We start from the raw sequence: 46,726 nt of genomic DNA on the forward strand, positions 1-46,726 counted from the left end.
CTGTGACTGTTACTTACACAAAATGCAAAAATGCCACAGGTTATGAAATCCTGCTTGGAAACAAATATAAAACCTCCGCAGGTGAGAAATACCCGGTTAAGAAATATGTGAAACGTACAGAAGGTAAAAATACCGTAACTGTAACCTTTACAAATGTAAAGAAAGGCACCTGGTATGTGACAGTACGTTCCTGGAATAAGACCTCCAAGAATAAATCCAGAGTTTACAGTCCATATTCCGATATAAAAAAATTCAAAGTCAAAAAATAGTTTATAGTAAAGTAATAAAAAATCTCCTGTGATTGCAACCAGAATCACAGGAGATTTTTTATTACTTTTTCAGATCAATGTTTCTTATTTTACCACACGAACTCTGGAAACACCTTCAATTGCTTTCAGCTCATCCAGTGCTTCTCTGGATGCTGCGCTTTCCAGATCGATGAGAGTATATGCGTATTCGCCTTTGCTCTTGTTTGTCATATCTGCGATGTTCAGGCCTTCTGCACCAAGGATCTTGGTGAACTGGCTGATCATGTTCGGGATATTTTTGTGGCAGATGGCGATACGTCCTACTGCTACGCAGGTTCCCATGTCGCAGTTCGGGAAGTTTACAGAGTTCTTGATATTTCCGTTCTCGAGGAAATCTCTGACTTCTTTTACAGCCATTACCGCACAGTTTTCTTCGGATTCCTCTGTGGATGCTCCAAGATGTGGAGTTACCAGGATTCCCTTATGTCCTGCTACTGTATGGTTTGCAAAGTCTGTCACATATTTCTTTACTTTTCCGCTGTCTAATGCTTCAATCAGAGCATCCTCATCAACCAGAAGATCGCGGGCAAAGTTCAGAAGTACTACGCCGTCTTTCATCTTGTCTAATGCTTCTTTGTTGATCATCTCTTTTGTGCTGTCAAGAAGAGGTACATGGATGGTGATGTAATCACACTGGGAATAAATCTCATCCAGGCTCTTGATATGTTTGATGGTGCGGGAAAGATTCCATGCAGCATCAATGGAAATGTATGGGTCATATCCGTATACTTCCATTCCAAGTGCAGAAGCAGCGTTTGCCACCATTGCTCCGATGGCACCAAGACCGATGATACCCAGCTTCTTGCCCATGATCTCGCATCCTGCAAACTGTTTCTTCTGTTTCTCAGCGAGTTTATCGATGTCTTCCTGGTCTTTCTCTTTGGCAACCCATTCGATACCGCCTACGATATCACGGGAAGCAAGGAGCATACCTGCAAGTACAAGCTCTTTTACACCGTTTGCATTGGCGCCCGGTGTGTTAAATACTACAACGCCTTTCTCTGCACAGTCCTTTATAGGAATATTGTTGACACCTGCACCTGCACGTGCGATTACCTTCACGCTCTCAGGAAGCTCCATGTCATGCATCTTTGCACTTCTTACAAGGACTGCATCACACTCCTGCAGATCTTCGCTTTTCTTATATTCTTCATCAAATAATCCCAGACCTTTTTCTGCAATGGGATTCAGGCAATGATACTGAAACATTATGCATTTTCCTCCTCAAACTTCTTCATGAAAGCAACCAGTGCTTCCACACCTTCTTTTGGCATAGCGTTGTAGATACTTGCACGCATACCGCCCACTGTACGGTGTCCCTTTAAGTTTACAAGTCCTGCCTCTTTTGCTTCTTTTACAAATTTGGCATCCATGTCCTTGTCACCTGTTACGAATGGTACATTCATGAGAGAACGGTCTTCCGGTACAACAGTTCCTTTGAACAGCTTGCTCTGATCAAGGAAATCATAGAGGATTTTCGCTTTCTCAATGTTACGTCTCTGCATTTCTTCCAGGCCGCCCATTTTCTTCAGCCATTTGAAGACCTTACCACATACATAGATGCAGTAGCAGTTTGGAGTATTGTAAAGAGAACCTGCGTCTGCCTGTGTTTTGAATTTCAGCATAGTAGGTGTTCCTTCCAGAACATCATCTGTGATCAGATCTTCGCGGATGATGGAGATTACCATACCAGCAGGTCCGATATTCTTCTGTACACCGCCATAGATGATGCCATATTTGGATACATCAACAGGCTCAGATAAGAAGCAGGAGGAAACATCTGCTACCAGAGTTTTTCCTTTTGTGTTGCGAAGTTTCTTGAATTTTGTTCCGTAAATCGTGTTGTTTTCACAAATGTATACATAGTCTGCATCCGGGCTGATCGGAAGGTCGCTGCAGTCAGGAATATAGGAGAAAGTCTTATCCTCGGAAGAAGCAATCTTGTTTGCTTTTCCATATTTCTGTGCTTCCTGGTATGCTTTCTTTGCCCACTGTCCTGTTACAATGTAATCAGCTACCTTGTTCTTCATAAGGTTCATAGGGATTGCTGCAAACTGCTGGGAAGCTCCGCCCTGAAGGAATAATACCTTATAGTTATCCGGAATCTTCATCAGGTCACGAAGATCCTGCTCTGCTTCGTCGATGATCTTCTGGAAATCAGCACTTCTGTGGCTCATTTCCATTACAGACATACCGGATCCCTGATAGTCCATCATCTCCTCTGCTACTTCTTTCAGTACCTCTTCCGGCAGTACAGCCGGTCCTGCGGAAAAATTATACACTCTGCTCATTTTTTCATATCCTCCTCGTCAAAAATATCATCAATGCTTGCGCCTGCCGGTACCATCGGGAATACGCTGAGATCCTGATCGATCATACAGTCAAGTACGATAGGTCCCGGACATGCCAGAGCCTCTTTTAATGCCGGCTCTACCTCTTCCATCTTTGTGATACGGATTGCTTTTGCTCCCATGGCTTCTGCCAGCTTCACAAAATCTACTGCATCATTTAAAATTGTATGGGAATATCTGTGGTCATAGAACAAGGTCTGCCACTGACGTACCATTCCCAGTACATGATTGTTCAATACGATTTCAATTAAAGGTCTGCCACAGCGGACTGCTGTTGCAATCTCATTCATATTCATACGGAAGCATCCGTCACCTGCGATATTTACCACAGTCTTGTCCGGTCTTCCCATCTTGGCTCCGATGGCTGCTCCAAGACCATATCCCATAGTTCCCAGGCCACCGGAAGAAAGGAAGGTTCTTGGCTCTTTGTATTTGAAATACTGAGCTGCCCACATCTGGTTCTGTCCAACCTCTGTTGTGATGATGGCATCTCCTTTTGTCAGTTCGTACAGCTTTTCAATAATGTATGGGCCTGTAAGTTGGGAGTGATCATATCTTAACGGATATTTTTCCTTCAGTTCACTGATATGTGCAGTCCATTCCGGATGTCTCATTTCCGGAACCTCTGCCAGAATACGTTTGAGAACTTCTTTCTCATCTCCTACTACGCTTGCATCTACTACAATATTTTTATTGATCTCTGCTGCATCTACATCTATCTGAAGGATTTTTGCGTTCTTTGCAAAGGTCTTTGTATTACCTGTGACACGGTCACTGAATCTGGCTCCCAGCACGATCAGGAGATCGCAGCCTGAGACACCAAGATTGGAAGTTTTGGTCCCATGCATTCCAAGCATTCCTGTGTACAGAGGATCTTCTCCGGAAAATCCTCCCTTACCCATAAGACTGTCACATACAGGAGCATCGATTCTGTGAGCAAGCTCTGTCACTTCTCTGGATGCCTCTGAGATAATCGTGCCGCCGCCTGTAAAAATAAATGGTCTCTTCGCTTCTTTGATCATCTGTACTGCAGTTGCAATGTCTTCGTCTTTGATGGTGTCTGTTTTCGGTATGATCTCAGCAGGAGCGCAGGCAGTATATTCATATTTCGCACCTGTCACATCCTTGGTCACATCTACAAGCACAGGACCGGGACGTCCGCTCTTTGCAATATAGAATGCTCTGCGTACAGTGTCTGCCAGAGTAGTAATGTCTTTTACGATAAAGCTGTGCTTTGTAATAGGCATTACAATTCCGGTAATATCAACCTCCTGGAAAGAATCCTTTCCGAGCAGCGGTGTTCCCACGTTACATGTGATTGCCACCATTGGTACGGAATCCATGTATGCGGTAGCGATTCCTGTTACCAGATTGGTAGCTCCGGGACCGGAAGTTGCAAGACACACACCGACTTTACCGGTTGCTCTTGCGTATCCGTCTGCTGCATGGGATGCTCCCTGCTCATGAGAAGTCAGTACATGTGTGATCTGGTCTTTATATTCATAGAGGGCGTCATATACATTCAGGATGGCACCGCCCGGATATCCGAATACAGTGTCAACGCCCTGTTCTTTTAAACATTCAACGATGATTTCAGCACCTGTAAGCTGCATCTTTACGTATCCTCCTAACTTTTCAGGCAGGAATCACAGGTTATGCTGCAATTCCCGCCGGGTACTTGTTCATCTTTATTTTGCTTTTGGTACCTCAAGGATTGCTCCTCTGTTTCCGGAAGTTACCATAGCAGCATATCTTGCAAGATATCCTGTTGTTACCTTTGGCTCACGAGGCTGCCATTTAGCTTTTCTTGCCTGCATTTCTTCATCAGAAACCTTGATCTCCAGTTTCAGTTCCGGAATGTTGATGCTGATGATATCCCCCTCTTCAACAAGTGCGATCGGTCCGCCGACTGCTGCTTCCGGTGATACGTGTCCGATGGATGCTCCTCTGGATGCACCGCTGAAACGTCCGTCTGTGATCAGGGCTACGGAAGATCCCAGTCCCATACCTGCGATTGCAGATGTAGGATTCAGCATTTCTCTCATACCAGGGCCGCCTTTCGGTCCTTCGTAACGGATAACTACTACGTCACCCTCTACGATCTTGCCGCCTTTGATAGCTGCAATTGCGTCTTCCTCGCAGTCAAAGACTCTTGCAGGTCCTTCATGGACCATCATCTCTTCTACAACTGCAGAACGTTTTACAACACCGCCGTCCGGCGCAAGGTTACCTTTAAGTACTGCAAGTCCACCTGTCTGGCTGTATGGATTGTCGATTGGTCTGATAACTTCAGGATTTAAGTTTACACAGTCTTTGATGTTCTCGCCTACTGTCTTGCCTGTAACTGTCATGCACTCAGTATGAAGGAGTCCCTTCTTATTCAGTTCGTTCATAACTGCATATACACCGCCTGCTTCGTTCAGGTCTTCTATGTATGTAGGGCCTGCAGGTGCAAGGTGGCAGAGGTTTGGAGTCTTTGCACTGATTTCATTTGCAAAGCTGATATCAAAGTCCATTCCGATCTCATGAGCGATAGCCGGAAGATGAAGCATACTGTTTGTGGAGCATCCAAGTGCCATGTCTACTATCAGGGCATTGAGGATTGCCTCTTTTGTCATGATATCTCTTGGACGGATGTTCTTTCTGTACATTTCCATAACCTGCATACCTGCATGTTTTGCAAGACGGATACGCTCGGAATATACAGCAGGGATGGTTCCGTTTCCTTTCAGACCCATACCAAGAACCTCTGTCAGACAGTTCATGGAGTTTGCTGTGTACATACCGGAACAGGATCCGCATGTAGGACATGTTTTCATTTCACATTCTGTCAGTCCGTCTTCATCAAGCTTGCCTGCTGCGTAAGCACCTACTGCCTCGAACATACTGGAAAGGCTTGTCTTGTGTCCGTTCAGATGTCCGGCAAGCATTGGGCCGCCGCTTACAAATACAGTAGGAACATTCAGTCTGGCTGCTGCCATCAGAAGTCCGGGTACGTTCTTGTCACAGTTTGGAATCATTACCAGTGCATCAAACTGATGTGCCATTGCCATAGCTTCTGTGGAATCTGCAATCAGGTCTCTGGTAACCAGAGAATATTTCATTCCAACGTGTCCCATTGCAATACCGTCGCAGACTGCGATTGCCGGGAACATAACAGGTGTACCCCCTGCCATTGCCACACCAAGCTTAACTGCCTGTGTGATCTTGTCAAGGTTCATATGACCCGGTACGATTTCATTGTAAGAACTTACGATACCTACCAGAGGTCTGTCCATTTCTTCTTTTGTCATTCCAAGAGCATTAAACAGGGAACGGTGAGGTGCCTGCTGTGTGCCTGTTTTTACTGCATCACTTCTCATTGTTTTATTTCCTCTTTTCTTACTGTTTTATTTATTTTTAATGATTCAACCGAAATTCCTGACTCCGTAATCTGCCTGCGCCGACTGAATCCTCTTAATATCAATTCTTACAGAGCTGCTGCGATCAGATCGCCCATTTCCTTTGTTCCTACAAGCTTGCATCCCTCTGACATGATATCACCTGTGCGGTATCCCTCTGTCAGGACTTTCTGTACTGCTGCTTCTACTGCATCTGCTTCTTTATCCATATCAAGGGAGAAGCGAAGCATCATTGCTGCGGAAAGAATGGTTGCAATAGGGTTTGCCTTATCCTGTCCTGCAATATCAGGTGCAGAACCATGGCTTGGCTCATAGAGACCGAATTTTGTCTCATTTAAGCTTGCAGATGAAAGCATTCCGATGGAGCCTGTTACCATACTTGCCTCGTCTGAAAGGATATCTCCGAACATATTCTCTGTCAGGATAACATCGAACTGTTTTGGATCACGTACAAGCTGCATTGCGCAGTTGTCAACCAGCATATGCTCTAAGGTAACATCCGGATAGTCTTTGGCAACTTCCTCTACCACTTTTCTCCAGAGTCTGGAAGAATCCAGAACATTTGCCTTATCTACGCTTGTTACTTTATTTCTTCTCTTACGTGCGATCTCAAATGCTTTGATGGCAATACGGCGGATTTCGTTTTCATTATAGGAAAGTGTATCAATTGCTTTCTTCACACCATTCTCTTCAATAGTCTGACGTTCTCCGAAGTACAGACCGCCTGTAAGCTCACGTACAATGATCATGTCAAATCCGTCTCCGATGATCTCATCGCGGAGAGGGCACGCTTTTCTCAGCTCATTGTAAAGGTAAGCCGGTCTTAAGTTTGCAAAAAGATTTAATGCCTTACGGATTGCAAGAAGTCCTGCTTCCGGGCGTTTGGACGGCTCAAGTTTATACCATGGAGAAGTTTTTGCATCTCCGCCAATAGAGCCCATCAGTACGGCGTCTGATGATTTGGCAGTGGCAATTGCCTCATCAGTAAGGGGTACGCCGTGTACATCGATGGATGCGCCGCCTAACAGAACTTCTGAATAGGAAAAGCTGTGTCCATATTTCTCGCATACCTTGTCCAGTACTTTCTTTGCTTCTCTTACGATTTCCGGTCCGATTCCGTCGCCGGGGATCAATGCAATCTTATAATCCATAATAATTTCCTCCAAAAATACTCTAATTGCGTAATTGTTATTATAATAACGCACTTTCCGACAGATTTCAACCTATTAAAGTGAAAAAATACAAAAGTGCTGTTTTCCGGAGATTTTACTGTAAAAATAAAAAAAACAGAACCACAGCCATCACTGACTATAGGTTCCGCTTTTTTCATATCTCTTTCATTATTCGGCAGCGCTTCCGGCTTTCTCAACTTCAGCGATTGCCTGTTTTCTCATAGGAATACGGCAGTTTTTGTTATTACCGAATTCTACGATCACGTCTTCTTCTGTCATATCAATGACAACGCCATAAAAGCCGCCGGTAGTAACAATGCTGTCGCCAACCTCCATGTCATTTAACATTGCCTGAAGTCTCTTCTGCTCTTTTTTCTGAGGGCGAAGCATTAAGAAGTACATAATTCCGAACAGTACTACCATCCAGACAATAGCGCCAACCATACCCATTCCGCTTGATGCGTTCATTTTGATTCCTCCTGTAACTTTTCCTGTTATTCTGCATATTTGCAGTCCATCATGTATTCACAGACCGTCCTGACGGCTGCTCATACTGAAGAGCTGCTTTGCGATCCACTTATAATCTCCGTTACCTTCTGTATGAAATCTTGTTTTCATGCAGAACAATCTGATTAAAGCGTCACTACACATCATACACAAAAAACCGCTTTACTTCAAGAGTTTTTGGCATATTTAATAATTATTTTATATACAGATTATCTTTTCGAGTTAATTTTTCCCTCTTCAAAGCCTTCCAGCCGCATTTTCTTATATTCTGCGAAGTTTCCTGCATCAAGAGCATCTCGGATCTCTTCCATCATATGATTATAGAAATACAGATTGTGAAGTACACAGAGACGCATTCCCAGCATTTCCTTCGCTTTCAGAAGATGACGGATATAGGCTCTGCTGTAATGCTGGCATGCAGGACACTGACAGCCTTCTTCGATAGGACGTGTGTCCAGTTCATATTTTGCATTGAACAGATTCATCTTTCCATGATTGGTATATACATGTCCATGGCGGCCGTTACGGCTTGGATATACGCAGTCAAAGAAATCAATTCCTCTCTCAACACCTTCCAGAATATTTGCCGGTGTTCCCACACCCATCAGGTAAGTAGGTTTATTCTGAGGAAGATAGGGGACTACCGCATCCAGGATCCTGTACATCTCTTCATGGGTTTCTCCAACTGCCAGACCGCCGACAGCATAGCCATCCAGATCCATTTCAGAGATCGCTTTGGCATGCTCAATGCGGATATCTTCATAAACAGCACCCTGGTTGATTCCAAACAGAAGCTGTTCTTTGTTAATGGTATCCGGCAGACTGTTCAGTCTCGCCATTTCCGCTTTACAGCGGGCAAGCCATCTTGTGGTCCTGTCTACAGATTTCTGCACATAATCCCTGTCAGCCACACTGCTGGGACATTCATCAAATGCCATGGCAATGGTGGAGGCAAGATTGGACTGGATCTGCATACTCTCTTCCGGTCCCATAAAGATCTTATGCCCGTCAATATGGGAATTAAAATAAACTCCCTCTTCTTTGATCTTTCTCAGCTTTGCAAGGGAAAACACCTGGAATCCGCCTGAGTCTGTAAGGATCGGTTTGTCCCATACCATAAATTTATGAAGACCACCTAACTGCTTTACTATTTTATCACCCGGACGCACATGAAGATGATAAGTATTTGATAATTCTACCTGTGTTCCGATCTGCTGTAAATCCATGGTGGATACAGCGCCTTTAATCGCACCGATCGTTCCCACATTCATAAAAACAGGAGTCTGGATCGTACCATGCACTGTATGAAATTCTGCACGCTTGGCACGGCCTTCTGTTTTAAGAAGTTTATATTCTGCCATTTTTTCTCTCCTCTTGATAAAAATCACTTTTTCTATTATATCCCGAAATAGCTGAATTTTCAACTGCAAATAAGGTAATCATTGGTAAAGTTTCATATTGTCTTTTCCAGACCGTTAGCGTATAATATTACGGAATATTCATATCTGGAAATAGATATTTTAATAGGAAAGAATTACTTCAATATTTTTTCTTTTATACAGAAAGAGGAGGCTTGAATTTACTTTATGAATTACAAAACACTTGGAATTGACATTGGTTCCACTACTGTAAAAATCGCGATTCTGGACGAGAATGAAAATCTTATTTTCGCAGATTACAAGCGCCATTTCGCCAACATTCAGGAAACCCTTGCAGACCTTCTTCAGGAGGCCTTTGACCAGTATGGCGAGATGACTCTCCATCCTGTGATCACAGGTTCCGGCGGTCTGACCCTTGCCAACCATCTGGGCGTTCCTTTTACCCAGGAGGTTATTGCAGTTTCTACTTCTCTGCAGAAGCTGGCACCAAAGACAGATGTTGCCATCGAGCTTGGCGGTGAGGATGCCAAGATCATTTATTTCGAAAACGGAAACGTAGAACAGCGTATGAACGGTATCTGTGCAGGCGGTACCGGTTCTTTCATCGACCAGATGGCTTCTCTTCTCCAGACAGATGCCACAGGTCTGAATGAATATGCCAAAGATTACAAAGCGCTCTACCCGATTGCTGCACGCTGCGGTGTTTTCGCCAAAACGGATATCCAGCCGCTGATCAATGACGGTGCAACCAAACCGGATCTGTCAGCTTCTATTTTCCAGGCAGTTGTAAACCAGACCATCTCCGGTCTTGCCTGTGGAAAACCCATCCGTGGACATGTTGCATTCCTGGGTGGTCCGCTTCACTTCCTGTCCGAACTGAGAGAATCCTTTATCCGTACTTTGAAGCTGGATGAGGAACACACCATCATTCCGGAGAACTCCCATCTTTTTGCAGCCATCGGTTCTGCATTAAATGCAAAAGAAGACAACTCCATTTCCCTGACAGAAATGAAAGACAGACTCCGCAATTCCATTAAGCTGGATTTCGAAGTAGAACGTATGGAACCACTTTTCGCGTCCCAGAAAGAATACGATGCATTTGCAAAACGTCAGAGTTCCTACAAAGTAAAAACAGGAGATCTGGCTACATATAAAGGAAACTGCTATCTGGGTATTGATGCAGGTTCCACCACAACCAAAACTGCACTGGTAGGCGAAGATGGAACACTTCTCTATTCCTTTTACAGCAGTAACAACGGAAACCCGTTAAAAACTACCATCCGTTCTATTAAAGAAATCTATAAACTGCTTCCCAAAGACGCAAAGATCGCTTATTCCTGTTCTACAGGTTACGGCGAGGCTCTGATCAAAGCGGCCCTGCTCCTGGATGAGGGCGAGGTTGAGACCGTATCCCATTACTACGCAGCTGCATTCTTTGACCCAGAGGTAGACTGTATCCTGGATATCGGCGGACAGGATATGAAATGTATCAAGATCCGCAACAAGACTGTTGACAGCGTACAGTTAAATGAAGCATGCTCCTCCGGATGCGGTTCCTTTATTGAAACCTTTGCCAAATCCCTGAATTATACAGTACAGGATTTCGCAAAAGCTGCTGTTTTTGCACAGCATCCTATAGATCTTGGTACCAGATGTACTGTTTTCATGAATTCCAAGGTAAAGCAGGCGCAGAAAGAGGGAGCTGAGGTTTCCGATATTTCCGCAGGTCTTGCTTACTCTGTTATCAAAAATGCTCTGTATAAGGTTATCAAGGTTTCTGACGCTTCCGAACTTGGCAAGCACATCGTTGTACAGGGTGGTACCTTCTACAATGATGCAGTTCTTCGAAGCTTCGAAAAGATTGCAGGCTGCGAAGCCATCCGTCCGGATATTGCCGGAATCATGGGTGCTTTCGGTGCCGCACTGATTGCCCGCGAACGCCATCAGGAAGGTGCAGAAACGACTATGCTCTCCATTGATAAGATCAACGAGCTGAAATATACAACTTCTATGGCAAACTGTCGTGGATGTACCAATAACTGCCGTCTGACTATCAACAAATTCTCCGGAGGCCGCCAGTATGTAAGCGGTAACCGCTGTGAACGCGGTATTGGCAAGGAAAAGAACAAAGATCATATTCCGAATCTTTATGAATATAAATATAAGCGTATTTTCTCCTACACACCGCTTACTGCTGATAAGGCAACGCGAGGCAAAGTAGGTATCCCCCGTGTTCTGAATATGTTTGAGAATTATCCTTTCTGGTATACTTTCTTTACAGAACTAAAGTATGAGGTTGTACTCTCCCCTACTTCCACCAGAAAGATTTATGAGTTAGGTATTGAGTCCATCCCAAGTGAGTCCGAATGCTACCCTGCCAAGCTCGCACATGGCCATGTAACCTGGCTGATCCGCAATGGTGTGAAATTTATTTTCTACCCTTGTATTCCATATGAACGTAACGAGTTCCCGGATGCAGTCAATCACTATAACTGCCCGATCGTTACCTCTTATGCCGAAAATATCAAAAATAACGTAGACGAATTAAATGATCCGTCCATTACCTTCCGCAATCCCTTCCTTGCATTTACTTCTGAGGAAATTCTGGCAAATCGTCTGGTAGAGGAATTTAAGGATATCCCGGCAGAAGAAGTCAAAGCTGCTGTGCATAAGGGCTGGGAAGAAATGGCTGCTGCACGCCGCGATGTACAGAAAAAAGGGGAAGAAACCCTGAAATATCTGGAAGATACAGGACGCCATGGTATTGTCCTTGCAGGACGCCCATACCATATTGACCCGGAAATCCATCATGGTATCCCGGATCTGATCAACAGCTATGGTATTGCCGTACTTACTGAGGATTCCATCTCTCATCTGGCACCTGTGGAACGCCCGATCCGCGTCAATGACCAGTGGATGTACCACTCCAGACTGTATGCTGCTGCAAACTATGTAAAGACACGCGATGACCTGGATCTGATCCAGCTCAACTCTTTTGGATGTGGTCTGGATGCAGTTACTACCGACGAGGTTTATGAAATCCTTGACGGAAGTGACAAAATCTATACCTGCTTAAAGATTGACGAGGTAAATAACCTTGGTGCTGCAAGAATCCGTATCCGTTCCCTGATCGCAGCAATCCGTGCGAAGAAAGCACAGGGACAGAAACGTACTGTCAAACCTGCTTCTATTGATAAAGTATCCTTTACAAAGGAAATGAGAAAGGACTATACCATCCTCTGCCCGCAGATGTCACCGTTCCATTTCAGCCTCCTCCAGGCAGCATTCAATTCCTGCGGATACAACCTGGAGGTGCTTCCGAATGACAATAAGCATGCAGTGGATGTTGGTCTGAAGTATGTAAACAATGACGCCTGCTATCCGTCTCTGATCGTTGTGGGACAGATCATGGATGCTCTGCTTTCCGGTAAATATGACCTGAACAAAACGGCCGTTGTCATGTCACAGACAGGTGGCGGATGTCGTGCTTCCAACTATATCGCATTTATACGACGCGCATTAAAGAAAGCCGGTATGGAACAGATTCCGGTTATCTCTGTTAACTTAAGCGGTCTGGAAAGCAATCCCGGATTCAAACTTACGCTTCCATTAGTGAAGAAAGTTGCTTACGGTGCCGTATTCGGAGATATCCTGATGAAATGCGTATATCGTATGCGTCCTTATGAACTGGAAGAGGGAATCGTAAACAGAAAACATAAAATCTGGGAACAGCGTGTAATCTCTTTCTTAAGCGGAAGCAGTGTCAGCCACAGCCAGTTTAAGAAAATGTGCCGCGAAATGGTTCACGAATTTGATACCATTCCGATCAGTGATGTGAAGAAGCCGCGTGTCGGCATCGTAGGTGAGATCCTTGTCAAGTTCCTGCCTGCTGCAAATAATCATCTGGCAGATCTTCTGGAATCTGAAGGCGCTGAGGCAGTTGTACCGGATCTGATCGATTTCATGTGCTACTGCTTCTATAATCAGAACTTTAAGGTAGAAAATCTTGGATTCAAGAAGTCCAAGGCAACCATGGCAAACTGGGGAATCAAAGCAATCGAATGGGTGAGAAAGCCTGCAAGCGAAGCTCTTGCACAGAGCCGCCATTTTGCACCGCCTGCTGATATCAGAGATCTGGCAAAAATGGCATCTCCGATCGTTTCCACCGGAAACCAGACAGGTGAGGGATGGTTCCTGACAGGTGAGATGATGGAACTGATCCATGGAGATGTTCCGAATATTGTTTGTATCCAGCCTTTCGGATGTCTGCCGAACCACATTGTAGGTAAGGGTGTTATCAAAGAGATCCGCAGAGAATATCCGACAGCCAATATTGTAGCCATCGACTATGATCCGGGTGCAAGTGAAGTCAATCAGCTCAACCGAATCAAACTGATGCTCTCCACAGCTCAGAAGAATCTGAAAAAAGTAGAAGAAAAAATGCATAAATAATACCGTAATGGATATATTGCAATGTATTTTACCTTGCAATATATCCGCCTTAGAGCGTGTCTGAAAAAGGCTTTCTGTAAGATGTGCGTCACAATTTGTGGTATATTTTGCCCGGATGAGGGCGCCGTAGCGAGCTACGGCAACTGAATTCGGGTGAAATATCCCGCAATCTACATATCCTGCTTTGCGAAAAGCATTTTTCAAACGCGCTCAAAAAAAGAGTTATATTTCAGAAATTTTAAATGTGTTTCTATTTCAGAAATACATTTAAACCATGAAATATAACTCTTTTATTTTTTATAACTTCTGTTTTTAATTATTCTGCCAGAACGGAAGTTTCTCTGCAATCCTTATCAGATAGCTTCCACCCGGAATTCTTCTAAGCTGTGATTCTGACGGCTTGCTGATGATCAGGTAAGCAAACAGATAAACAACCGCAGCAACAGGAATGGAAACGATCAGACAAATGAAATTGGATTTTACAAAAATGTTCAGTCCATAGCAGATACAGCCTGCAACAATTCCCATGGGAACAGATGCAAGAATAGGATACAGATATCCTTCTTTCCATGGATTCTTATACTGCAGATATTTCTTCATGGCTCTGTCATTTAACACACATACAACCACAGAATAGATCACCATTGCGATCAGCAGTGCATAAACTCCAAGGTTTGTAGTAAACAGCAGCACTACCACTACCACAATGTCCACAACCAGTGCGATTGCAGCCGTAATCACCGGAATCCTCTGCTGTCCGATTGCCTGCAGAACTCCATTGGAAATATTTGACATTCCATTGAGCAGGATCGAAAAAGAACCAAGGATCAGCAGGTTGGCTGCCAGTCCTGTGGAATTTCCGTAAAGCAAAAATACAATCGGCTGTGCAAGCACTGCCAGTCCCATTGCACATGGGGCGGAAACTACCATAGAAAGCTGTACGGTCTGGTCAATGCACTCTCTGGTCGCTTCAATGTCTCCGGTGGCATACAGGGCGGAAACCTCCGGAATCATGGAAGTAGGTGCCGTACTGGACAGCGTCAGAGGAATATTAATAATTGTCATAAAGTAAGTAGCATACTCTGCATATAAAATACCAATCTGTGCCGCATCTCCACCTCTTCTTCCCAGAATATCCGAGAAAAGATACCCATTGATATAAGCATTTACATTATAAACAAAGGCGCTGAGAATGATCGGCGAAACAACCAGGATAATCACACGAAAAATCTCTTTGTAGGACTCTTCCTGATGTCTGTGGTCCTTCTCTACCCGGTGCAGGATTTTTCTGCGGTTCACACCATATACCAGAAGCATGAATGCCAATGCAGTCACCACTCCGGCTCCGGTTCCTACTGTGGAACCTGCTGCCCCCCATTTTGCAATGCTGTTCTCTGTTCCATCTGAGAATGCATTGATGAATCCCCAGGCTGCCAGAAGACTGACTGCCGCATTAAATACCTGCTCAATGATCTGGGAGATAGATGTTGGCATCATATTTCTGTATGCCTGAAAATATCCTCTGAATACCCCAAGAATACCGGACAAAAAAATCGTCGGAGCCAGGATCTGAAGTGCCGGAATTGCATCCTTCTGATTCTGAGGGATGATCAGCCCTGCTCCAAAGAGACAGAACAAACCGACCACTCCGCCAATCACCATGGCATAGATCATGGCACCCTTAAAGAACTTATGTGCATTTCTGTAATCCTTCAGAGCAATACGCTCGGAGATCAGCTTGGATACCGCCTGTGGAATACTAAAGGATGCGATCATCAGAAGGATCATATAGGCATTCTGCGCAAGGCTTGTATAGCCCATTCCAAGGCTTCCTATAATATTGGAAAGGGGACTCTTGTACAGAAGACCGATCACCTTGGAGATCATAGCTGCAATCATCAGAAAGGATGCATTTTTTACTAAATTGTTTTTCTGATTCATGTTATCACTGTGTGTCTTTTACCTGACTACACATTACCTCTTTTCTTATATATTTTCTATCTGCCAGTCGATTGGTTCCAGACCATTGGCAACAAGAAATTCGTTTGTTTTACTGAAATGTTTACATCCGAAAAATCCCCTGTAAGCAGACAGAGGACTTGGATGAGGTGCCTCCAGAATCAGATGCTTCGGATTATTCAGCATGGATTTTTTCATCTGCGCCGGACGTCCCCAGAGCAGAAATACAATAGGACGGTCCTGCTCATTCAGAACCTGGATCGCAGCATCCGTAAACTGCTCCCAGCCGATCCCCCTGTGTGAATTTGCCTGATGGGCGCGTACAGTCAGAACTGTGTTCAGAAGAAGCACCCCCTGCTTCGCCCACTTCTCTAGATAGCCGTTATTGGGGATATAGCATCCACAGTCATCATGAAGCTCCTGATAAATATTCACCAGGGACGGCGGCGTCTCCACTCCTCTCTTTACGGAAAAACAAAGCCCATGAGCCTGCCCGTCATTATGATAGGGATCCTGACCCAGAATCACTACCTTCACTTCGTTTAACGGTGTAAAATGAAATGCATTAAACAGATCATCCGCAGGAGGAAAAATCTTCCTGGTCTGATATTCTGTCATCACCGTTTTATATAATTTTGCATAATACGGCTGGTGAAACTCTCCCTTCAGGGCTTCCAGCCAGTCACCTGAAATTGCTGACATACCTTATCCTTCACCTCTTATATTTTTCGTGGTCATCGTCTGACAGAAATTCCCCTGTCAGACAGATAATCCTTCACCTGAGAAATCTCCAGTTCTTTATAATGGAACAAAGACGCAGCCAGTGCAGCATCTGCTCCCCCTTCGGTCAGTGCATCATAAAAATGCTCCAGTGTACCTGCACCGCCTGATGCGATCACAGGAATGGAGACAGCATCAGCAATTGCTCTGGTAAGAGCCAGATCATATCCTGCTTTTGTACCGTCACAGTCCATACTTGTGAGAAGGATTTCCCCTGCACCCAGAGCTTCCACTTTCTTTGCCCACTCTATGGCATCAATCCCTGTATCCAGTCTTCCGCCATGTTTGTAAATATTCCATCCGCCGTCTTCTCTGCGCTTGGCATCAATAGCCACAACTACGCACTGGCTTCCAAACTTGTCAGCCGCCTCACTGATCAGTTCCGGTCTGTCAATTGCTGCAGAATTTACGGAAATCTTATCTGCTCCTTCTCTCAGCAGTTTCTTAAAATCATCTACAGTACGGATACCGCCGCCTACTGTAAACGGGATAAATACATTGGCAGCAACCCGTCTTACCATGTCAACTACCGTATCTCTCTGTTCGCAGGATGCTGTAATATCGAGAAACACCAGTTCATCTGCTCCTGCTGCATCATAGGCTTTGGCAATCTCCACCGGATCACCCGCATCGCGAAGCTGCACAAAATTTACGCCCTTTACCACACGTCCGTTATTTACATCCAGGCAGGGAATAATTCTCTTTGTAAACATTTTATTTTCCCTCCTTCTCAGTATTGCCGTCTTTTCCCACAGCAGCAAAATTTTCAAGTATCTTCAGTCCCCATTTGCTGCTCTTTTCCGGATGGAACTGGCAGGCAAATACATTGTCCTTTTCTACGGAAGCATGAATACAGGTGCTGTATTCTGTAGTAGCCTTTACAATCTCAGGCTCCTCTGCCTGCAGATAATAAGAATGCACAAAATATACATAGGTCTGTTCCGGGATTCCCTGAAACAGTCTGCCATTATTCTGAAAATGCAGGGAATTCCATCCCATATGTGGAATCTTAAGCCCGGGCGCAGGCGGAATCTTAACAATTTTCCCTTTCAGGATTCCAAGGCCTTCCACCCCCGGTGTCTCCTCGCTGCTTTCAAAAAGGAGCTGAAGTCCCAGGCAGATTCCAAGAAATGGCGTCTTCTTCTCTACAATCTCATGGATCACAGGTACAAGTCCGTATGTATGAAGATTCTCCATCGCCTGTCCAAAGCTTCCCACGCCCGGCAGGATTACTTTATCCGCATTTAACAAAGTCTGCGGATCGCGGGTTACTGTTGTTTCTTCCCCAAGATAATGAAGTGCTTTTTCTACACTTTTAATATTTCCGGCATCATAATCAATTATTGCAATCATGTTATCCTCCTGATGTCATTATCTGTTTTCCTCATTATGGTAATCCAAAGGTTTTCCGGATCACATGTCAGACCGGAATAAAATATCCGATCAAAACGCTCCAATACAGTATAACCCAAAAACAGACAGTTGCAAAGTGCTTTCTTTGCTTCTGTCTGTTTTTATTCCGGTCATACTACCGGTTACTGTTCACTCCGTTCACAATACCCGGATATCTTATCACTGCCTGCAATCCAGAGTGAACCAGAACTCCACGCCATTATCATAATTGCATACCCCATATTTCTGGTTCATACTCTCAATGATTGCCTTAACAATTGAAAGTCCGATACCACTTCCGCCATATTCTCTTGTCCGTGCCTTATCTACTTTGTAGAATTTATTCCAGAGATTTGGGATATCCTCTTCTGGAATCGGAGTACCTGTATTAAATACGGTTACTTTCACACAGTCCTCTTCCTGAAGAACCTTAATTTCTACTTTTCGTTCTCCGTCCAGATGGTTCAGTGCATTGCTTGTATAATTGGTCACAACCTCTTCAATCTTAAACTCATCCGCCCATACATATACAGGTTCTGTTTCTTCAAAAATCACAGTTGCTTCTTTCTGTTCGATCATAATATGCATAGAACCAAGTACACCCCTGATCAGAGATACAATGTCAAATCTTTCCATCACCGGGGCATCTTTACCGGACTCCAGCTGATTCAGCGTCAGCAGGTTTTTGACCAGCTTGTTCATCTTTGAAGCCTCATCCATAATAACTTCACAGTAAAATTCCCTGCTTTCCGGATCATCGGAAATATTTTCATTCAGCCCCTCCGCATATCCCTGGATCAATGCAATAGGAGTTTTCAGCTCATGAGAAACATTATCAAGAAATTCCTTACGCATCTCATCAATTTTAATCTTATCTTCTATGTCTTTCTGAAGCTTGTTATTAGCCGATTTCAACTCTGAGATCGTGCTCTCAAGTTTTCTGGACATTTTGTTAAAGTTATCGCCAAGTACATCAATCTCATTACCTGCCCTGCTTTGATATCTGGCATCAAAATCCAGATCAGACATCTTCTCTGATAATTTGGTCAGTTCACTGATCGGGCGGGTAATACGATTTGTCATCACAAGAATCACAATACCGCTGACCACAATTATGATTATTCCTACAATGAAGTAAAAACTGTTGGAAATAGATGCACTTTCCTTAATACTTTCCAGAGGAGAACGGATCAGGAAATAGTAACCATTATCAAACTGTCCCCAGCATTCCACATATTCCATGCCTGCAAAGCGATCATGCACCTGCCACATGGTACAGGTATCTGTCTTTTTGAGCACACGACTGTGCTGCATATCCTGATCCAGATTATTAATATACCCAAACAGCTTACTGCGGAGCATTTTTGCCATATTATTCTCTCCCCAGTAATAATAACCGCTGTTTTCCTCATTTACTATGATCCAGGTAAGGTTATTTCTGGAACTGCTCCTCTCAATCTCATCCGAAATCTCATCTGTTGCCCCTTTTTTGTCCTCTTCTATATCTGTATCATACTGCAGGATGTCATCCAGATTCATCTGAGACAACACTTCTTTTGCCTCCTCCAGCACTTCTACTTTTTTGGATACATAATATTTTTCAAGAAAAAGACCATTGATCAGAGTAATGGTAAAGATCGAAAGCAGTAACAGACATATAAACACTACTGAAATCTGATGTTGCAGAGTATGAAATTTTTTATCTGTTTTTCCGTTTCCTGTCATTCGTCTACCTCAAACTTGTATCCCATACCCCATACAGTCTTTATATATTCACCTTTATCTCCCATTTTACTTCTGAGCTTCTTAACATGGGTATCAATCGTACGGGCATCTCCAAAGTAGTCATAATTCCATACAGAATTCAGGATCTTTTCTCTGGAAAGTGCGATTCCCTGATTCTCCAGAAAATATGTCAGAAGTTCAAATTCCTTAAAGCTCAGTTCCATAGGCTTACCATCCACAGTAGCCAGATGTGCTGCTTTATCTATAACAATGCCGCCTGCTGAAATCACATCTTCAGGATTATTCTGACCTGTACGTCTCAGAATTGCCTCCACTCTTGCAACAAGGATTTTCGGACTGAATGGTTTGGAGATGTATTCATCTACCCCCAGATCAAATCCAAGAAGCTCATCTCTCTCATCACTTCTTGCAGTCAGCATAATGATCGGAACTTTTGAGTTCTTGCGAATCTCACGGCAAACTTCCCATCCATCCATCTTCGGCATCATGACATCCAGAATGATCAGTGCGATGTCCTTCTCCTCATAAAAGATATCCATAGCTTCTTCACCATTACCGGCTTCCAGTACCTGGAAATTCTTCTTTGTCAGGAAATCCTTTACCAGCTTTCTCATGCGGCTCTCATCGTCCACCACCAGGATTTTTAATGTATCCATTTGATCCCCTCCGTTTTTCTTCATTATTTTCCGAAACAGTTTTTACTTTTTATTTATACTGTTTTCCGAGTATTGTTAAAATCCACGACTGTTCAGCGCCTTTACAGCCACAGCGCAAAATCCGGGAAAATCGCCCTCAGCAACAGATTTTATCTTTCATATGGTTACTATAGCAGAGATTTATGTAAGATTTGTGAACATATGACAGAAAAATTATAAGTATTGCTGTTCACAACACCAAATAGCCGTTACTGTTCACTCCGTTCTCAGTAACGTAGCCAAAATTCATTCCAAATTGCCTGCGGCAATGGAATTTTGGCTTGTATGTCTCGGGATTTTGGCATATTCATGCCAAAACACCTCGCGGGATAATGGTAAGTGAACAGTAACAAGCAGTCTCAAATATAAAAATCTTCTTGACAAATTCTGTTTTTATTTCTATACTGTTAATCAGTCGATATATCTTATATAATGAATGATATATCAATATTAAAAAGTGCTTTCGTCTCATCACCAGTGCTGTTTTATGAAAAAACAGCGTTGCAGACTCATTTTCAGGGCTTGTACTGGTTTCGACGGGGGCTTTGAAGTTGGGGAAGCCATCCGCAGACTCCCAGACTGCGTACCAACCGGGAAACTAAATATAAACGCAGACGAACAGTACGCGTTAGCAGCCTAATTGCTGCTCGTCAGCCCTGATGCACTCACACTTCAGGAATCTGACGTCGACCATGTGAGAAACCTTGCCGGGTAAGCTTTGCCCCGGTAGATGTATCATGAAGCTACTAAGGTTGTAAGCCTGTCGGTGGGCGTACATCCAAGGGAATGTTAAAACAGCGACTGTGATGGGAGATGCCTCAATGAATAGGCTTTCGGACGCGGGTTCAATTCCCGCCAGGTCCATAAAAATTCCTTGATTTTATAAGGGTTTTATCTCTTGGTTTTTTTAAGTAAGCAAGTGTAATCAAGGCATGATAAAGAGTTTATCCACAAAGTGATACTTTACGGATAAGCTCTTTTTTATAGTCTGATTCGCTTACATCATATGTGTAGAAATTTTCATTTACTTCTGGTGTGTTTCCAATCAGGACAGCAGTTGTCACTGAATCTGCACCATTTACACGCATACGTGAATTTAAAGTCCTGCGAATAGCATGTATACTTTTAACCGGAATTTTTGCCTGTTCATATTTATAACGAGCACATTCAGAAATAGATTCTGGTGTACAATGACCTGTGACAGTAGCAAATTACAAATATAAAAAAGAGCTGCTGCCAGATGGTCAGTGTTGAATATTTTATGTAAATCCACTATAATATAATCAAAAAGGAGCGTGATCGTATGGCTTTACTCAAAGAAGAATCTTATACCATTGAAGATATTTATGCTCTGCCAGATGGCGAAAGAGCCGAACTGATTGACGGACACATCTATTATATGGCACCACCATCGTACAAACATCAGAAACTCGTCATGGAGCTTTCCGCTATCATCCGTAATTATATAAAACAGCACAAAGGAACTTGCGAAGTGCTTCCTGCACCATTCGCCGTATATCTTGATGAAATAAATAATACTTATGTCGAACCAGATATATCTGTGATTTGTGATCCAAACAAACTTGATGATAAAGGATGTAAAGGCGCACCAGACTGGATTATTGAAATTGTATCGCCTGCAAGCAGAAAAATGGATTATCTCCTGAAACTTTTCAAATATCGTTCCGCAGGTGTCCGGGAATACTGGATCGTAGATATCGCAAAAAACAGAATTACAGTATACAACTTTAATCATGATTATTCCATTGAAGAATATTCGTTCACTGATACTGTAAAAGCTGGAATTTACGAAGATTTATCTATTGATTTCTCAGAAATAAATATCCTGTAAAATCTGAAAAAGTTGGTAATACATCCCTTCTATATGGGATTTTACCAACTTTTTATTGTGCTTGTTCCATGGCATATCCGATAGTTTGATTACCAAAACACATCTGGTATTCTTTATGGCGCCAAAGGATTTTAATGATGATATCCTCATCTGCTACCAATCGTCCCACTTTCTTTTGAGCAAAAAAAGACACACCATCTCCATAAAAAATATCCACAGGATAATTCCCTGTGGATGTTTTTTATTCACCAAACTGTTGTGCACATTCTTTCAGCATTTCGCGGATTGGCAGATGGTACGGACATCTGGTTTCACATTTGCCGCATTCTATACAGGCGGAAGCCTTCACCGCAAGAGAACTGTAACGGTTTCTTGCCCAGTCTCCCAGCCCGTAACGGTTAAGATAGCCTGCGAACAGGAACACACCCGAAATATCGATTCCCACACTGCATGGAGCACAGTAATTACATCTGCGGCAGAAATTTGTGCCAAGCTGATTCCGTACTTCCTGAACTTCCTCCAGTTCTTTCTCGCTTAACGGGGAATCATCAAGACAGGCCTTTATATTCTCCTCGATTTCCTTCGCTTCCGCCATTCCCGGGATCACAATAGTAACGTTCTTATTCGAACAGACATAACGCAATGCCAGCGTTCCATTTTCAATTGCACCACCGGCCAGAGGTTTCATATCAATAAAGCCGATGTTTTTCTCCTCACATTTTGAGATCAGCTCTTCCCCCTGACTCTCTACAATATTATATGGAAACATAATAGTTTCCACCCAGTCAAGCTCCAGAGCCCGGGCAAAAACCTCCACAGAATGAGCGGTCAGACCAATATGTCCGATTTTTCCTGCTGCTCTTGCCTCCTGCAGTGCTTCAAGGGCACCACCGGCCGCCTGCACCTGATCAAGCTGTTCCATACTCGGATTATGCACCTGGTATAATTCAATATGATCTGTACGAAGATTATGAAGACTCTTCTCAATATCTTCAGCCATGGCTTCCTTTGTACGTGCCATGGACTTTGTGGCAATTATAAATCTGTCCCTGATACCTTCCAGTGCATATCCCAGATATTCTTCACTGACCGTATATCCTCTGGCTGTATCAATATAATTTACTCCCCGGTCTGCCAGCTTATGCAGCAGTGTCTTTGTTCCTTCCGCATCAATTTTCTGGATCGGTATCCCGCCAAGGCCCATTCTGGAAACCCTGAGACCGGTTTTTCCAAGTGTTACATATTCCATATTTTTTTCTCCTATTTTCAATCAGAGATAAAAAACTGCCACCGGATCTTACCGATGGCAGTTTTTATCTCTTTACATCTGTCGATCAGACAAAACAAACAACTGGTTTCATCCTGATTATACTCGAGAAAGATATTCTCCTGTTCTTGTATCGATTTTCAGTTTGTCGCCCTGGTTAACAAACAGCGGAACCTGAACCTGTGCACCTGTTTCTACAGTAGCCGGTTTTGTAGCACCCTGTGCTGTATTTCCGGCAAATCCTGGCTCTGTCTCAGTAACTTCAAGTTCTACGAACAGAGGAGGCTCAATAGCAAATACATTTCCGTTGTGGGAACAGATCTTAACCATCTCGTTCTCTTTAACGAATTTAAGAGAATCTCCAACCTGATCTTTTGTAAGACCAACCTGATCGTATGTCTCTACGTTCATAAAGTAGTACAGATCACCATCATCATACAGATACTGCATATCTACACGCTCAATACGTGCAGCCGGGAATTTCTCTGTTGGACGGAAAGATTTCTCAAGAACTGCTCCTGTAATAATGTTTTTGTATTTTGTTCTTACGAAAGCAGCACCCTTTCCTGGTTTTACGTGCTGGAATTCAACGATCTGACATACGTTTCCGTCAATTTCAAGTGTGATACCGTTTTTGAAATCACCTGCTGAAATCATAGTTATATTTCCTCCTTAATAGTACAGTTCAGCAATGCTGTGTCTTTTGACAACAACAGCCGTTCAAAGTGTGTGTCCCTCTCATGCTTTTCTCAGTTTTGTGACACACTCTTATTTAATTTTATAATATTCTGCTGTTTTTTTCAACTATTTTTTACACATGTTTTTAATTTTTCTTCAAGCTGACCAATCAGATCCTCAAATGGCTTGTCTCCTGTGATCATCTCAACATCTGCAAACTTTGTATAAACCGGATCGCGCTGTTTAAGAAGTTTTCTGATCTTATCTTCTTTGTCTTCTCCCTCGATCAGAGGATTGCTGCTGGAATTTTCCAGTCTCTTCTTCAACGTTGCATAAGATCCCTTCAAATATACTACAGTTCCCAGTTTTTTAATATATTTTGCATTCTGTTCCTGCATCGGAAGACCGGATCCCAGAGAAATGATCTTCTGTTCCGGATCATCGATCAGTGCCTTGATCACAGTTGTCTCAAGAGCTCTGTAAAATGGTTCTCCGAATCTGTCAAAGATTTCTTTCATTGTAAGGTTCATCTTCTTTGATACTACGCGGTCAACGTCTACAAAAGGAAGATTGAAATCTTTTGCCAGCCGTTTTCCTACTCTTGTCTTACCTGAACCCATAAATCCTATGATAACAATATGGTTCATGAATTCCCCTCCTCTTTGCGGTAAAAATATAGTACAATTCTTTCAAGATATCGTTTCAATACGATCTGAATCTCTTCTTTCGGATTAAGTGGTTTCACCAGAATATTCCGGATTCCTGTGCGTTTCGCACCATATATATCAGTAAAGAGCTGATCTCCTATAAAAACTGTATTACTTCTGTCTGTCCCAAGAAGTTCCATTGCCCTGATATAATTTTTTGTTGAAGGCTTGTGTGCATTCTCGATAAACTGCGCTCCTATCGCATCATTAAAAGAAGAAACTCTCTCGTACTGGTTGTTTGACAGAAAACAGCATTTAAATCCAAGTTCCTTCAGATGTGCAAACAACGCACATGCTCTCTCATCTGCCGGTGCACCATGAGGTACCAGAGTATTATCTATATCAAACAGAAGTCCTCTGTATCCCTGCGCATACAGATCATCGAAGTTTATCACATAGGTAGAATCCAGATATTCATCCGGAAAAAAGCAATTAAACATCCATAGTCATTTCCTTTATTTATATTTTTCTGAAAACAAGATCAGCGATAAGTGTCTGACAGTACGCTGTCCCCGAAATACTGAATCATTATGATCAGCGTTCATTAAGAGGAACATATACTGCCGGTTCCAGAACATTCTTATATGCCGGACGGATGATCTTATCTGCATTAATGAGCTCTTCCATACGGTGTGCACTCCATCCTACGATACGTGCAACTGCAAACATCGGTGTATATAATTCCAGTGGCAGATCCAGCATACTGTACACAAAACCGCTGTAAAAGTCTACATTGGCGCTTACACCTTTATAAATACGACGCTCTTCTGCAATTACTTCAGGTGCCAGACGTTCCACCATAGAATACAGGGCATAATCTTTCATTCTGCCTTTTTCCCTTGCCAGAGTTTCCACATATGCCTTGAAAACTTCAGCTCGCGGATCAGACACTGAATAAATCGCATGTCCCATTCCATAGATCAGTCCCTTCCGGTCAAATGCCTCTTTATGAAGAAGTCTCTTCAGATATGTCCGGACCTCGTCTTCATCCTTCCAGTCCTTAACTTCCTTCTTCATATCATCAAACATCCTGACAACTTTAATGTTGGCACCGCCATGCTTTGGTCCCTTTAATGAGCCAAGTGCTGCGGCAATCGCAGAATATGTATCAGTTCCTGATGAGGAAACCACATGAGTTGTGAATGTAGAGTTATTACCTCCGCCATGTTCCATATGAAGGATAAGCGCAATATCCAGGATCTTTGCCTCCAGATGTGAATACTTCTTATCCGGGCGAAGCATTCTCAGAATGTTCTCTGCTGTGGTAAGTTCTTTCTTCGGATTATGGATATAGAGACTCTTATCTTTAATATAATGGTTATAAGCCTGATATCCATAAACAGATAAAAGCGGAAATACACTGATCAGATTCAGACACTGTCTGAGCACATTCGGCAATGATGTATCGTCAGGATTGGTATCATAAGAATATAAAGTAAGCACACTTCTGGAAAGCCCGTTCATGATATCCTTGCTCGGAGCCTTCATTATAACATCACGCACAAAATTTGTAGGAAGTGACCGCTGATTTGCCAGAAGCTGTGTAAAATCTGCAAGCTGTTTCTTATCCGGAAGACTGCCAAATAATAAAAGATAGGTAACTTCTTCAAATCCATATCTGTCATCTTCGATAAATCCTCTGGTAAGATCTTTGATATCATATCCTCTGTAGGAAAGACTTCCAGCACATGGAACTTCTTTGCCATCAACGATCTTTGTGGCTTTCACATTAGAAACCTGAGTCAGGCCTGCAAGAACCCCTTTTCCATTAATATCACGAAGACCTCTCTTCACATCATATTTTGCATACAGAGAAAGATCCAGACTTGTATGTTCCTTGCAAACCTCCGTCAAATTTTCAATTTCAGGTGTTACTTTGGTTTTAAATCCCGCCATGTAATAAATCTCCTTTCTTCACAATTCTCTCGATAATGATTCCCTCCTCGTTTCTGTCATCGCAACAATTTGCAGATGCACATCTCTGTAAATATTATAGCATTTTTTTCTCTTTCGGTCTACATCTTATATATTCTGTTTCTGAACATAAAAAACCAGATTACCGCTTACTGTTCACGCACTACTGTCCTGCGAAGCAGTTATTCGGTTATGAGCAAGTAGCGAAGCGGATTGCGAATATCCGCTTGACTTTCCATTTGCAGTTTCTTACGGATACATGTCAATATAAGAACCGAAACGTACAGTGCGAATTTACGCAGTTTTTATAAATATACTGTATTTTTTAGAAATTGCTATAAATTGTATGGATGATTTTTAACATTTTCTCATACTTGGTGCCATTTCGCAAGTACAAATTTTGTTCAAAAAATTTTCATAAAAAAATTTTCATTTGGCTCTTTCCATTTGTAACACTTTAGTGTATAATAACGTCGATTTAAAAAATAATTATACGATGGACGAGGAGGAAATCATAATGTCTTATACTGAAGAAGTATACGAAAGAGTCGTAGCACAGAATCCAAATGAGCCTGAATTCCATCAGGCAGTAAAGGAAGTTTTAGACTCCCTTAAAGTCGTAATCGACAAAAATGAAGAGAAATACCGCAAGCTTTCCATTCTGGAACGTCTTGTTGAGCCTGAAAGAATCATCTCTTTCCGAGTTCCGTGGGTAGACGATAAAGGTGTTGTACAGGTAAACAAAGGTTATCGTGTACAGTTCAACAGTGCGATCGGACCATACAAAGGTGGTTTAAGATTCCATCCGTCAGTAAACCAGGGAATCCTTAAATTTTTAGGTTTCGAACAGATTTTCAAGAACTCCCTTACAGGTCTTCCGATCGGTGGCGGTAAAGGTGGTTCAAACTTTGATCCTAAAGGAAAATCTGACAGAGAAGTTATGGCATTCTGCCAGAGCTTTATGACAGAACTTTCCAAATATATCGGTGCTGATATGGACGTTCCTGCAGGTGATATCGGTGTAGGCGGACGTGAGATTGGTTATCTGTACGGACAGTACAAGAGAAACCGCGGATTATACGAGGGTGTTCTCACAGGTAAAGGTCTTTCCTACGGTGGATCTTTAATTCGTACACAGGCTACAGGATATGGTCTTGTATATATGCTGAACGAAATGGTTAAAGCTAAAAACGACACAATCTCCGGTAAAACTCTCATCGTAACAGGTTCCGGTAATGTTGCCATCTACGCAGTAGAGAAAGCTGCCGAACTTGGCGGTAAAGTTGTTGCTATGTGCGACTCCAACGGATATATCTACGATCCGGAAGGAATCAAACTTGACATCGTTAAAGATATCAAAGAAGTAAAACGTGGACGTATCAAAGAATACGCAGATCGCGTAGAAGGCGCTACTTATACAGAAGGAAAAGGTATCTGGAACATCAAATGTGATATCTATCTTCCATGCGCAACCCAGAATGAACTTGACCTTGATGCTGTTAAGATCCTTATTGCAAACGGATGCAAATATGTTGCAGAAGGTGCAAATATGCCTACTACCCGCGAGGCAACTGATTACCTTATGGCAAACGGTGTAACATTTATGCCTGGTAAAGCAGCTAATGCCGGTGGTGTTGCTACTTCCGCACTTGAAATGTGCCAGAACTCTGCAAGACTTTCCTGGACAGCAGAAGAAGTTGATACAAAACTTCATCAGATCATGGTTGATATCTTCCATAAAGTTGATGATGCTTCCAAGCGTTATGATATGGAAGGCAACTATGTTGCAGGCGCTAATATCGCAGGCTTCGAGAAAGTTGTAGATGCTATGATCGCTCAGGGTATTGTTTAATTTATTTTAGTTAATTACCCCCATAAAAATACACATAAAGAGCCGGCGGGATATTATTCTCGTCGGCTCTTTATATTTGCCCGTAAATCCTTTCACACAGAGCATTCATACATTACTGTTCACACAGAACTCTTATTTAATTCATAAACTTCTTCAGCTCGTCCATAAAAGTACTGACATCTTTAAATTCTCTGTATACAGACGCAAAACGTACATAAGCAACTGCATCCAGATCTTTCAAATGTTCCATAACGATCTCACCAATTCTGGTGCTGGAAATCTCTTTCTCTTCGGTATTAAAGATTTCTCCCTCTATGGCATCCATCATCTCTTCAATCTTATCTATGGATATTGGTCTTTTATAGCAGGCTCTCAGAATTCCCGACTGAATTTTACTGCGATTATACTGTTCTCTGTTCTGATCTTTTTTGATCACAGTAAGCGGAATACTTTCCACCTTTTCATATGTGGTAAATCTCCTTCCGCAGGCATCACACAAACGACGGCGACGGATAGAATTGGTATCTTCTACCGGTCTGGAATCAACTACTCTCGTATTATCCTGATTACAAAATGGACACTTCATACGACGTCCCCCTTTAATTCGTATTACTGTTTTCTGCTTATGTACTATATACTTGATTCGGTTAAACGGCTACAAATACGTTACTGTTCACTCCATTCTCAGTAACACAAATACAAACAGTTATATATAGTTTTATTATACTGTATTTCTATTTAAGGTGTCAATAAAAGGACTTGCATAAATTTTTGCAAAAATACATAAATTGTTATCAAACGCATATCAGATTCTGAAAGCATTGGCACGACAGTCTGATTTTAACCGGAAGGACTGTATCTGATTTATGAAAATCTGTGAATTAAAGCAAAAAGAAGTAATTAATATCTGTACCTGCCGCAGTCTCGGATGTCCCATTGATGCGGAATTTGACTGCAAAAGCAGTCAACTCACCGCCCTTATACTTCCAGGCCCCGGAAGATTCTGCTGCCTGTTCGGACGTGATAATGAATATATCATTCCCTGGGAATGTATCAGCCAGATCGGGGACGATATCATCCTTGTGAAAATAGACGAAGAAAAATGTTTCCATAAAGGCTGATATTTCACCGCAGAGAATTGTCAAGGACCTATATTTTTTATATTTTCCCGGTCAAAGTATAAATCCACTGCTATATGAGAATCATTCTTACTGAAGTATATGACAACTATTCGGCAGCCACTGTCCTTTTTTTATTTTCTGAAATGATTTCGGAGGATCCTGGCTCATATCTGCGAATAGTCGGTTTACATCCAGAGATAATAAGGAGGATTCAATAAGATGGCACTGAACAAAGTTGAAATCTGCGGAGTCAATACGTCGAAACTTCCTGTTCTTACAGCAGAAGAAAAAGCGGAACTGTTCAGACGAATCAAAAACGGCGATGAACAGGCACGTGAATTGTACATTAAAGGAAATCTACGTCTTGTTCTCAGCGTAATACGACGATTTCAGAACAGCAGCGAAAATGCCGATGACCTTTTTCAGATCGGATGTATTGGTCTGATCAAGGCCATTGACAACTTTGATACCACTTTACAGGTAAAATTTTCCACTTATGCAGTTCCAATGATCATAGGCGAAATCAGGCGATATCTCAGGGATAACAACAGTATCCGCGTCAGCCGTTCTCTTCGTGATATTGCATACAAAGCAATCTATACCCGCGAAAATTATATGAAGCAGCACCTGAAAGAACCTACAGTTACCGAAATTGCACAGGAAATTGGTATCGAAAAAGAAATGATCGTATATGCCCTTGATGCTATCCAAAATCCTGTGAGTCTCTTTGAACCGGTCTATACAGAAGGCGGTGATACTCTTTATGTCATGGATCAGATCAGTGACAAAAAAAACAAAGAAGAACGCTGGATTGAAAATCTTGCTCTCCGCGAAGCTATGCAGAGGCTGAACAGCCGCGAAAAGCATATCATAGAACTGCGCTTCTACGAAGGAAAGACGCAGATGGAAGTAGCTCAGGAAATCGGCATCTCCCAGGCACAGGTCAGTCGTCTCGAAAAAAATGCACTGAAATCCATGCGTAATTATCTGCGTCCATAAAATGATAATTCAAGATCCGTATTCAGAAAAGCAGCCTGGCCCAATACCTGCCAGACTGCCTTACATATCTTTTAAAATATACCGTTTTCCGCCTCTTTCCAATGAGGTTCTGATCTGTCTGTGAAGCTTTAATGAAGCTTTAACATTTCAACAAATTCTGCCAGTTTTCTATATTAAATATCTGCTTCACATCCAGAGCCCCTGACATTGCAGGAAAGAACTTCTTCATATCAGTAAATACCAGAGCATAGTCGAACTTTGACATTCCGATCATCCTGCGAAGCTCACGCCTGTAAAAATCCAGAAGCATCTCCGGCACTTCTGTTTTCTTAGATTTCATAAACTTTTTATGACATACATATTCTTCGTCCGTAGCCGGGTAGGAACGCTTCCAGTATAAAACCCTGATTTCTTTTGGCAGACTATCCAGTTTCTCAGAAGACTCCTCTTCTTTTGCACCATTCCCGATCAACGTCACATCAAAATGCTCATAATCCACTTTGTTCAGAAATTCATAGAATGCTTCTGTCTCCTGTGTATCACTGAAATCTCCTGCATATACCAGAAGTTTTACTTTATCTGTCTGATTCAGATATATCGGATTTACCGGTTCTTTTCCATCAAGCAGGACTTCTGCTATACGTTTGCATGCTTTTCCATCATCTCTCGGACATATCTGTTCTCTTGCTTTTTCATACTTCTCTTTACAGGAAGCAGCCACTCCCGGAAGATCCTTCAGAAGTTCACCAAGCTTCTCAGGGGTAGACACTGCCGGTCCCGGAAGTTTGTCAAATCCGAAGTACAGACCTCTGTAATCTTCAAAATTCTCCGCATCCGGTACATAAAACAGAATCGGTTTTCCTGTCAACATGAAATCATAAAAAATACTGGAATAATCAGAAATCAGTACATCTGTCACTGACAAAATCTCATTTGTATCCATTGTTGCAGGAATAAATTTTGTCTGCGCATCACCAGGTTCCATGGCATTCTCTTTCATATAGTGATATACGATCTGATGAAGCTTGACAAATATCTGATATTCATTTGTATCTATACTGTTCTCCATTACATTGATCAGCTTATAGACATCCTGCAAATCTGTATCCGGACGGCTGTATTGTTCGCCTCTCCATGTCGGTGCATAAAGAATAATCTTTTTATCTTCCTTTACGTCCACTCCGCAATCCTTAAGTTCCTGTATCACTTCTGCTCTGTCACTGTCAAAAAGCTTATCATTACGCGGGAAGCCCTCTTCCAGCACTGTGCCTTCATACAGATTCTGCATTTTATACGAATCTTTGTATGCTGTCTTTGTCATATAAGGTCCGGAGGAAACTATATAATCTGCACTGAGCAGATTTCTTGCTGTATTTCCCTGAGAAATATTTGCTCCCGGAATATCAAATCCCATATTCTTCAGAGGAGTTCCATGCCAGGTATCGATCAGTACCTGACCTTCTCTTTTAAGGAAATAGCTTGGAAAGCTTACGTTATTTACCAGATATTTCACTGTCGCAAGTTCCTTACAGTATTCCTTTGATTTATATTTTACAAATCGCACGTTCGGGTATTGTTCGTATTTTTCAATCTGTTTTCTGTTATCCTCGAAGTCCTCAAGCACCCAGATATGGGTATAATCCTGATACTCTTCTTTTTCAAGAAGATACAAAAACAGAGCATAAGGATTACAGATCATACCACGTCCGCCAAAAGCTTCATAAAGAATTGTATTATCTCTTATCTGGTATTCTTTTACAAACTCGGCATAGCTGGTTCTAAGCGGATATTTCTCCCTGCACTCCAGAATCTGTTCTTCATTTTTCATATAAAAGGTCTTGATTCCCATTACACGATTAAAAAGACGATTCCACTCTTTAACTGCCTTCTCAATGGCAAAGTCCTCAGATTTCCAGATTGCATTTCTGGACATCTCTCTGCGGAGTTCTTCATCATGTGCCAGCTTCAGCATCGCATCTGTAAATTTCTTTGTATCAAAAGCTTCCGGCAGGTATCCTGTTTTTCCATCATCGATGATCAGATCCATCGCTCCTGTATGGAATGCGATGACAGGAAGACCAAATTCAAAGGCTTCCATGATAACCATCGGCCATCCTTCCCACCTGGACGGAAGAAGGAAAACAGAAGAATTCAGATAATACTTCTCCGGCTCATTTGTATAACCGACAAAATTAACTCTGTCCTCAATACCACGTCTCTTTGCATCCGCCACAATCTGATTCCAGAGATCACCGGCTCCGATAATATCCAGCTGCCATTCATCATCCTGCTTACAGAACTCTTCAAAAGATTCCATCATCAGATCAAGACCCTTGGCATATACAAATCGTGTAGCCATAAGGAAACGCTTGGATTTTGGATCGCATTTTCTCTCACTCACGAAGCTTCGGGGATTAATTTTAACTTCTGTATCAATATCCAGAAATTTTTTGTAATCGCGCTTATCATAGTCACTGAGAACAATGTATCTGTCCAGCTTCGGCAGATATTCCTGGAGCAGACATTCCTGTTTCCAGAATACGACATTAGGAACATCAAGATATCCGGCATAACAGTTATGCTGCCATCCGATTGTCTTTGCATTCAGCTCCGGCGCCAGCATACCCAGACGAAGGCTTAAACTTGCAGTTGTGATAATAATATCATAATTCTGCTCATTTAAATATTTTACCCATTTTTCTCTGGTCTTTTTCGGGAAAATCGCATCTGCCAGAATATCATTATATTTTTCTTTATTAAAAATCCCATATTTGGCATTCAGTTTCTGAACAAGATAACGCCAGCAGAAAGCCGGTGTATGATGTCGATTGACAAACTCATTATTATCAATAAAGTCAACCTTGATATCCTCACTCATATGATACATATTCCGGTCTTCTTTAAATCTGTCCTGATATACCATGATCGTCACATCATGCTCTTTTACAAGTTCATTCGCAAGAAGTGTGACAACTCGCTTAGTTCCGCCAAGATCAAATATCTTGGTGCACCAAATACATATTTTCATTTATCTTTTTCTCCTGTTATGACTTTCTGATATCTGTATCCTATAGCAATTCCATAAAATAATGCAATCAAGACAGTTCAGCAGAGTGTGAAGGACAAGGAAGATATCTGCAGGCGTGCTGACGCACGGCAAAGATATCTGACGCAGGACTTCACGCTATGATGGACTGGATTGTTTGCAGTAATTTATGGAATTGCTATAATATCATTACATTGTAATGTTAAAATAATCCAACACACGCTGGCAGTAATTGTCACACACATTATGTGTTTTTGCTCTTACACTGGCACGCTGTTCTTTATAATTATCTTTTCCGTTTTTAATATCCAGGATGAAATTCTCAAAATCCTGCATATTATACATATGTTCGCCAGGCATATATTCCAGCGGATCATCAAACACCCATCCTCTGGATTCCGTATAAGCCTCATAATCATCCAGTGTGAATCCAAGCGGTCTGTCTAACAGCAGATAATCGATCGCAACAGAAGAATAGTCAGAAACCAGCGCATCCGAACAGTTGATAAACTCATAAAGCTGCAGTCCGTTATCCGCAAGATCTCTGTTCTCCAGATAAACAATATTGGTAAGGACATTCTCACCAAAATCATAAGGTACCTGAAGGTAATGCTTCTTGATAACAATAAGAATATGATTCTCCTTACAGAACTTATTCAGTTCCAGAAGCTTATCTGCATCATCAATGATAGGAATATTGAATTCATTATTTAAGGTTTCCTCGTTCAGACGCTCACTGGAAGCATGTCTGTAGGTTGGCATCCACAGGATCAGTTTCTCGCTGTCTGTTTCCTTCAGAAGTTTCTTTTTATATTCATCTGCACGTTCACTGCCCTTAAGCATCATATCATAACGGGGATATCCAAACGAGAGCAGTTTTTTGGAAGTACATCCAAAAAATTCCATTTTGGTCTTAATGAAAATGTCCCCCGGTACCAGACAATAATCAAAGAAAACCTTACGCCCGTTCTTATTTGCCTTGTAACCACAGCCATGCCAGAGATCGATAAAGAGCTGATTTCTTCTCGACATACCAATCCAGTTAAAAGCCTGGGTGTAAAAAATATATTTTGATGTCAGTGCATATTTATATGCTTCTGCTCTTCGGATCGTGGAACCTTTCTTAAAGTTCTGCACAAATTTCACATTTTCAAACTGATATTCTTTATATTTAGACGGTTCATGGACCAGCCATACAATCTCATACTTTTTGTTGTATCCTTTCTCAATAAGATAGTCAAACAAAGCACGACCATTATCCGTAAAATCATCATTTGTTTCAAAGAGCATTCTATTCTCTACAAGTGCAGGGGGGAATTTCTTAAGGCGTCTGATCTTGCGATTATCATATAATCCATAGGTCACAGTTGCCCATGTCTCCTGCAACATGGCTTTTCTTCCCTTTTGAACTCTGACCTTGTTAATCTTGTTAATGGATTTTTTCAGTTTTTTTATTTTCTTTTTTATTCTTTTTTTCATATCTGGCTCCCTAGAATTCTTTTAATTTCTCACGAAGCATCGTTGAGGATGTATCTTTGGTATATGGCAGAAATACCAGCTTAGCGCCCAGCTCTTCCATTTCTTTTCCGGTCTTCTCCCAACGTGCATTGCCCTTCCAGTCATCTCCGATATAGATTTCATTAAAGTGGACTTTTTCCCATACCTGCTTTTTGTCCAGGGTTGTCGTCACGATCACCTCATCAACATATCTGATGGCCCGTACAATCTCTGCCCTTTCTTCCAGCGGAACGATCGGTCTTTTGTTTTTATATGACTCTACCAGATCATCCGCATTCACACCGACAATCAGATAATCGCAATGTTTTTTTGCATTTCTGATCAGGTTCAGATGTCCTATATGAAACATATCAAAGGTTCCCTGTGTATATCCTATTTTTTTCTCCATTACATTCTCCCTGTTTTATTGCATTAATAGATAACTGTTCTCTTCGCAGTCATATAACAGCTACAATTGTAAATAATCTGCAAGCCTTTTGCAATAGTTTTCTGTTTTATTGTGCATCTGTTTCAGATTCTTTGCTCTCTCCTGCCGGTAACTGTCTGTTCCATCAGTCAGATGTTTCATAAATTTTCTGATATCACAGGCATTATAGATTTTCTCACCCGGCATATATTCCAGCGGATCTTCAAATACAAATCCCCTTTTTTCTTTATATATATTGTAATCCGCAAGCACATATCCAAGCGGTCTGTCCAACAGCAGATAATCTACTGCCACTGACGAGTAATCAGAGAGCAGACCGTCGCTGATCCCTATCAGTTCATAAAGTTTTATCTGTTTTTTCTCCAACAGGGCTTCCGCAACATAACGTATATTGGTAAACTCCTGTTCATTCTCATCCCATTCCGTCTGAAGCGGATGCTTCTTTATGATCAGAATAATCTCCTGCTCCCTTAGATAACTGTCCAGTTCTTTCAGCTCGTTCATATTCTGTATTGCCGGAAGCTGACAGGGAAGCTCAATTTCATTTTCCGCACACCCTCCCAGATCACTTTTTCTGAAAGTCGGCATCCACAGAACAGCTTTTTTCCCTTTCCATCCGAACAGACTGTCCAGAATTTCATCCTTACTCATTGACGGATGCAGCATCCAGTCATATCTGGGATATCCCATCATTAACAGACTGTCCGGTTCGCAGTTCCATAGTCCGGATTTCGTTTTCACAAATACCGGTCCGGGAACAAGTGCATAGTCAAAATCAGGCTTTATATTCTGTTTTTTCTTTCCCTGCTCTGCATCTTTATAACCGCACCCATGCCACAGATTTACAACTGTCTGTCCTTTACACCGATACCTGTTCAGTCCTGCACTGTTATGAGAATAAAAGAAAAATCCGGCTGTAGCACCATAATAATATGCCAGCGGACTGCTCCATCCATATTTATTTTCAGCAGTTACAAATTTTACATTTCCGGTATTCTGATTTCTGAATTTTCTTTTTTCAGAAACCAGCCAGATGATCTCATATTTTTTATTATACCCGGAACTTATAAGATATTCATAAAAAGCTTCCGGATTATCTGTGCAGTCCATCATTTCCCGATTTTTAAACACAAGCCGGTTTTTCTTTACTTTTCCAAAACGCACAGTCAGCTTTCCAATGACCTGCTGCTCTGTTTTTGTCATAAAACGACCGATATAGTGCAGGATCATTCCGAAAAAGCCCAGCCTTTCCGTATATTTTTTAATCGCACTTTTTGTCATACATGCCTCCGGAATCTTTGTAAGATAATTCAAATGCAGACTTTTCGGGAAGGATACTCTCAAAAGAATCTTTGATATTTCTTTTCTGTTGTCTGAAATCTCCTATATTTTCCGTATCATTTATACACAATATTTTACACTTCTGATTTCTGAGTACATCATGTATCTGCCGGTCGTGAAGACCTATGGTAAAAAATTTCCCGATTTTCGGTGATTGAGGTTCATATTTTCCCTCCATATACTGCCAGTATTTCATCACATACTGATTTACATCCCCCGGAGAACGGAATCGTGTCCTGCATACTCTGTCCAGCACTTCGCCTTCTTCCCTCCACACTTCTTCAAAGGTACTCTTCAAAAAAGAGCTTGAGATATGAGAATATTTAAAACTGGAAAACTCCCTGTACGGAAGCATCAGCATATTTCTGAATACCATTTTTCCATATGCAGGATGAAACCATTTTTTCCAGTTTCTGCCAATCACTTCTCTCTTTGAATAATGCATATTTACAAGTGCCGCATTGTTCATAAGAATGCAGGCAAACGGATTATTGATATCATCCTGTACCAACGCTGTTTCTATACAATAGTCTCTTGGAAGACCATTTCTGAAAAAGTCTTCCGGTTCCATTTTATTTATGATGAAGGTATCATCATTAAAATATACAAACTGTTCGGATAAACCTCGGATCCGATGCATATTCAATTCAATGGGATGACTGCTGAATGTGGGCAGATACTGCTTCGGAATATAATCCTCGTGTTTTACAACTGTCAGCTTCGGATGATCTGTATTCAGCCAGGAAGGGATATGCCCCCATGTCACAAAATATATATGATTCACCCATGGAGCAAATTTTTCAACACCTCTGAACCAATACTGCAGATTTTCCCAGTCCCGAAATCTACTGTCCTGTGTCTGGTCATTTTTAATTCCCAGATACTCATTTCTCTGCTTTATCCAGGCTGAGTCTGATCCATCCACCCATGGCAATACAAAATCAATCTTGTCCATCTGTAATTTACCTCGTATGATAATATAAATCTTTCAAACGTTTTGCCTCTGTCTCAATGTTAAAATGCGTATCTGACAGCCGCTTCTTTATCAGATCAGCCGCTTCTCTGTTCATAGAACTCATTGCCATCACTGCTGCCGCCCACTGTATATTATCTCTGTCAAGTGACAGCCGTCTGACTCTCTCAGGAAAAACAACTGCCTCCTCAGACACCGCCTCTGACATTACGCAGGTAAGTCCATTTGCCTGGGCTTCAATAAGCGCAAATGGCACACCCTCAAAAACAGACGGAAACAGAAAAACATCCATAGCAGATAAATACCTGCGGATATTCTCCTGTTTACCGGCAAAATATACCTTATCTTCCAGTCCTTTCTGCACTGTTTTCTCTTTTATCTCTTTGTACAGACCTTCCTTTGGACCTACCAGACACAGCATCACATCTTTTTTTTCGGAAACGATCTGTTGGAAAATATCAAGCATTCTGTCATGATTCTTCGGAATATCAAATCTTCCGACATGACCGATCACTGTTTTATTTTCCCATCCCAGTTCCTTTCTGAGTGAATCTCTGTCTTTTTCTGAAAAACTGAACTTCTCTGCCTGAATGGCATTATTGATCAACGTAACCTGACCGCTTTGGAAAGCTTTATCTCCAAACAGCCACCTGCCCGCCATTTCTCCGCATGCAATCCTGTCAGTAGCATATTTTGCAATCTTTGGTCTGTTCCAGTTGTCCATGATTTTTCTGATCAGTCCGGGACAGGAAGAGCTGTGGCTGTGCGCAATTATCTTTGGCACTTTCATTGTATGAGCCACACGTAACGGAACAATATTTGCAGCTGAAAGCATATTTACATGTACTGCATCATATTTTGTTTCTTTTAATATTTTTTTCAGTTCTTTTATATAGCCCTGATAGTTCTTTTTTACATTTGGAATATAGTAGATCCTTCCACCCAATTTCCTGATTTCCTCTTCATATGCAATTTTATCATACATACACACAAAATCAAACTGTATATCCATATGCACCAGAACTCTATAGTAATTCATCACAAATGCTTCCAGACCTCCGGCAACATTTCCCATTCCAATCTGCAGTATTTTCATGATACGCTCTCCCATCCGTCACTATTGTCCACTCTGAATCCTATTGCGATCCTCTCGAAAAATCATTCCCGTACCGCATAATGTTCCGTCACCTTTTTCTTTAACAGCCGTATCAGTTTCTGATATCCTGTAATCTTCTTAAGAAAATCCAGGCAATAACTGATTCCCAGCGAAATCACAAGAACTGCAACAGGAATCAGCCAGAATTTTTTTAATGCAAATACATATTTTCCCAGAGAATCTCTCACAAATGTATGTACCAGCCAGATGTTCATGGAATGCTTGCCCAGATACTGAAGGAACAAGGATACAGGCGTAATCCTGAACAAATATTCAACGCAAAAGAGAATCAGCAGGAATGGAACAAGTGCATACCGGAATTCCCAGAAAATTTTCAGGTCGATTTTATGGTACAGGAAAAAGCCGGCACACAGTAAAGCAGACAAACAGATGAATTTTAATTTTTTCCGCCTGTATTCATGCAATTTTTGAAAGAAATTATATTTACAGCATAACATTCCTGCCACAAATATCAAAAGAAATGAATATGGCTTTGAGCCTCCCTGAAATCCAATACCTAAAATTCTCGGAAGCAAAAAGATAACTGCAATACAGAATATGCCTCCAAATTTCTCAATCGTCCCATCTAACAGAGGAAGCAATATAATAAATACAAACGCAGCACTCATATACCACCATGCTCCGTTAAGACTTTCAGTCTCCAAAAGTCTGGAGATTCCCAGTATATCTGCAAATACGGCGAATCCTCTTTCATAAAAGGTTTCTCCCCACTTGCTCGGATCCTTAAGTCCAAATCCAAAGTAAATAAGATAGGATACAGCTGCAGTAAACCAGAATCCGGACATAGTGGAAAGAAGATGTCCGGATATCCATTCTGATACTGCATACTTTTCTTTATTTTTCATTTTAGCCGAATATCCATACATCAGCCCGTAACCGGATACAAATGCAAATATTGCCACGCAGATCTTACAGCATTCCGCAATAGCAACAAGCTGTTCTGTTGTCAGCCCGCACAGATCCACCTGATATCTTTCGATTCTGTCTGCAAGACGGTAGCAGTGGTGAAAGATCAGCAGTAACACTGCAAGACCTTTTAAAGCTGCTGAATCTTCTTTTTTTAATCCGTTTGTCATATACTCCTCCGGATATTTCTGACTTCTTAAATTTTTTCTCTGTCAGACAGATATCTCTGTCTGTCCCTGTCAGTTAGTCATTTTCTCATACTGTTCAGAAATCGTATCAATATCTCCGTAAGCGATCAGTTTTCCTTTTTCAAGGATCATCGCCTTATTACAGATTCTCTGAACCTGTGCCAGAGAATGAGAGACAAACAACACTGTTACACCCGAATCAAACATGCTGAGTACTTTCTTCTCACTCTTCTTACGGAATTTCGCATCACCTACAGATAATACCTCGTCCAATATCAGAATTTTGGGAGAAACCACTGTAGCAATCGAAAATCCAAGTCTGGATTTCATACCTGATGAATAGTTCTTGATCGGCACATCAATAAAATCCTTCAATTCGGAAAATTTCACGATCTCATCATACTTCTCATCAATAAATTCTTTGGAATATCCAAGCATTGCTCCGTAAAGATAAATATTTTCCCTTCCTGTATACTGTTGATCAAATCCTGCACCCAGTTCCAGAAGCGGAACCATCTTCCCATGTTTTGTAACTGAACCTTCTGTTGGTTTGAAAACGCCTGCGATAACCTTAAGAAGAGTACTCTTTCCTGCACCATTCAGTCCGAGGATTCCTACCCTGTCTCCTTTTTCCACTGTAAAGCTCACATTCTGCAAAGCCCAGAATTCATTATATTTAATCTCTTTTTTAATTGACTTGATAATATAATCTTTCAGACTGTCTACTTTCTCTTTGCTGAGATTAAATTTCATACTCACATTATCAACAATAATCGCTGGTTGTTTGCTCATTTTTTCTCCTTATTTTTCAAAAATAATTCGTTCCGCTGCCCCGCAGCTTTCTGTCTCAGTTCTCAGATGTAAAGAATAAAATCATCCTGTTTCTTCTTGAAGCAGAATAATCCAATCACCATTGCCACAACGGAAAAGATAAGTGCATATGCAAAATAATGAATATTCATCGCTTTTCCAAATACTGAACATCTGAAAATATCAATCACACAATACAATGGGTTATATTTCAGTATCCATGCCCATCCACTCTTCAAAAGCTTTTCAGGATAATAGAAAATCGCACATGTATACATAACCAGCATAAGTGCTACAGACCAGAGATATTCCATATCTCTGAAAAATACACCTATTGTTGCCAGAATCATTCCGCATCCATATGACATAACAAGAATCAGTATCAGTGCGATTGGTGCCTGAAGCAGATAGAACGTAGGCTTTACACCAAGTATCACACTCACCATTGCCAGTACGATCAGTGAGATCAGAAAGATCACATAGTTAAAAAGCACACTGGACAGCGGATACAAATATTTGGGTACATATACCTTTTTGATCATTGCCGAGTTCTGACGTATAGATTTCAAAGCGGCCTTGGTGGACTGTGAAAAGAAACTGTACAGGAGTCGTCCGGTCAGGATATATACAGGAAAGGTCCTGTCTGTATTTCCATACAAAGTACCAAATACAATTGTAAGCACGATCATGGTAAGCAGCGGCTCCAACATAGACCATATCATTCCCAGATAAGAACGTCTGTATTTCAGCTTAATCCCTTTTTTTACCAGTTCTGACAGAAGAAACCGGTATTGCATAAAATTATCAACGTATTTTTTCATGTCCTCTCCATTATTTCTGTTTTTTATTTCATTTTATAATTCTTTTGTGCAGAAATCTGTTATCGTCAGGCGGATATTTGCAATCCGCTTCGCAGTTTATTTTCTTTTTGCCGGACAACTGTCTCTACACAAAACAAACCACCTTGTACTGTATCATATTCTCTGATGTCTTGCAACCGGTATCCGTAATTTTGCGCAAAATAAAATCCCAATCTTTCCTGTCATTTTATGGTTATCCCATAAAATAATATAAAAGATCAGGATTTTTATATGTCATGCCAGTCAGTTAAAATGATCCACTGGAACCCCCATGCGTCTCACCCGAAGAACTTGTATGGGTACTGCTTCCACCGCCACCGGAACTCTCTTCCTTCGGCTTCGCCGTACGTGTGACCTGATGATACAGAAATATATCCCGGCTTCTGTTAATATGAAGACTTCCGTCTTTCATATAATCTGCTGCATCCGGCTTCATATGTACAGTCTTCATCCGGCTTCTCATTACTCCGGTTACGATCAGCGCGATCACAAATCCGACCACAAGCGAAATGAGAAATATCATATAAAAAGGGATGGTTTCCTCCGGCAGATTTTCTACATCGTACGGTTCTCCGCTCTGTGCCTGAATGATAAATTCTTCGCACAGATCAGCAAACTTCATAAAGCCCTCATAATACTCACCATCGGATAAATATGACACAAAGTTATCCGTCATATATTCCTGTCCTGCATCAGTAAAAATCTGAATAGCCTCTCCATGTGTGGAGATACACCGCTTACGTTCTGACATGGTTATCAAAAACAATATACCACTCTTGTCCTCTCCCATGCCATAGTCATTATAATCAAAGAAATCATCCGCATAATCCTGCGGAACTGCACCATCCAGAGTCTCCTCTGTGACAACCACAACATCACAACCGTAGTCCTCGCTGACCTGATCCAGTTTCGCCTCCAGTTCTTCTTTCTGCCCATCATCTAACAGATCTGCAAAATCTGCCAGCCTTTCTGTATGCACTTCTTCTGCCGCATAAACATTTTCTGAAAATGCTTCCGTCACAAATCCTGTTGTACCTGATACAGTAAGGACAGAAGCCAGAAATACAGGTATGATCTTTTCCTTCAGCATATCTTTCGTCCTCCCCTAAAAAATCAGCAGTCCGGCAAGGCACAAAACAACCGTAAATACAGCGGTCAGTCCGGCAAGCCATTTCAAATAAATTCCCCTGTCAATCGGAAGGTCTCCTGTCATTTTTCCGGTTTGTCCGTTCATTGCAAATATATATTTCTTATCTTTCCATGTTGTATTCAGAATCCATACCGGATACAGTGCATACTGTGCTTTTCCGCCTGAAATATTTACGTTTGTATTTTCGGGAACAACAGAAGCATAACCCTTCACTGTATCTGCCAGTACTTCCTCTGCGCTCTTTTTCATACGGTCATGTGCCCTGTTGATGCTCTCTTTTTCACTGACATCATACTTATCTGCCAGATATCCGGAAAGATATGCGGTCTGAAAATCCACAGACTCTGAAATTTTAAATGGTTCAATGGATTCCATCAAATCATCTGCCATCTTTTCTGATCCATCTACAGGTACAGAAACGAATGTCATCTCTCCGCTTCGCTCCACAGAATAGTAGCTGGTCTCCGTATAATCATAATCATGGTCACTCCACATTCTTACCTTTGTCGCCTTATAACGCACATCAGCATCAACATCCCCGTCAAAAAGCCAGAACGGAACATACAGCCCCTTAATCTCATCAATATGATTTTCCCTGCGAAATGCTTTTGGCAAAAATGTTCTTCCCTTAATATGCCTGTAATATGCTTCTTTTGCCGCTTTCTTATCCAATTTGAACGGAATCACCAGATCCGGCCTTAATGCACCTTTAAACTTCTCTGTCATAATTACGGGATTTCCACAATACGGACAATTTGATGCTCCTGTATTCTCATCTGCGATAATCTCACCACCACAGGACTGACAGGTATAGACATTCATTCCATCTGTCTCACCTTCCTGCCATTCTCCACCGGCATCTGTCTGCCATCCTGACAGATCATCTTGCTGTCCGGCTTCACGCTCCATCTGCGCATCCAGTTCTTTTAATGTCTCAAGTTCAAATTCTGTATCACAGTATGGACACTTCATTTTCTGGGACTTACTGTCAAATTCTATTGCACCGCCACAGGCAGGGCATTTATATTCTCTCAGATCAGACATAGACATTTCTCCCCCTGCTGTATTTTACTGTCTTGGCTTTCCACATTCTGCACAGAACTTTCCTGTATTTACCGCACCACAGCTGCATGTCCACTTTCCGGTCGGTCTTGGGCTTCCGCATTCAGAACAGAATTTACCGGTATTTACTGCGCCGCAGCTGCATATCCACTCTTCCCGCTGCGGTTTCGGTTTACCACATTCAGAGCAGAATTTTCCTGTATTCTCTGCACCACATTCACATTTCCATGTTCCTGCCCCGGATGCCGGCTGCATATTCTGTGCAGCCGGCTGCTGTGCTGCCTGCTGCTGTGCCCCCATCTGATAGAGATTCTGCATATTCGCTCCACCTGCCTGACCTGCCATGCCCATTCCCATAAATCCGGTCATGGCACCTGCAGTGTTGGAGGCTGCTGATTTCATTGCATCTGCCTGAGCACCGGCAAGTGTCGCTGCTGCCATAGTCGGATCTCTGAGAATGGCATTCTTCTGTGCATCTTTGATAAGCTGTGCATCCTCTTCCGGAAGAGTCACAGGATTCATGGCAATGGAAACAACCGCAAGACCTCTGGTCTGCTGCCATTTTTTCGTAAGGGCTTCATTCATGGCATCGCATAATTCCAGAACATGTCCCGGAATGGCACTTGGACGGATCTGAAGTTCTGAGATTTTTGCAAATGCAGGCTGAAGAGCACTTACAAATTCTGTCTTTAACTGAACTTCAATTTCTTCTCTGTCATACTGCTGTTCAACATTTCCGCACACATTTGTATAAAACAGGAGCGGATCGACAATCTTATAAGAATATACTCCATTACAGCGCACAGATACATCTATGTCAAGACCGATATTTCTGTCAACTACCCGGAATGGGATTGGATTTGCTGTTCCGAATTTATTATCTACCAGTTCTTTTGTATTAAAATAATAAACCCTCTGGTCTTTGCCTGTATCGCCGCCAAATGTAAAACGCTTCTTTACTGTATCAAAAGTCCTGTGGATCCCCTCTCCCAGACTTCCGGCAAAAATACTTGGTTCTGTGGATGCATCATAGGTAAACTGTCCGGGTTCTGCACAAACCTCCACAACCTTTCCCTGTTCTACGATGATCATACACTGACCATCTGCAACAGCAATTCCGGAACCGCTTGAAATAATATTATCACTGCCTTTTTTGTTGGAAGAACGTCCGCCTACTCTCTTCTCACCCTTTACAACCAGAACATCTTTATCTATTGCATCGCAGTAAAAAAACTCCTTCCACTGATCTGCCATTGTTCCGCCAAATGCACCGGCTGCTGCTTTGATCAATCCCATAATTTATATCTCCTTCCTGATTACATATTATTTTATACATATTTCTTACAGATATTTTCTACCCATATTTCCTGTTAGTGTGCCGACAAGTTGATTTCTCGAACAATCTTGCGTCTAAATTTCTTATTTTGTGGGTAATTATGTGTGTTTTTTTACAATATAATATTTTTACAGTTACAAATTGATATTTATAAGTTCATAATATCATACATTTTCCGAATTGTCATGCGCAAAAACTCCTCTTTTCTGTCATTTTGCAACATATGAGCACATAAATCGCTGCTGTCCACTCCACAGTAACTATAATGCGACGCGCAGTTATTCAAAAGTTCATGAATAGCAATATACACTTACAATGTATGAAATCTATAAATTCTTTTTTAATTTCAATATATTTTGTCCGTCTGCATATTCATATGAAACTTCATCCATCATTTCCTTAACCAGAAAAATTCCAAGCCCCCCGATTTTTCTTTTTTCTATATCCAAGGTAACATCCGGATCTTTATTTTCTAATGGATTATAAGGAATGCCTTTGTCTATAAACGTCAGTTCCAGTCTTTCAGGAAAATTCTTTATTTCAACCTGTACAGTTGCCTCTCCGGTTTTTGGCGTATAAGCATAATAGGCAATATTGCCAAATATCTCATCTATCGCAATATCTATCTCCATCTGTACTTTTGCAGAACATCCATTTGCTTCCAGTATGGAATTTACAAAATCTGTAATTACCGCTATATTCTCTATTTTTGCTTCTTCTGTAATACTTTTCAAATCCACTTCTCCTTCCTTCATTCAGTTCAGGTAAATAGAATCCTCCTTTTCGCTGTGCAGTTCTGTATCTTTACAGCCACAGTCATTCGATTGACAGTATGTCTGCAAATCCCGTAATATCGAATACATCCTGTATGATATCACTCACATGAATCAATTTCATAGTTCCTTTTACATTCATAAATTTCTGCATTTTCAGAATAACACGCAGGCCGGCTGATGAAATATATTCAAGCCCTGCAAAATCCAATACAAGTTTCTGAGTATTGATCAACTCTTTCTCGGCAAAAGTATCCAATTCAGGTGCAGTTGCTGTATCTAATCTCCCGGTCAAAAATACCGTATCTTTTGTTCCTTCATTTTTCTTTTCAATTTTCAGACTCATTTTCTCTCTCCTTTTTCAGATAATGTCAAATTTCTGTTCTGTCAGCATCTTCTGCCTCCATCTGTATATTCACTCTATCCACCCTGATATCTGCAAATTGCTCCATTACTGAACAACTCCCATATTTATCATATTCATTGTAACATAAACAGGAGATGAATGCATCATCTCCTGTCTATTATTTATCTGTATTTTTTACGTTACTGTGCAGATATGCACAATTCTACGCTTTCATCTACTACAATATATTTATGGTTAATATCCCTTACAGCCAGTAAGGA

Annotated in this window: 42 protein-coding genes, 1 other RNA gene and 1 pseudogene; 8 read left to right on the forward strand and 36 right to left on the reverse strand. The window is 41.7% G+C overall.

Annotation, left to right across the window (positions count from 1 at the left end):
• On the forward strand, positions 1–269 hold a 269-nt coding region (locus tag LJE11_RS12295; protein WP_227219458.1), incomplete at its 5' end, for a hypothetical protein.
• A gap of 84 nt (positions 270–353) precedes the next feature.
• On the opposite strand, the gene LJE11_RS12300 is transcribed toward LJE11_RS12295, so the two are convergent.
• From LJE11_RS12300 to tgt, 7 genes are all read right to left on the reverse strand, one after another.
• The gene (locus LJE11_RS12300; RefSeq protein WP_120062071.1) at positions 354–1,517 is read right to left on the reverse strand and encodes a phosphoglycerate dehydrogenase; all 1,164 of its coding nucleotides are present in this window, start codon (positions 1,515–1,517) and stop codon (positions 354–356) included.
• A complete protein-coding gene (gene serC / locus LJE11_RS12305; RefSeq protein WP_227296049.1) occupies positions 1,517–2,599 on the reverse strand; it encodes a 3-phosphoserine/phosphohydroxythreonine transaminase in 1,083 nt (360 codons plus the stop codon). The genes LJE11_RS12300 and serC overlap by 1 nt, the downstream gene beginning before the upstream one ends.
• Positions 2,596–4,272 carry a biosynthetic-type acetolactate synthase large subunit gene (gene ilvB / locus LJE11_RS12310; protein ID WP_120062070.1) on the reverse strand — a complete coding sequence of 559 codons (1,677 nt, stop codon included), beginning with the start codon at positions 4,270–4,272 and terminating at the stop codon, positions 2,596–2,598. The genes serC and ilvB overlap by 4 nt, the downstream gene beginning before the upstream one ends.
• A 75-nt stretch (positions 4,273–4,347) precedes the next feature.
• Complete coding sequence (ilvD, locus tag LJE11_RS12315; protein WP_008703486.1) at positions 4,348–6,021, reverse strand: dihydroxy-acid dehydratase; 1,674 nt, start codon at positions 6,019–6,021, stop codon at positions 4,348–4,350.
• A gap of 107 nt (positions 6,022–6,128) precedes the next feature.
• A complete protein-coding gene (gene leuB / locus LJE11_RS12320; RefSeq protein WP_008703487.1) occupies positions 6,129–7,211 on the reverse strand; it encodes a 3-isopropylmalate dehydrogenase in 1,083 nt (360 codons plus the stop codon).
• Between the two features lie 189 nt (positions 7,212–7,400).
• Entirely contained in the window at positions 7,401–7,700 is a 300-nt protein-coding gene (yajC, locus tag LJE11_RS12325; protein ID WP_008703490.1) for a preprotein translocase subunit YajC, read from the reverse strand.
• A 248-nt stretch (positions 7,701–7,948) separates the two neighbouring features.
• Positions 7,949–9,100 (reverse strand): tRNA guanosine(34) transglycosylase Tgt, encoded by a 1,152-nt coding sequence (gene tgt, locus LJE11_RS12330; protein ID WP_008703492.1) that lies wholly within the window; start codon positions 9,098–9,100, stop codon positions 7,949–7,951.
• A gap of 225 nt (positions 9,101–9,325) precedes the next feature.
• Between tgt and LJE11_RS12335 the strand changes: the two genes are divergently transcribed.
• Positions 9,326–13,570, forward strand: coding sequence for a 2-hydroxyacyl-CoA dehydratase (locus LJE11_RS12335; RefSeq protein WP_008703494.1), 4,245 nt, complete (start codon positions 9,326–9,328; stop codon positions 13,568–13,570).
• 21 nt (positions 13,571–13,591) lie between these two features.
• Positions 13,592–13,717 carry a DUF6783 domain-containing protein gene (locus LJE11_RS20430; RefSeq protein WP_306452304.1) on the forward strand — a complete coding sequence of 42 codons (126 nt, stop codon included), beginning with the start codon at positions 13,592–13,594 and terminating at the stop codon, positions 13,715–13,717.
• Here LJE11_RS20430 and LJE11_RS20435 read toward each other — a convergent pair.
• The 7 genes and pseudogenes from LJE11_RS20435 to LJE11_RS12365 form a co-directional block, all read right to left on the reverse strand.
• A pseudogene (locus LJE11_RS20435) lies at positions 13,676–13,774 on the reverse strand (DUF6783 domain-containing protein); the annotation flags it as partial. The gene LJE11_RS20430 and the pseudogene LJE11_RS20435 sit on opposite strands and share 42 nt — an antisense overlap.
• Positions 13,775–13,882: 108 nt before the next feature.
• On the reverse strand, positions 13,883–15,511 hold the full coding sequence (locus tag LJE11_RS12340) for a putative polysaccharide biosynthesis protein (protein ID WP_008703496.1): 1,629 nt from the start codon (positions 15,509–15,511) through the stop codon (positions 13,883–13,885).
• A gap of 45 nt (positions 15,512–15,556) precedes the next feature.
• A complete protein-coding gene (gene ung, locus LJE11_RS12345) occupies positions 15,557–16,231 on the reverse strand; it encodes a uracil-DNA glycosylase (protein ID WP_008703498.1) in 675 nt (224 codons plus the stop codon).
• Positions 16,232–16,263: 32 nt separating this feature from the next.
• A complete protein-coding gene (gene hisF / locus LJE11_RS12350) occupies positions 16,264–17,022 on the reverse strand; it encodes an imidazole glycerol phosphate synthase subunit HisF (RefSeq protein ID WP_008703500.1) in 759 nt (252 codons plus the stop codon).
• 1 nt (position 17,023) lies between these two features.
• On the reverse strand, positions 17,024–17,662 hold the full coding sequence (gene hisH / locus LJE11_RS12355) for an imidazole glycerol phosphate synthase subunit HisH (RefSeq protein ID WP_008703502.1): 639 nt from the start codon (positions 17,660–17,662) through the stop codon (positions 17,024–17,026).
• Positions 17,663–17,881: 219 nt separating this feature from the next.
• Entirely contained in the window at positions 17,882–19,426 is a 1,545-nt protein-coding gene (locus LJE11_RS12360; RefSeq protein ID WP_020993967.1) for a sensor histidine kinase, read from the reverse strand.
• Positions 19,423–20,103: a response regulator transcription factor gene (locus LJE11_RS12365; protein ID WP_020993968.1), complete on the reverse strand. Its 681-nt coding sequence runs from the start codon at positions 20,101–20,103 to the stop codon at positions 19,423–19,425. Before LJE11_RS12365 ends, LJE11_RS12360 begins: the two co-directional genes overlap by 4 nt.
• A 557-nt stretch (positions 20,104–20,660) precedes the next feature.
• On the opposite strand from LJE11_RS12365, the gene ssrA reads away from it, so the two are divergent.
• Positions 20,661–21,009: a transfer-messenger RNA gene (ssrA, locus tag LJE11_RS12370) on the forward strand.
• 77 nt (positions 21,010–21,086) lie between these two features.
• Here ssrA and LJE11_RS12375 read toward each other — a convergent pair.
• Positions 21,087–21,230 (reverse strand): hypothetical protein, encoded by a 144-nt coding sequence (locus tag LJE11_RS12375; protein WP_008703512.1) that lies wholly within the window; start codon positions 21,228–21,230, stop codon positions 21,087–21,089.
• A 215-nt stretch (positions 21,231–21,445) separates the two neighbouring features.
• Between LJE11_RS12375 and LJE11_RS12380 the strand changes: the two genes are divergently transcribed.
• Complete coding sequence (locus tag LJE11_RS12380) at positions 21,446–21,994, forward strand: Uma2 family endonuclease (RefSeq protein ID WP_008703513.1); 549 nt, start codon at positions 21,446–21,448, stop codon at positions 21,992–21,994.
• 52 nt (positions 21,995–22,046) lie between these two features.
• Here the strand turns inward: LJE11_RS12380 and LJE11_RS12385 are convergent, their stop codons facing one another.
• From LJE11_RS12385 to LJE11_RS12410, 6 genes are all read right to left on the reverse strand, one after another.
• Positions 22,047–22,211, reverse strand: a complete 165-nt coding sequence (locus LJE11_RS12385) for a hypothetical protein (protein WP_157618787.1) — start codon at positions 22,209–22,211, stop codon at positions 22,047–22,049.
• Between the two features lie 24 nt (positions 22,212–22,235).
• Entirely contained in the window at positions 22,236–23,243 is a 1,008-nt protein-coding gene (locus LJE11_RS12390; protein ID WP_008703517.1) for an aldo/keto reductase, read from the reverse strand.
• 117 nt (positions 23,244–23,360) lie between these two features.
• Entirely contained in the window at positions 23,361–23,918 is a 558-nt protein-coding gene (gene efp, locus LJE11_RS12395) for an elongation factor P (protein ID WP_008703519.1), read from the reverse strand.
• Positions 23,919–24,061: 143 nt separating this feature from the next.
• Positions 24,062–24,586, reverse strand: coding sequence for a shikimate kinase (locus LJE11_RS12400; RefSeq protein WP_008703521.1), 525 nt, complete (start codon positions 24,584–24,586; stop codon positions 24,062–24,064).
• Entirely contained in the window at positions 24,583–25,086 is a 504-nt protein-coding gene (locus LJE11_RS12405) for a YqeG family HAD IIIA-type phosphatase (RefSeq protein ID WP_008703523.1), read from the reverse strand. The genes LJE11_RS12400 and LJE11_RS12405 overlap by 4 nt, the downstream gene beginning before the upstream one ends.
• A gap of 94 nt (positions 25,087–25,180) precedes the next feature.
• Complete coding sequence (locus tag LJE11_RS12410; RefSeq protein WP_008703524.1) at positions 25,181–26,542, reverse strand: citrate/2-methylcitrate synthase; 1,362 nt, start codon at positions 26,540–26,542, stop codon at positions 25,181–25,183.
• 535 nt (positions 26,543–27,077) lie between these two features.
• Between LJE11_RS12410 and gdhA the strand changes: the two genes are divergently transcribed.
• Entirely contained in the window at positions 27,078–28,412 is a 1,335-nt protein-coding gene (gene gdhA / locus LJE11_RS12415; protein ID WP_008703526.1) for an NADP-specific glutamate dehydrogenase, read from the forward strand.
• A 136-nt stretch (positions 28,413–28,548) separates the two neighbouring features.
• On the opposite strand, the gene nrdR is transcribed toward gdhA, so the two are convergent.
• Entirely contained in the window at positions 28,549–28,998 is a 450-nt protein-coding gene (gene nrdR, locus LJE11_RS12420; RefSeq protein WP_008703527.1) for a transcriptional regulator NrdR, read from the reverse strand.
• A gap of 280 nt (positions 28,999–29,278) precedes the next feature.
• Here nrdR and LJE11_RS12425 point away from each other — a divergent pair, with 280 nt between their 5' ends.
• Together LJE11_RS12425 and sigG are read left to right on the forward strand one after the other, a co-directional pair.
• Positions 29,279–29,533, forward strand: coding sequence for a YlmC/YmxH family sporulation protein (locus tag LJE11_RS12425; protein ID WP_008703528.1), 255 nt, complete (start codon positions 29,279–29,281; stop codon positions 29,531–29,533).
• Positions 29,534–29,752: 219 nt separating this feature from the next.
• Positions 29,753–30,532, forward strand: a complete 780-nt coding sequence (gene sigG / locus LJE11_RS12430; RefSeq protein WP_008703529.1) for an RNA polymerase sporulation sigma factor SigG — start codon at positions 29,753–29,755, stop codon at positions 30,530–30,532.
• A 139-nt stretch (positions 30,533–30,671) separates the two neighbouring features.
• On the opposite strand, the gene LJE11_RS12435 is transcribed toward sigG, so the two are convergent.
• The 14 genes from LJE11_RS12435 to LJE11_RS12500 form a co-directional block, all read right to left on the reverse strand.
• Positions 30,672–33,560: a CDP-glycerol glycerophosphotransferase family protein gene (locus LJE11_RS12435; RefSeq protein WP_120062068.1), complete on the reverse strand. Its 2,889-nt coding sequence runs from the start codon at positions 33,558–33,560 to the stop codon at positions 30,672–30,674.
• 207 nt (positions 33,561–33,767) lie between these two features.
• On the reverse strand, positions 33,768–35,057 hold the full coding sequence (locus LJE11_RS12440) for a CDP-glycerol glycerophosphotransferase family protein (RefSeq protein ID WP_022381306.1): 1,290 nt from the start codon (positions 35,055–35,057) through the stop codon (positions 33,768–33,770).
• A 10-nt stretch (positions 35,058–35,067) separates the two neighbouring features.
• Complete coding sequence (locus tag LJE11_RS12445) at positions 35,068–35,484, reverse strand: adenylyltransferase/cytidyltransferase family protein (RefSeq protein ID WP_008703533.1); 417 nt, start codon at positions 35,482–35,484, stop codon at positions 35,068–35,070.
• Between the two features lie 60 nt (positions 35,485–35,544).
• Positions 35,545–36,804: a CDP-glycerol glycerophosphotransferase family protein gene (locus tag LJE11_RS12450; protein ID WP_120062067.1), complete on the reverse strand. Its 1,260-nt coding sequence runs from the start codon at positions 36,802–36,804 to the stop codon at positions 35,545–35,547.
• Positions 36,785–37,819, reverse strand: coding sequence for a Stealth CR1 domain-containing protein (locus tag LJE11_RS12455; protein WP_025577094.1), 1,035 nt, complete (start codon positions 37,817–37,819; stop codon positions 36,785–36,787). Before LJE11_RS12455 ends, LJE11_RS12450 begins: the two co-directional genes overlap by 20 nt.
• Before the next feature lie 7 nt (positions 37,820–37,826).
• On the reverse strand, positions 37,827–38,933 hold the full coding sequence (locus LJE11_RS12460; protein WP_165858211.1) for a glycosyltransferase family 1 protein: 1,107 nt from the start codon (positions 38,931–38,933) through the stop codon (positions 37,827–37,829).
• Between the two features lie 62 nt (positions 38,934–38,995).
• Complete coding sequence (locus LJE11_RS12465) at positions 38,996–40,090, reverse strand: acyltransferase family protein (protein WP_120062065.1); 1,095 nt, start codon at positions 40,088–40,090, stop codon at positions 38,996–38,998.
• Positions 40,091–40,159: 69 nt separating this feature from the next.
• Positions 40,160–40,900, reverse strand: a complete 741-nt coding sequence (locus LJE11_RS12470) for an ABC transporter ATP-binding protein (RefSeq protein ID WP_055151317.1) — start codon at positions 40,898–40,900, stop codon at positions 40,160–40,162.
• Between the two features lie 62 nt (positions 40,901–40,962).
• Entirely contained in the window at positions 40,963–41,739 is a 777-nt protein-coding gene (locus tag LJE11_RS12475) for an ABC transporter permease (protein ID WP_025577096.1), read from the reverse strand.
• Positions 41,740–42,025: 286 nt separating this feature from the next.
• Complete coding sequence (locus tag LJE11_RS12480; protein WP_120062064.1) at positions 42,026–42,868, reverse strand: TPM domain-containing protein; 843 nt, start codon at positions 42,866–42,868, stop codon at positions 42,026–42,028.
• Between the two features lie 15 nt (positions 42,869–42,883).
• Positions 42,884–43,972: a hypothetical protein gene (locus tag LJE11_RS12485; RefSeq protein WP_008703545.1), complete on the reverse strand. Its 1,089-nt coding sequence runs from the start codon at positions 43,970–43,972 to the stop codon at positions 42,884–42,886.
• A 24-nt stretch (positions 43,973–43,996) separates the two neighbouring features.
• The gene (locus tag LJE11_RS12490) at positions 43,997–45,286 is read right to left on the reverse strand and encodes an SPFH domain-containing protein (RefSeq protein ID WP_120062063.1); all 1,290 of its coding nucleotides are present in this window, start codon (positions 45,284–45,286) and stop codon (positions 43,997–43,999) included.
• Positions 45,287–45,652: 366 nt separating this feature from the next.
• On the reverse strand, positions 45,653–46,066 hold the full coding sequence (locus LJE11_RS12495) for an ATP-binding protein (RefSeq protein ID WP_319792452.1): 414 nt from the start codon (positions 46,064–46,066) through the stop codon (positions 45,653–45,655).
• A 76-nt stretch (positions 46,067–46,142) separates the two neighbouring features.
• Positions 46,143–46,445, reverse strand: a complete 303-nt coding sequence (locus LJE11_RS12500; protein ID WP_120062062.1) for an STAS domain-containing protein — start codon at positions 46,443–46,445, stop codon at positions 46,143–46,145.
• Positions 46,446–46,726: the final 281 nt, after the last annotated feature.

This window comes from Blautia sp. DFI.1.216, from assembly GCF_020594215.1.
Classification (GTDB): Bacteria; Bacillota; Clostridia; order Lachnospirales; family Lachnospiraceae; genus Blautia_A; species Blautia_A wexlerae.

What these genes read in the sequence shown, in the direction of transcription:
- LJE11_RS12405 (WP_008703523.1), bottom strand. Translation starts at nt 25,086, where the DNA reads ATGTTTAATTGCTTTTTTCCGGATGAATATCTGGATTCTACCTATGTG.
- LJE11_RS12360 (WP_020993967.1), bottom strand. Translation starts at nt 19,426, where the DNA reads ATGACAGGAAACGGAAAAACAGATAAAAAATTTCATACTCTGCAACAT.
- LJE11_RS12400 (WP_008703521.1), bottom strand. Translation starts at nt 24,586, where the DNA reads ATGAACCATATTGTTATCATAGGATTTATGGGTTCAGGTAAGACAAGA.
- LJE11_RS12465 (WP_120062065.1), bottom strand. Translation starts at nt 40,090, where the DNA reads ATGACAAACGGATTAAAAAAAGAAGATTCAGCAGCTTTAAAAGGTCTT.
- LJE11_RS12490 (WP_120062063.1), bottom strand. Translation starts at nt 45,286, where the DNA reads ATGGGATTGATCAAAGCAGCAGCCGGTGCATTTGGCGGAACAATGGCA.
- LJE11_RS20430 (WP_306452304.1), top strand. Translation starts at nt 13,592, where the DNA reads ATGTATTTTACCTTGCAATATATCCGCCTTAGAGCGTGTCTGAAAAAG.
- ung (WP_008703498.1), bottom strand. Translation starts at nt 16,231, where the DNA reads ATGTCAGCAATTTCAGGTGACTGGCTGGAAGCCCTGAAGGGAGAGTTT.
- hisH (WP_008703502.1), bottom strand. Translation starts at nt 17,662, where the DNA reads ATGATTGCAATAATTGATTATGATGCCGGAAATATTAAAAGTGTAGAA.
- gdhA (WP_008703526.1), top strand. Translation starts at nt 27,078, where the DNA reads ATGTCTTATACTGAAGAAGTATACGAAAGAGTCGTAGCACAGAATCCA.
- yajC (WP_008703490.1), bottom strand. Translation starts at nt 7,700, where the DNA reads ATGAACGCATCAAGCGGAATGGGTATGGTTGGCGCTATTGTCTGGATG.
- LJE11_RS12435 (WP_120062068.1), bottom strand. Translation starts at nt 33,560, where the DNA reads ATGAAAATATGTATTTGGTGCACCAAGATATTTGATCTTGGCGGAACT.
- efp (WP_008703519.1), bottom strand. Translation starts at nt 23,918, where the DNA reads ATGATTTCAGCAGGTGATTTCAAAAACGGTATCACACTTGAAATTGAC.
- LJE11_RS12410 (WP_008703524.1), bottom strand. Translation starts at nt 26,542, where the DNA reads ATGGCGGGATTTAAAACCAAAGTAACACCTGAAATTGAAAATTTGACG.
- LJE11_RS12485 (WP_008703545.1), bottom strand. Translation starts at nt 43,972, where the DNA reads ATGTCTGATCTGAGAGAATATAAATGCCCTGCCTGTGGCGGTGCAATA.
- LJE11_RS12445 (WP_008703533.1), bottom strand. Translation starts at nt 35,484, where the DNA reads ATGGAGAAAAAAATAGGATATACACAGGGAACCTTTGATATGTTTCAT.
- tgt (WP_008703492.1), bottom strand. Translation starts at nt 9,100, where the DNA reads ATGGCAGAATATAAACTTCTTAAAACAGAAGGCCGTGCCAAGCGTGCA.
- LJE11_RS12470 (WP_055151317.1), bottom strand. Translation starts at nt 40,900, where the DNA reads ATGAGCAAACAACCAGCGATTATTGTTGATAATGTGAGTATGAAATTT.
- LJE11_RS12335 (WP_008703494.1), top strand. Translation starts at nt 9,326, where the DNA reads ATGAATTACAAAACACTTGGAATTGACATTGGTTCCACTACTGTAAAA.
- LJE11_RS12480 (WP_120062064.1), bottom strand. Translation starts at nt 42,868, where the DNA reads ATGCTGAAGGAAAAGATCATACCTGTATTTCTGGCTTCTGTCCTTACT.
- hisF (WP_008703500.1), bottom strand. Translation starts at nt 17,022, where the DNA reads ATGTTTACAAAGAGAATTATTCCCTGCCTGGATGTAAATAACGGACGT.
- LJE11_RS12380 (WP_008703513.1), top strand. Translation starts at nt 21,446, where the DNA reads ATGGCTTTACTCAAAGAAGAATCTTATACCATTGAAGATATTTATGCT.
- LJE11_RS12440 (WP_022381306.1), bottom strand. Translation starts at nt 35,057, where the DNA reads ATGAAAAAAAGAATAAAAAAGAAAATAAAAAAACTGAAAAAATCCATT.
- LJE11_RS12365 (WP_020993968.1), bottom strand. Translation starts at nt 20,103, where the DNA reads ATGGATACATTAAAAATCCTGGTGGTGGACGATGAGAGCCGCATGAGA.
- ilvD (WP_008703486.1), bottom strand. Translation starts at nt 6,021, where the DNA reads ATGAGAAGTGATGCAGTAAAAACAGGCACACAGCAGGCACCTCACCGT.
- ilvB (WP_120062070.1), bottom strand. Translation starts at nt 4,272, where the DNA reads ATGCAGCTTACAGGTGCTGAAATCATCGTTGAATGTTTAAAAGAACAG.
- LJE11_RS12475 (WP_025577096.1), bottom strand. Translation starts at nt 41,739, where the DNA reads ATGAAAAAATACGTTGATAATTTTATGCAATACCGGTTTCTTCTGTCA.
- LJE11_RS12455 (WP_025577094.1), bottom strand. Translation starts at nt 37,819, where the DNA reads ATGGACAAGATTGATTTTGTATTGCCATGGGTGGATGGATCAGACTCA.
- LJE11_RS12500 (WP_120062062.1), bottom strand. Translation starts at nt 46,445, where the DNA reads ATGAGTCTGAAAATTGAAAAGAAAAATGAAGGAACAAAAGATACGGTA.
- LJE11_RS12390 (WP_008703517.1), bottom strand. Translation starts at nt 23,243, where the DNA reads ATGGAATATGTAACACTTGGAAAAACCGGTCTCAGGGTTTCCAGAATG.
- LJE11_RS12450 (WP_120062067.1), bottom strand. Translation starts at nt 36,804, where the DNA reads ATGACAAAAAGTGCGATTAAAAAATATACGGAAAGGCTGGGCTTTTTC.
- serC (WP_227296049.1), bottom strand. Translation starts at nt 2,599, where the DNA reads ATGAGCAGAGTGTATAATTTTTCCGCAGGACCGGCTGTACTGCCGGAA.
- LJE11_RS12300 (WP_120062071.1), bottom strand. Translation starts at nt 1,517, where the DNA reads ATGTTTCAGTATCATTGCCTGAATCCCATTGCAGAAAAAGGTCTGGGA.
- LJE11_RS12460 (WP_165858211.1), bottom strand. Translation starts at nt 38,933, where the DNA reads ATGAAAATACTGCAGATTGGAATGGGAAATGTTGCCGGAGGTCTGGAA.
- LJE11_RS12340 (WP_008703496.1), bottom strand. Translation starts at nt 15,511, where the DNA reads ATGAATCAGAAAAACAATTTAGTAAAAAATGCATCCTTTCTGATGATT.
- leuB (WP_008703487.1), bottom strand. Translation starts at nt 7,211, where the DNA reads ATGGATTATAAGATTGCATTGATCCCCGGCGACGGAATCGGACCGGAA.
- nrdR (WP_008703527.1), bottom strand. Translation starts at nt 28,998, where the DNA reads ATGAAGTGTCCATTTTGTAATCAGGATAATACGAGAGTAGTTGATTCC.
- LJE11_RS12375 (WP_008703512.1), bottom strand. Translation starts at nt 21,230, where the DNA reads ATGCGTGTAAATGGTGCAGATTCAGTGACAACTGCTGTCCTGATTGGA.
- LJE11_RS12425 (WP_008703528.1), top strand. Translation starts at nt 29,279, where the DNA reads ATGAAAATCTGTGAATTAAAGCAAAAAGAAGTAATTAATATCTGTACC.
- sigG (WP_008703529.1), top strand. Translation starts at nt 29,753, where the DNA reads ATGGCACTGAACAAAGTTGAAATCTGCGGAGTCAATACGTCGAAACTT.